The 57,671-nt window shown below is 53.2% G+C and carries 53 protein-coding genes and 1 tRNA gene (1 of these 54 running past the window's edge); 34 read left to right on the top strand and 20 right to left on the bottom strand.

What is annotated here, in order from left to right; all coding sequences use genetic code 11:
- The 5 genes from HP566_RS07395 to HP566_RS07375 all read right to left on the bottom strand — a co-directional run.
- Positions 1-1,647: the 5' portion of a bifunctional prephenate dehydrogenase/3-phosphoshikimate 1-carboxyvinyltransferase gene (locus HP566_RS07395; protein ID WP_249976623.1), read on the bottom strand. The gene continues 642 nt to the left of window position 1, outside the view; only the first 1,647 of its 2,289 coding nucleotides appear in the window; it begins with the start codon at positions 1,645-1,647; its stop codon lies off the left edge, out of view.
- Positions 1,644-2,735, bottom strand: a complete 1,092-nt coding sequence (pheA, locus tag HP566_RS07390) for a prephenate dehydratase (protein ID WP_249976622.1) — start codon at positions 2,733-2,735, stop codon at positions 1,644-1,646. Before pheA ends, HP566_RS07395 begins: the two co-directional genes overlap by 4 nt.
- Before the next feature lie 5 nt (positions 2,736-2,740).
- Positions 2,741-3,844: a 3-phosphoserine/phosphohydroxythreonine transaminase gene (serC, locus tag HP566_RS07385; protein WP_249976621.1), complete on the bottom strand. Its 1,104-nt coding sequence runs from the start codon at positions 3,842-3,844 to the stop codon at positions 2,741-2,743.
- Positions 3,828-6,527 carry a DNA gyrase subunit A gene (gene gyrA, locus HP566_RS07380; RefSeq protein WP_249976620.1) on the bottom strand — a complete coding sequence of 900 codons (2,700 nt, stop codon included), beginning with the start codon at positions 6,525-6,527 and terminating at the stop codon, positions 3,828-3,830. Before gyrA ends, serC begins: the two co-directional genes overlap by 17 nt.
- 149 nt (positions 6,528-6,676) lie before the next feature.
- Positions 6,677-7,108 carry an acyl-CoA thioesterase gene (locus tag HP566_RS07375; protein WP_284041356.1) on the bottom strand — a complete coding sequence of 144 codons (432 nt, stop codon included), beginning with the start codon at positions 7,106-7,108 and terminating at the stop codon, positions 6,677-6,679.
- Between the two features lie 144 nt (positions 7,109-7,252).
- On the opposite strand from HP566_RS07375, the gene HP566_RS07370 reads away from it, so the two are divergent.
- From HP566_RS07370 to HP566_RS07315, 12 genes are all read left to right on the top strand, one after another.
- Positions 7,253-8,191, top strand: coding sequence for a recombination-associated protein RdgC (locus tag HP566_RS07370; protein WP_249976618.1), 939 nt, complete (start codon positions 7,253-7,255; stop codon positions 8,189-8,191).
- Positions 8,192-8,250: 59 nt separating this feature from the next.
- A complete protein-coding gene (locus tag HP566_RS07365; RefSeq protein WP_249976617.1) occupies positions 8,251-9,432 on the top strand; it encodes a 1-acyl-sn-glycerol-3-phosphate acyltransferase in 1,182 nt (393 codons plus the stop codon).
- Between the two features lie 127 nt (positions 9,433-9,559).
- On the top strand, positions 9,560-9,841 hold the full coding sequence (locus HP566_RS07360; protein WP_249976616.1) for a hypothetical protein: 282 nt from the start codon (positions 9,560-9,562) through the stop codon (positions 9,839-9,841).
- 93 nt (positions 9,842-9,934) lie between these two features.
- Entirely contained in the window at positions 9,935-11,971 is a 2,037-nt protein-coding gene (metG, locus tag HP566_RS07355) for a methionine--tRNA ligase (protein WP_249976615.1), read from the top strand.
- 127 nt (positions 11,972-12,098) lie between these two features.
- Positions 12,099-12,680 carry an electron transport complex subunit RsxA gene (gene rsxA, locus HP566_RS07350; protein WP_249976614.1) on the top strand — a complete coding sequence of 194 codons (582 nt, stop codon included), beginning with the start codon at positions 12,099-12,101 and terminating at the stop codon, positions 12,678-12,680.
- 5 nt (positions 12,681-12,685) lie between these two features.
- A complete protein-coding gene (gene rsxB / locus HP566_RS07345; protein WP_249976613.1) occupies positions 12,686-13,291 on the top strand; it encodes an electron transport complex subunit RsxB in 606 nt (201 codons plus the stop codon).
- The gene (gene rsxC, locus HP566_RS07340; RefSeq protein ID WP_249976612.1) at positions 13,278-14,942 is read left to right on the top strand and encodes an electron transport complex subunit RsxC; all 1,665 of its coding nucleotides are present in this window, start codon (positions 13,278-13,280) and stop codon (positions 14,940-14,942) included. The genes rsxB and rsxC overlap by 14 nt, the downstream gene beginning before the upstream one ends.
- Positions 14,939-15,973: an RnfABCDGE type electron transport complex subunit D gene (locus tag HP566_RS07335; RefSeq protein ID WP_249976611.1), complete on the top strand. Its 1,035-nt coding sequence runs from the start codon at positions 14,939-14,941 to the stop codon at positions 15,971-15,973. The genes rsxC and HP566_RS07335 overlap by 4 nt, the downstream gene beginning before the upstream one ends.
- A complete protein-coding gene (gene rsxG / locus HP566_RS07330) occupies positions 15,970-16,605 on the top strand; it encodes an electron transport complex subunit RsxG (RefSeq protein ID WP_249976610.1) in 636 nt (211 codons plus the stop codon). The genes HP566_RS07335 and rsxG overlap by 4 nt, the downstream gene beginning before the upstream one ends.
- Positions 16,602-17,303: an electron transport complex subunit E gene (locus HP566_RS07325; protein ID WP_249976609.1), complete on the top strand. Its 702-nt coding sequence runs from the start codon at positions 16,602-16,604 to the stop codon at positions 17,301-17,303. Before rsxG ends, HP566_RS07325 begins: the two co-directional genes overlap by 4 nt.
- Positions 17,304-17,319: 16 nt before the next feature.
- A complete protein-coding gene (gene nth, locus HP566_RS07320) occupies positions 17,320-17,958 on the top strand; it encodes an endonuclease III (RefSeq protein ID WP_249976608.1) in 639 nt (212 codons plus the stop codon).
- A 29-nt stretch (positions 17,959-17,987) separates the two neighbouring features.
- Positions 17,988-19,064 carry a carboxysome shell carbonic anhydrase gene (locus HP566_RS07315; RefSeq protein ID WP_249976607.1) on the top strand — a complete coding sequence of 359 codons (1,077 nt, stop codon included), beginning with the start codon at positions 17,988-17,990 and terminating at the stop codon, positions 19,062-19,064.
- Between the two features lie 56 nt (positions 19,065-19,120).
- On the opposite strand, the gene HP566_RS07310 is transcribed toward HP566_RS07315, so the two are convergent.
- The 3 genes from HP566_RS07310 to HP566_RS07300 are packed head-to-tail and all read right to left on the bottom strand — an operon-like array spanning position 19,121 to position 22,210.
- Positions 19,121-20,128, bottom strand: a complete 1,008-nt coding sequence (locus HP566_RS07310) for an ArsA family ATPase (RefSeq protein WP_249976606.1) — start codon at positions 20,126-20,128, stop codon at positions 19,121-19,123.
- Positions 20,129-20,186: 58 nt separating this feature from the next.
- The gene (locus HP566_RS07305) at positions 20,187-20,489 is read right to left on the bottom strand and encodes a cory-CC-star protein (protein WP_249976605.1); all 303 of its coding nucleotides are present in this window, start codon (positions 20,487-20,489) and stop codon (positions 20,187-20,189) included.
- Positions 20,490-20,533: 44 nt separating this feature from the next.
- Positions 20,534-22,210, bottom strand: coding sequence for a carbon starvation CstA family protein (locus HP566_RS07300; RefSeq protein WP_249976604.1), 1,677 nt, complete (start codon positions 22,208-22,210; stop codon positions 20,534-20,536).
- 372 nt (positions 22,211-22,582) lie between these two features.
- Between HP566_RS07300 and HP566_RS07295 the strand changes: the two genes are divergently transcribed.
- The 5 genes from HP566_RS07295 to HP566_RS07275 all read left to right on the top strand — a co-directional run bounded on the left by HP566_RS07295 (position 22,583) and on the right by HP566_RS07275 (position 29,331).
- Positions 22,583-22,957, top strand: a complete 375-nt coding sequence (locus HP566_RS07295) for a response regulator transcription factor (protein WP_249976603.1) — start codon at positions 22,583-22,585, stop codon at positions 22,955-22,957.
- The gene (locus HP566_RS07290) at positions 22,954-25,017 is read left to right on the top strand and encodes a 3'-5' exonuclease (protein WP_249976602.1); all 2,064 of its coding nucleotides are present in this window, start codon (positions 22,954-22,956) and stop codon (positions 25,015-25,017) included. Before HP566_RS07295 ends, HP566_RS07290 begins: the two co-directional genes overlap by 4 nt.
- Entirely contained in the window at positions 25,014-25,223 is a 210-nt protein-coding gene (locus HP566_RS07285; RefSeq protein WP_249976601.1) for a hypothetical protein, read from the top strand. Before HP566_RS07290 ends, HP566_RS07285 begins: the two co-directional genes overlap by 4 nt.
- Before the next feature lie 2 nt (positions 25,224-25,225).
- On the top strand, positions 25,226-28,009 hold the full coding sequence (locus HP566_RS07280; protein ID WP_249976600.1) for a sensor histidine kinase: 2,784 nt from the start codon (positions 25,226-25,228) through the stop codon (positions 28,007-28,009).
- Positions 28,010-28,116: 107 nt separating this feature from the next.
- On the top strand, positions 28,117-29,331 hold the full coding sequence (locus HP566_RS07275) for an EAL and HDOD domain-containing protein (RefSeq protein ID WP_249976599.1): 1,215 nt from the start codon (positions 28,117-28,119) through the stop codon (positions 29,329-29,331).
- Between the two features lie 10 nt (positions 29,332-29,341).
- On the opposite strand, the gene HP566_RS07270 is transcribed toward HP566_RS07275, so the two are convergent.
- The 3 genes from HP566_RS07270 to HP566_RS07260 are packed head-to-tail and all read right to left on the bottom strand — an operon-like array spanning position 29,342 to position 32,108.
- Entirely contained in the window at positions 29,342-30,466 is a 1,125-nt protein-coding gene (locus tag HP566_RS07270; RefSeq protein WP_249976598.1) for a DUF294 nucleotidyltransferase-like domain-containing protein, read from the bottom strand.
- Positions 30,467-30,502: 36 nt separating this feature from the next.
- Positions 30,503-30,832, bottom strand: coding sequence for an HlyU family transcriptional regulator (locus HP566_RS07265; RefSeq protein ID WP_249976597.1), 330 nt, complete (start codon positions 30,830-30,832; stop codon positions 30,503-30,505).
- A 55-nt stretch (positions 30,833-30,887) separates the two neighbouring features.
- A complete protein-coding gene (locus HP566_RS07260) occupies positions 30,888-32,108 on the bottom strand; it encodes an argininosuccinate synthase (RefSeq protein WP_249976596.1) in 1,221 nt (406 codons plus the stop codon).
- A gap of 210 nt (positions 32,109-32,318) precedes the next feature.
- Here HP566_RS07260 and rnt point away from each other — a divergent pair, with 210 nt between their 5' ends.
- Positions 32,319-32,987, top strand: coding sequence for a ribonuclease T (rnt, locus tag HP566_RS07255; protein WP_249976595.1), 669 nt, complete (start codon positions 32,319-32,321; stop codon positions 32,985-32,987).
- Between the two features lie 170 nt (positions 32,988-33,157).
- Positions 33,158-34,417 (top strand): 6-phosphofructokinase, encoded by a 1,260-nt coding sequence (locus tag HP566_RS07250; RefSeq protein ID WP_249976594.1) that lies wholly within the window; start codon positions 33,158-33,160, stop codon positions 34,415-34,417.
- Between the two features lie 90 nt (positions 34,418-34,507).
- On the opposite strand, the gene HP566_RS07245 is transcribed toward HP566_RS07250, so the two are convergent.
- Positions 34,508-36,223 carry a bifunctional protein-serine/threonine kinase/phosphatase gene (locus HP566_RS07245; protein ID WP_249976593.1) on the bottom strand — a complete coding sequence of 572 codons (1,716 nt, stop codon included), beginning with the start codon at positions 36,221-36,223 and terminating at the stop codon, positions 34,508-34,510.
- 264 nt (positions 36,224-36,487) lie between these two features.
- Between HP566_RS07245 and ppa the strand changes: the two genes are divergently transcribed.
- The 8 genes from ppa (at position 36,488) to purH (ending at position 45,348) form a co-directional block, all read left to right on the top strand.
- Positions 36,488-37,018 (top strand): inorganic diphosphatase, encoded by a 531-nt coding sequence (ppa, locus tag HP566_RS07240; RefSeq protein WP_249976592.1) that lies wholly within the window; start codon positions 36,488-36,490, stop codon positions 37,016-37,018.
- A gap of 191 nt (positions 37,019-37,209) precedes the next feature.
- Positions 37,210-39,081, top strand: a complete 1,872-nt coding sequence (gene dsbD, locus HP566_RS07235) for a protein-disulfide reductase DsbD (protein WP_249976591.1) — start codon at positions 37,210-37,212, stop codon at positions 39,079-39,081.
- 325 nt (positions 39,082-39,406) lie between these two features.
- Positions 39,407-39,865 (top strand): acetyl-CoA carboxylase biotin carboxyl carrier protein, encoded by a 459-nt coding sequence (accB, locus tag HP566_RS07230; protein ID WP_249976590.1) that lies wholly within the window; start codon positions 39,407-39,409, stop codon positions 39,863-39,865.
- 30 nt (positions 39,866-39,895) lie between these two features.
- Positions 39,896-41,236 (top strand): acetyl-CoA carboxylase biotin carboxylase subunit, encoded by a 1,341-nt coding sequence (accC, locus tag HP566_RS07225; RefSeq protein WP_249976589.1) that lies wholly within the window; start codon positions 39,896-39,898, stop codon positions 41,234-41,236.
- 111 nt (positions 41,237-41,347) lie between these two features.
- Positions 41,348-42,259 (top strand): 50S ribosomal protein L11 methyltransferase, encoded by a 912-nt coding sequence (gene prmA / locus HP566_RS07220; RefSeq protein ID WP_249976588.1) that lies wholly within the window; start codon positions 41,348-41,350, stop codon positions 42,257-42,259.
- 98 nt (positions 42,260-42,357) lie between these two features.
- Positions 42,358-43,398 (top strand): tRNA dihydrouridine synthase DusB, encoded by a 1,041-nt coding sequence (dusB, locus tag HP566_RS07215; protein WP_249976587.1) that lies wholly within the window; start codon positions 42,358-42,360, stop codon positions 43,396-43,398.
- Positions 43,395-43,718, top strand: a complete 324-nt coding sequence (gene fis / locus HP566_RS07210; RefSeq protein WP_249976586.1) for a DNA-binding transcriptional regulator Fis — start codon at positions 43,395-43,397, stop codon at positions 43,716-43,718. Before dusB ends, fis begins: the two co-directional genes overlap by 4 nt.
- Before the next feature lie 49 nt (positions 43,719-43,767).
- Positions 43,768-45,348, top strand: coding sequence for a bifunctional phosphoribosylaminoimidazolecarboxamide formyltransferase/IMP cyclohydrolase (gene purH / locus HP566_RS07205; protein WP_249976585.1), 1,581 nt, complete (start codon positions 43,768-43,770; stop codon positions 45,346-45,348).
- Between the two features lie 70 nt (positions 45,349-45,418).
- On the opposite strand, the gene HP566_RS07200 is transcribed toward purH, so the two are convergent.
- Both HP566_RS07200 and folE read right to left on the bottom strand, forming a co-directional pair.
- A complete protein-coding gene (locus HP566_RS07200) occupies positions 45,419-46,876 on the bottom strand; it encodes an NAD-dependent succinate-semialdehyde dehydrogenase (protein ID WP_249976584.1) in 1,458 nt (485 codons plus the stop codon).
- A gap of 120 nt (positions 46,877-46,996) precedes the next feature.
- Positions 46,997-47,548 (bottom strand): GTP cyclohydrolase I FolE, encoded by a 552-nt coding sequence (gene folE / locus HP566_RS07195; protein ID WP_249976583.1) that lies wholly within the window; start codon positions 47,546-47,548, stop codon positions 46,997-46,999.
- A gap of 311 nt (positions 47,549-47,859) precedes the next feature.
- Here folE and HP566_RS07190 point away from each other — a divergent pair, with 311 nt between their 5' ends.
- Entirely contained in the window at positions 47,860-48,444 is a 585-nt protein-coding gene (locus tag HP566_RS07190) for a hypothetical protein (RefSeq protein WP_249976582.1), read from the top strand.
- 53 nt (positions 48,445-48,497) lie between these two features.
- On the opposite strand, the gene HP566_RS07185 is transcribed toward HP566_RS07190, so the two are convergent.
- Both HP566_RS07185 and HP566_RS07180 read right to left on the bottom strand, forming a co-directional pair.
- Entirely contained in the window at positions 48,498-49,472 is a 975-nt protein-coding gene (locus HP566_RS07185) for a serine/threonine protein kinase (protein ID WP_249976581.1), read from the bottom strand.
- Positions 49,473-49,501: 29 nt separating this feature from the next.
- Positions 49,502-50,101, bottom strand: a complete 600-nt coding sequence (locus HP566_RS07180; protein ID WP_249976580.1) for a ComF family protein — start codon at positions 50,099-50,101, stop codon at positions 49,502-49,504.
- A gap of 210 nt (positions 50,102-50,311) precedes the next feature.
- Here HP566_RS07180 and HP566_RS07175 point away from each other — a divergent pair.
- Together HP566_RS07175 and HP566_RS07170 are read left to right on the top strand one after the other, a co-directional pair.
- Positions 50,312-50,396 (top strand) — tRNA-Leu (locus HP566_RS07175).
- A gap of 413 nt (positions 50,397-50,809) precedes the next feature.
- Entirely contained in the window at positions 50,810-51,802 is a 993-nt protein-coding gene (locus HP566_RS07170; RefSeq protein WP_249976579.1) for a hypothetical protein, read from the top strand.
- A gap of 72 nt (positions 51,803-51,874) precedes the next feature.
- Here the strand turns inward: HP566_RS07170 and HP566_RS07165 are convergent, their stop codons facing one another.
- Positions 51,875-52,636, bottom strand: coding sequence for an SDR family oxidoreductase (locus tag HP566_RS07165; RefSeq protein ID WP_249976578.1), 762 nt, complete (start codon positions 52,634-52,636; stop codon positions 51,875-51,877).
- A gap of 248 nt (positions 52,637-52,884) precedes the next feature.
- Between HP566_RS07165 and HP566_RS07160 the strand changes: the two genes are divergently transcribed.
- From HP566_RS07160 to groL, 3 genes are all read left to right on the top strand, one after another.
- A complete protein-coding gene (locus tag HP566_RS07160; protein WP_249976637.1) occupies positions 52,885-53,370 on the top strand; it encodes an FxsA family protein in 486 nt (161 codons plus the stop codon).
- A gap of 230 nt (positions 53,371-53,600) precedes the next feature.
- Entirely contained in the window at positions 53,601-53,894 is a 294-nt protein-coding gene (locus HP566_RS07155; RefSeq protein WP_249976577.1) for a co-chaperone GroES, read from the top strand.
- A 55-nt stretch (positions 53,895-53,949) separates the two neighbouring features.
- The gene (gene groL, locus HP566_RS07150) at positions 53,950-55,593 is read left to right on the top strand and encodes a chaperonin GroEL (RefSeq protein WP_249976576.1); all 1,644 of its coding nucleotides are present in this window, start codon (positions 53,950-53,952) and stop codon (positions 55,591-55,593) included.
- A 723-nt stretch (positions 55,594-56,316) separates the two neighbouring features.
- On the opposite strand, the gene HP566_RS07145 is transcribed toward groL, so the two are convergent.
- Positions 56,317-56,634, bottom strand: a complete 318-nt coding sequence (locus HP566_RS07145; protein ID WP_249976575.1) for a hypothetical protein — start codon at positions 56,632-56,634, stop codon at positions 56,317-56,319.
- A 195-nt stretch (positions 56,635-56,829) separates the two neighbouring features.
- Positions 56,830-56,964 (bottom strand): hypothetical protein, encoded by a 135-nt coding sequence (locus tag HP566_RS21565; protein WP_284041354.1) that lies wholly within the window; start codon positions 56,962-56,964, stop codon positions 56,830-56,832.
- Positions 56,965-56,977: 13 nt separating this feature from the next.
- Between HP566_RS21565 and HP566_RS07140 the strand changes: the two genes are divergently transcribed.
- Entirely contained in the window at positions 56,978-57,232 is a 255-nt protein-coding gene (locus HP566_RS07140) for a hypothetical protein (protein WP_249976574.1), read from the top strand.
- 49 nt (positions 57,233-57,281) lie between these two features.
- On the opposite strand, the gene HP566_RS07135 is transcribed toward HP566_RS07140, so the two are convergent.
- Positions 57,282-57,671 (bottom strand): hypothetical protein (locus tag HP566_RS07135; RefSeq protein WP_249976573.1); only part of this gene is annotated, 390 nt, incomplete at its 5' end.

Raw genomic sequence — 57,671 nt, 5'->3', positions numbered from 1 at the left:
ATCAATCGTGCCAGCGGTTAGCTTTCCGCCACCCTGTAGCCAGCAGGTATCGCCTTCACGGGAAACGGGATAGCCAAAACCGTTTAACATACGCTCAGTATGGTCGCGTGTGGGCGCAGGTTCACGTACGCGGGTTTCACCCTCGGCATACATACCTGCCAGCAATAAGCAGGACTTCACCTGAGCACTGGCCATCGGCATATCGTAATCAATACCCTTAAGCGCTGCGCCACCATGAATCTTAAGCGGCGGACGCCCTCCCTCAGCAGTATCAATGGCAACGCCCATCAGGCGCAGCGGGTCGGCTACCCGCCCCATAGGCCGCTTGGTTAGCGACTCATCACCGGTTAATTCACTATCAAACGCCTGGCCTGCCAATAACCCGGCAAACAGACGCATTGCAGTCCCTGAGTTACCCACATACAGCGGTCCAGCTGGCGGCTTTAAGCCATGCATTCCCACCCCATGAATGGTCACGCGCCCTTGATGAGGACCTTCAATAGCAACCCCCATTTCCCTGAACGCCTGCAGGGTTGCCAGGCTATCTTCACCCTCTAAAAAACCCTTAACTTCGGTAACACCTTCAGCTAAGGCGCCCAACATAATAGAGCGGTGGGACATTGATTTGTCGCCTGGCACGCGCAAACGCCCCTGCGCCTGGCCACCTGGCCGTACCCGATAGGTAACTTTACCGTGTGGTTGCATATGATATTCCGCCTGATAACTGGTTTTATTCAATAAGGTATCAAAATAGTGCCGGGCATGACTGGCGCGATCAAACGTGGCAATCAGTGCATCACTATCGCCACACTCAATGGCTTGCCGTAGCCGTGCAAGCCCCGCTTCAAAATCATCCAGGGACGATAAAACCGCATCACGGTTGGCGATAAAAATATCCCGCCACATCACCGGGTCGCTTCCCGCGATACGGGTAAAGTCACGAAACCCACCCGCAGCGTAGCGGAAAATATCCAGCCGCTCATCTTGACGCGCCAATGTATCGACCAGGGAAAAGGCCAACAAATGCGGTAAATGGCTGGTACGGGCAAGCACCTGGTCATGCCGCTCAACACTCATCTGCAGCACCTCAGCACCACAGGCCTGCCAGAGAGTTTTCACCCGCACCAGTGCGTCCAACAAGACATCCGGCTCGGGAGTAAGAATGACTTTGTGATTGAGGTAGAGTGAGGGGTTCGCGGCCGATACACCGCTTTTTTCAGAACCTGCGATGGGGTGGCCAAGCACCATGTTGGAAGGCACGCAGCCAAACACTGCCTCGGCACACTCACGAACGGTTGCTTTCGTGCTGCCAACATCGGTAATGACCACATTAGGTGCGGCGGCTGAAAGCGAGCCTGCAAGCGTTTTCATCACGCTTTCCATGGCAAGCACAGGCACCGCCAGCACTGCCATGGAGACATTTTCCAACAACTCAGCCAGCTCGGTACCGCCTGAGTCTATCAGACCCATCTCTTTCCCCAGGGCCACTTCATCGGCATTAGGATCACACGCCACAATCTGCCCATTAAAGCCTGATGAGCGCAGCGCTGCCGCAAGGGAACCACCAATCAGCCCAAGCCCAACAATCAGTAGCCGCTCCTCAGTACATGCCGAACGCCCCTCAATGCCAGGTACCAACACCGTCACAGCACGCCCTGCGGGTATGAACCCAGAACGCGTAACTCGGAGGCGCGCAAACGCACCTCCTCGAGCACTGCTGACACCTGTGGCTGGTCACGGTGGCCTTTAAAATCAATAAAGAACACGTAATTCCACGCCCCTACCCGTGACGGGCGGGTTTCGATACGTGTTAGATCAATTTTGTGGCGATGGAAGGGTTCTAGCAATTCGTGCAGTGCTCCCGGCTGGTTACGCATAGCAACCACAATCGACGTTTTATCTTCACCCGACATGGGCACGTCATCATTGCCAATAATCAGGAAGCGCGTTGAGTTGTCGGGACGATCTTCAATTTTGTCTGCAATGCGCTCCAGGCCATAAAGCTTAGCCGCCATATCACCGGCAATCGCCGCACTGTGCCACTCCGTTTTCACCAGCTTGGCAGCTTCCGCATTGGAAGAAACAGGTACACGTTCCGCATGAGGATAGTGGGCATCCAGCCATTTGCGACACTGACCAAACGATTGGGGGTGGGAGTAAATCCGTGAGACTTTATCTTTACGTGTGGTTTCACTGATCAGCAGATGGTGGTGAATACGCAGAACGACTTCACCACAAATCTTGATGGAAGAGTCCATAAAGGTATCAAGCGTATGATTAACAACACCTTCAGTGGAGTTCTCCACCGGCACTACGCCGTAATTAACGGCCCCGGCCTCTACTTCCCGGAACACTTCATCAATGGCGGCCATCGGCAAGCTAACCGCGCTTTCGCCAAAGTGCTTTAAGGCCGCCTGTTGGGTAAAGGTGCCTTCCGGGCCAAGATAAGCCACTTTAATAGGCTGTTCGAGGGCCAGACACGCCGACATGATTTCGCGAAACAGTCGCGCCATTTCCTCAGAATCCAGCGGGCCCTTATTAAGCGACATAATCCGGCGCAGTACCTGCGCTTCACGCTCTGGGCGATAAAACACAGTATCTTTATCTTCAGCAAGCTTTACATGGGCCACTTGCTGGGCACAATTCGCCCGCTCGCTAATCAGGCGTAATATATCGCCATCCAACTGGTCGATACGTTGACGTAATTCGTCTAAATTGATTGGCGTATCGGACATCCTGGTTAGCCTCTTCGTTGTTCAAAATCCGCCATAAAGGCGATTAAGGCATTCACCGCTTCTTCAGGTACCGCGTTATATAAACTGGCGCGCATACCGCCCACGCTGCGGTGGCCCTTCAAGTTTAGCAACCCTGCCGCGTCCGCCTCTTGTAAAAACGTTTTGTCCAATGCAGCATCCGCCAATACGAAGGGCACGTTCATACGCGAACGATTATGCTCAGCGATAGGGTTGCTATAAAAAGCACTACTATCAATAGCCGCATAAAGCTTGTCTGCTTTGCGCTGATTCAGCACATTCATAGCATCCAGGCCGCCCACGTCATCCTTAAGCCACTGAAAGACCAGGCCTGCTAAATACCACGCATAGGTCGGTGGAGTATTAACCATCGAACCAGCTTCAGCCAGCAACTGATAGTCAAACAGGGACGGAATACCTGATTGAGCCTTACCTAGCAGATCATCGCGAACAATCACCAGTGTCAGGCCAGCGGGGCCAATATTCTTTTGCGCACCAGCATAGATAACCCCAAAGTCAGCGACATTGATGGGGCCAGACAAAATGTTCGATGACATATCACAGACCAGAGGCACATCAACGCCATCAGCACGCTTTACCAGGGGCGTATAATCAAACTCCAGCCCGCCAATCGTTTCATTGGAGGTGTAATGCAGATAGACAGCATCACCGCTAACACACAAGGTATCATGGTTGGGCACAGCAACATGGCCGTTCGCCTCACTACTGCCAGCCACGTGACACTCGAAACCAAGCCGTTTGGCCTCGCTAAGTGCTTTTTTGCCCCAAATGCCCGTTTGGACAAAATTCGCACTGCCCCCCCGGCCCAGCAGGTTCATCGGCAGCATCGCAAACTGCATGCTGGCACCACCCTGAAGGAACAACACCTTGTAGTTGCCAGGAATGCCCAATAGTTGGCGAAGGTCAGCTTCTGCACGTTCGGCAATGGCAATAAAATCATCACTGCGATGACTCATCTCCATTACCGACAATCCACGCCCCTGATAATCCAGTAGTTCATTTTGTGCGCGTTCAAGTACGGCTGTTGGCAAGGCCGCTGGCCCTGCGCAAAAGTTATAATGACGTGTCATCGGCCCCTGCTTCCTGTGCGCCATCGTCAGCACCACCTAGCTCCCCTTCTTCAAGCGCTTCAATATCGCTGTCAACGGGTTCATCCACGCGGACGGTTTTGACTAATTTTTCTTCTTTACCCAGCCTGATGAGCATCACGCCCTGGGTATTACGGGAGGTGGTAGACACCTCTTCCACACGGGTGCGTACCAGCGTGCCACGATCGGTGATCAACATCATTTCATCACAGTCATAGACCTGCATCGCGGCCACCAACTCACCATTACGCTCGCTGGTTTGCATGGCAATCACGCCCTGGCCGCCACGGCCACGAAGCGGGAACTCTTCCAGGCGCGTGCGTTTACCATAACCATTCTCGCTGGCGGTCAGAATATAAATCTGCCCCTCAGCCTGGGAGGCTTCAGCAGCTTCCACCTGAACTTCGCCCTCGGCATCAGCCTCGGCATCAATCTGCTGACTCTTGGGAATAATCAGGCTGATCACTTCAGCCTTATCGGCCAAACGCATACCACGTACACCACGGGCCGTACGCCCCATGGCGCGAACATTGCCCTCTTCAAAGCGAATCGCCTTGCCATTGGAAGAGAGCAACATGGCATGATCAGTGCCAGAAGTAATAGCGGCGCCTACCAGTCGATCCCCCTCGTCCAGGTCAATGGCAATCAAGCCCACACTACGCGGGCGGGAGAACTGCTCAAGACTGGTACGCTTAACTGTGCCGTTCGCTGTTGCAAAGAAGATGTAATGTTCCGGGTCGTAGTCACGTACCGGCAGAATGGCATTAACCGCCTCGCCCTCTTCCAGAGGCAGCATATTGACCAGCGGCTTACCCCGGGAGCCACGGCTGGCATTGGGCATTTCATACACTTTCAGCCAGTACACCTTGCCGCGGTTCGAGAACAGCAATACGGTATCATGGGTCGATGCCACCAAAAGGTGCTCGATGACATCTTCATCTTTCATGGCAGTAGCTGACTTACCACGACCACCACGGCGCTGGGCCTGATAGTCGGAAAGCGGCTGGGTTTTGGCGTAGCCGGAGCGGGATACCGTTACCACCATGTCTTCTTCGGCGATCAGGTCTTCAATCGACAAATCGAGATGGCTGGCCTGAATTTCCGTACGACGGTCATCGCCAAACTGATCGCGCACAGCGTGCAGCTCTTCACGGATCACCTCCATCAAGCGATCGGGAGAGGCCAGAATAGCGGTGAATTCCGCAATTTTCTCTAGGATCGACAGGTACTCATCAAGCAGTTTCTCGGTTTCAAGACCTGTCAAACGATGCAGGCGAAGCTCCAGAATCGCCTGCGCCTGGGCTGGTGACAGACGATACTCCGTGGCCGAAGGGTTAAGACCGAACCCCTCCTCCAGCTCTTCGGGTTTACACGACGTCGCGCCAGCCCGCTCCAGCATGGCCGTCACCTGACCAGGGCGCCACACTTTCGCCAACAGCTTCTCACGGGCTTCAGCCGCATTAGGAGAAGCTTTAATCAGCTCAATCACCTCATCAATATTGGAGATGGCGACCGCCAGACCTTCCAATAAGTGGCCGCGCTCACGCGCTTTTTTCAACTCATAGAGTGTGCGACGGGTAACCACTTCACGGCGGTGGCGGATAAATGCCTCAAGCATCTCTTTTAGATTCAGAGTGCGCGGCTGGCCATTCTCCAATGCCACCATGTTGATACCAAACACATTTTGCAATTGCGTTTGGGCAAACAGGTTATTGACCACCACATCGCCAGACTCGCCACGCTTGATCTCAATAACCACGCGCAGGCCATCTTTATCCGACTCATCGCGAAGCTCGGCGATACCTTCAATCTTCTTCTCTTTAACCAGTTCAGCGATTTTTTCGATCAAGCGTGCCTTATTCACCTGATAAGGCAACTCAGTGATGATGATGTGATCGCGACCGGTCTTATCATCATGCTCAATGGTATGGCAGGCTCGGACATAAATACGCCCACGCCCCGTGCGGTAGGCATCCAGGATGCCCGCACGGCCATTGATAATGCCGCCCGTGGGAAAATCCGGCCCGGGGATGTACTGCATCAGGTCATCAACGGAGAGCGTGTAATCGTCGATTAACGCCAAACAGCCATCAATTACTTCCCGCATATTGTGCGGCGGAATATTGGTAGCCATGCCCACGGCGATACCCGATGACCCGTTAATCAGCAGGTTAGGGACTTTGGTCGGCAGTACCTCGGGGATGCGTTCAGTGCCATCGTAGTTATCAACCCAATCGACAGTATCTTTCTCAAGATCTGCCAGCAGCTCGTGGGCAAGGCGCGACATGCGCACCTCGGTATAACGCATGGCGGCCGCGTTATCCCCGTCGATAGAGCCAAAGTTACCCTGGCCATCGACCAGTACGTGACGCATCGAGAAGTGCTGGGCCATACGAACGATGGTGTCATACACCGCACTGTCACCGTGCGGGTGGTATTTACCAATGACATCGCCGACGACACGCGCCGACTTCTTGTACGGTTTATTCCAGTCATTACCCAGTTCATGCATGGCAAACAATACACGCCGGTGAACTGGTTTAAGGCCGTCACGCACGTCGGGGAGCGCGCGGCCAATAATGACACTCATCGCATAGTCGAGGTACGACTGCTTGAGCTCGTCTTCAATATTGACGGGCAAAATTTCTCTGGCGATGTCACCCATGAAAGTCAGATCCTTTGCACTGCATTGGCACTGCGAGAGTTGAAAGCGCTTAAAATACCGCCTTTAAATGCACCACAAGGCGGCGCGCAGATACCGTGCCATCATACCACTGCATAAGCACCAAGGGCAGTCAGAGACATCGCCATTGTTTATTGGGCTGAAAACGCCTCTTTCGTCACGGCAAGACGTTTCAACACCTCCCGTACATCGCCCTCGATAGCAGCAGCTTTATTGGCCTGCATATCCAACAGCACAAAGGTTAAATCCGCCTGGGCGACAAGGGTGCCGTCCTGGCGAACAATACGGTGATGACAGATCGCGCTACGTTCACCCACCTCGACAATACCGGTCGATACACGAAGATCATCGCCCTGAACCGCCGCAGCGCGATAATCAATATTTAAATTAACCACGACGAAGGCTTGCCCGCCCTGGTGAAGTTGCTTGATCAGCCGTGGGTGTTCATCAAAAAAGGCCCAGCGTCCCTCCTCCATAAATTCAAGATAACGCGCGTTATTAACGTGACCATAGCCATCCAGGTGATAACCACGCACCCGTAGCCCCACATTGGTAATTGACATACTCACTCCCTGATCAATAAATAGTGACACCGCCTCAATCAAACACAAGTTTAAAACAACTACAATAGGAGACATTGACCTTGATGCTGGCAGGAAAGGCCCGCATTCGACATAATGTGCCACCTTTTGGATAGGATTGGTGACATGTGGTTTAAGCACCTGCATTTATATCGCCTGCACGGCGCCCCAGAGCTGGACAGCTCAGCATTAGCAAGCGCACTAGAGCCCCATGCAGCCAAGCCTCTTGGAAATGCCGATGCCAGGCGACTAGGCTGGACAGCGCCTGCTGGGCGCCTTGGTGGCGGCCAATTGCTGCATGAAATCCAGGGACATCGCCTGATGTCAGCACTCCGTCAGGAGCGTCTGCTGCCCGCCTCAGTGGTGAAGGAAGAAGTCGACGAAAAGGTGGCTGATATCGAAGCCAACGAAGGCAGGAAACTTACCCGTAAAGAAAAAACTGCTCTCAAAGAGCAAGTGACCGAAGAGCTACTGCCACGAGCGTTTGTACGCAGTCAAAAAATTGATGTGTGGTGGGATACCCGCCGCCATTTGATAGGCATCAATGCCAGCTCCAGGACCCGAGCTGAAGATATTCTCGATTTGCTGCGCGAAACCCTGGGCAGCTTAAAAGCTACGCCTATCTCTTCACAAACACTGCCTATTCGCGCCATGACCACATGGCTTGGCGATCCAGCCAGCCGCCCTGCCGACCTGCAACTGGGCGATCAGGTTGAGCTAAAAGCCAAGGGTGATGATGGCGTTTTACGCGCCCGTCAGGTGGACCTGGATAGCGACGAAATTCAGCAGCTACTTGAAAGCGGGCGTCAGGCAAGCAAGCTCGCTATTAGCCTGGAAGGTCGCTTGAGCTTTGTTCTGCATGATGATTTAGCCCTGAAGTCGCTGCGCTTCGGCGATGCATTGATTGAAGAGGCAGACCATGCCGATGATGGCGATGACGCCCTGGCCCGATTGGAAACCGACTTTATTTTAATGGCACAGGCGCTTTCCGATGACGTTACCCGCTTGCTAGAGTGGCTTGGCGGTGAAGCACAGCGGGAACCTGCTGCCCAGCCACAAACCTAATGTGCGGTTTTACAGCTGCTGTCAAACGACTTACTTCTGCTTAACACCCAACGGATCGCATGACTCAACACAACAACACACTCAACGCAGACACCATCAATGACCCCTGGGCAGATATTCGCCCTTATACAGATCAAGAGGTGCCTGCTGTCCTTGAGCATCTATCACGAGACAGTGAGCTGTTAGACGCACTCACACGCTTTCGGCTACCACGCATGGCAAAATGGGCTCCGCCCATCGCCCGAGCCTTGGCCGGGCATGTTATACGTCGAGAAGTCAAAGGCGTTACCACCGTCCGCGACTTCCAAATGCGCATTGCCAATTATATGGACCGCATGATTCGCACCACCACGGATGCTTTCGAGGTGGCGGGTCTCGAGAAGCTCGATAACGATAGCGCCTACTTGTTTATTGGCAATCACCGTGATATTTCCCTGGACCCTGCGTTTGTTAACTATGCGCTCTATCAGGCAGGTCGGGACACGGTGCGCATCGCCATTGGCGACAATTTACTTAAAAAGCCCTATGTCACTGACCTGATGCGCCTGAATAAAAGCTTTATTGTTCCGCGTAGCGCCCGGGGCAAACGGGCTATGCTGGCAGCGTATCAGCAGTTGTCAGCCTATATTCGGCATTCAATTACCAAAGATAACCACTCGATCTGGATGGCACAACGAGAAGGCCGCGCCAAAAATGGCATCGACCGCACTGACCCAGCCATTATCAAAATGTTGACCATGGCCAAGCGCAACGCGGAACGTGACATGGAGTTTGGCGAGGCGATTGCCGAACTCAAGCTGGTTCCGGTGTCGATCAGCTATGAGTATGACCCCTGCGATCTGCAAAAAGCCCAGGAACTGCATGATATTGCCACCCAGGGAAGCTACGCCAAAAGTGAGTTCGAGGATATCCGCTCGATTGTGGCAGGCATTACCGGTTCCAAAGGCCGGGTGCAGCTGAAGTTTGGCAGCCCCGTTGGGGCGGATATGGCAACCCCAGGTGAAGTTGCAGCAGAAATCGACCGGCAGGTGATTGGCGGCTACCGTTTATTCCCAAGCCACTATTTAGCCCTGGAAGCCCTGAGTGAGGCCCCGGAGCTGGTAGCGCGGAAATCAATTACCCGCCAGGACCGGGAGCGCTTCAAAGCACGTCTGGCAAGCGTACCTGAGGCCCTTCGCCCCTACTGGCTGGAGCAGTACGCCAACCCCGTCAAACATAAAGCGGGACGTTTAACCCTCTAATACCGCTCTCGAATATAACGCAGCAGCAACCAGGCAGAGCATGCCCGGAAGCTGAAAAAGTGCTATGGTCAAGGCATTGATTGGTCCGCTTGGCGTTTCGCCCAGCGCGGTCTTAAGGAGAGTCCTAATGTCCGCATCAGAAATTCAAAAAACACGTATTATTAACGAGCTGAGCGGCTTTATCCGCAAACTGCTCCAAGACCCCAAAATTCTTGAACAATCGCTGGCTATCGCCCGCCAGCATTTGGCCGAGGGTAACAGCCCTGCCGTGATGGCGCGTATCGCCAACGAGATATCTGACACAACGAGTGTACATATCCCGGAAGATCCGGCTGAACACTCTGATGCCGATAAACTGTTTCTGGAATTGCTGCGTGAAGTCGTTCAGGAAGAACAGGCGCTATACTAGGCTCACTCTCACACGATCAGTACGTTATCGGCGAAGCGCACCACACCTTCGCCGTCTTTATTTGTTATCGCCTAATTGGAAGTATCATTCACCATGTCCAACACTGCCCCGCGCAACATCCTGGTGACGAGCGCGCTCCCCTATGCCAACGGAGCGATTCATCTTGGTCACCTGCTTGAGTATATCCAAACTGATATTTGGGTACGTTTCCAAAAAAGCCGTGGCCAGCAATGCTACTATGTATGCGCTGACGACGCCCACGGCACCGCCATTATGCTGCGCGCAGAGCAGGAAGGCATCACCCCCGAGGCACTGATTGAGCGCGTTTCCCAGGATCACCAGGAAGATTTTGCCCGCTTTGGCGTGGGCTTTGATAATTACCACTCCACCCATTCTGATGAAAACCGCTATTTCAGCGAACTGATCTACAAGCGTCTGCGCGATAAAGGCCATATCGCAACGCGGGACATTGAGCAGATGTTTGACCCTCAAAAAGGCCTCTTCCTGGCAGACCGTTTCATAAAAGGAACCTGCCCTAAATGCGGCAGTGATGACCAGTATGGCGACAACTGTGAAAAGTGTGGTGCCACCTATACCCCTGCCGATTTGATCAACCCGGTTTCCGCTATCTCCGGGGCAACCCCCGAGGTACGCAGCTCTACACACTACTTCTTTAAGCTGCCTGATTTTGCTGAGTTTCTGCAGCAGTGGATTAACGATGGCCACGTTCAGCCGCAAATTCGCAACAAGCTGATGGAGTGGTTTGAGTCAGGCTTCAATGAATGGGATATTTCCCGGGATGCACCCTATTTCGGATTTGAAATTCCCGATGCCCCCGGCAAGTACTTTTACGTTTGGCTGGATGCGCCTATTGGCTATTTAGCCAGCTTTAAAAATTTGTGTGAGCGTAAAGGCATCGATTTCGACCACTTCTGGCATAAAGATTCCGATGCGGAGGTTTACCACTTCATCGGTAAGGACATTGTCTATTTCCACGCTCTGTTTTGGCCAGCAATGCTACATGGTGCGGAGTTGCGTACACCGACCGCTATCAATTGCCACGGATTTCTGACGGTAGATGGCGCGAAGATGTCGAAGTCCCGTGGCACGTTCATTAAAGCGGCTACCTACGCAGAGCATTTAAACCCTGAATACCTGCGCTACTACTTTGCCGCAAAACTGACCTCTAAAGTCGACGATCTTGACCTTAACCTGGAAGACTTCGCTGCACGGGTTAACGCCGACCTCGTGGGCAAAGTGGTGAATATCGCCAGTCGTTGTGCGGGCTTTGTGAAAAAGCTGGGCGACGGCACGTTGGCCGGACACTGTGCAGAGCCAAAGATGGTAGCCCGCTTTATTGCCGCCGGTGACGAGATCGCTGACGATTATGAAGCCCGGGAATTTAGCCGTGCCATGCGTAAGATTATGGAACTGGCTGATGAGGCCAATACCTATATCGCTGATAAAGCCCCCTGGGCGCTCGCCAAGTTGGAAGGCCGTGACACCGAGGTGCTTGAAATCTGCTCAGTGGGTATCAACCTGTTCCGCCAGCTAATGGTTTATCTCGCACCTGCAGTACCTTCCATGGCCGAACAGGCCAGGGATTTCCTCAATATTGATTCACTCGACTGGGATAGCCGCAGCAGTGTACTGATCAATCATCCGATTAATAAATTCAAGCCGCTGATGACCCGGGTTGAACGGGATAAGATCAATGCCATGATTGAGGCATCCAAGGAGGACCTGGTGGAAGAGCAAAAGCTGAAAAACACGCCGAAGGGGCCGCTGGCAGAAGAGCCAATCGCTCCGGAAATTGGCTTTGAAGACTTCATCAAAGTGGATTTGCGTATTGCCCGTATTGCCAAGGCCCAATATGTAGAAGGAGCCGATAAACTGCTCCAGCTCACCCTGGATATTGGTGGCGAAACTCGCAACGTTTTTTCCGGTATCCGCTCTGCTTATGCACCCGAGGCATTAGAGGGCCGCCTGACCGTGATGGTTGCCAATCTGGCACCACGCAAAATGCGCTTTGGCGTGTCGGAGGGTATGGTATTGGCTTCAGCCAATAAAGCAGGCATTTACCTGCTTTCACCTGACTCAGGGGCCGAACCAGGCCAACGTGTCACCTAACCGGCTTGACGAGCACCCTAAGGGCAGAGCCTGACCGGCTCTGCCCTCTCTGTTTTCTCCGGTCATTTAGCCGGTGCCAGGCTACACCTCTAGCCAGCGACACTATTTCTGCGCACAATACGCCGCCATGAATGAACTCTTTATCATTTTGGTCAGCACTGCGCTGGTCAACAATTTCGTGCTGGTACAGTTTTTAGGACTCTGCCCCTTCATGGGCGTGTCCAACAAGCTGGAGTCGGCCCTGGGTATGTCGCTGGCCACCACCTTTGTACTCACCCTGGCCTCTGCGGCCAGCTACGTGGTGTATCACGGCCTGTTGGTGCCGTTTGAGATCACCTACCTGCGTACCATCAGTTTTATTGTAGTCATTGCCGCTGTCGTTCAGTTCACCGAAATCATGGTGCGTCAGCTCAGTCCTCTGCTACATCAGGTATTAGGTATTTTTCTGCCGCTGATTACCACCAATTGCGCGGTGCTTGGCGTAGCACTGCTCTCCCTTAACCGTGAATTGAGCTTTTTCCACACCACACTCTATGGCTTGGGCGCCGCATTAGGGTTTTCAATGATACTGGTGCTATTTGCTGCACTGCGTGAGCGTCTGGCCAATGCTGATATTCCTGCGCCATTCAGAGGGGCCGCCATCGCTATGATTACGGCTAGCTTAATGTCATTGGCATTTCTTGGTTTTTCAGGCCTGGTTCAGGGGTAGCCGCCATGGGTGAAACATTTTCGTGGTGGGGCATTCTCAGTGCGATAGGCGTGCTGACAGGGCTGGGCATTACTTTTGGTGCTCTGCTGGGGATGGTCAGCGAGCGCTTCAAAGGCGAAGCGAATCCGCTAGTTGAGCAAATAGACGCCCTGCTACCCCAAACCCAGTGCGGGCAGTGTGGCTACCCTGGCTGCCGTCCCTATGCGGAAGCGATCAATCAGGGTGACGCAATCAATAAGTGTCCTCCCGGCGGTGAAATGACAATTCATGCCCTGGCGGATTTGCTGGGCCGTGAGCCAGCGCCACTGGATGGCGAGGCCGCCACCGACGACAGCGTAGCGTTTATACGCGAAGCAGAGTGCATTGGTTGTACCAAGTGTATTCAGGCATGCCCGGTGGATGCCATTATCGGTGCCGCCAAGCAGATGCATACGGTGATAGAAGACGAATGTACCGGTTGTGATCTATGCGTAGCTCCCTGCCCTGTCGACTGTATTGATATGCTGCCAAGAGCGAAGCCACTGAGCCAATGGCAACCCGTTTTCCACACAACGCCTTCCCTGATTGTCAGCGACCGTGCGTCAGCCAGGAGTGAACATGCCAGCCTATGATTTTCCAGGCGGCATTTATCCGCCCGAACGCAAAAGCCGCACCAGCCAGGCGCCCTTATGTGCGGCACCACTGCCTTCCCGTGTGCAGCTTCGGCTCAGGCAGCACGCAGGCAATCCCGCCAGCCCCTGCGTCGCGGAAGGCGATACTGTTCAGGTGGGGCAACGGATTGCCAAACGCGAAGGGATGGTGTCAGCCAACCTGCATGCCAGCATCAGCGGTATGGTTTCCCATATTGACGATGAAGCTATCACTATTGACGCCGATGGACTGGATAAGTGGCAAATGCTGTCGGCGCTTGACTGGCGAACCGCATCACCTCATTCACTACTTGAACGGCTTGAAGAGAGCGGTCTGGCAGGCCTGGGCGGCGCGGGTTTTCCCACCCATGTGAAGGCCCAGGTGGCTGGTCACCACGCCATCGATACGCTGATCGTTAATGCCGCCGAGTGCGAACCCTACATTACGGCAGATGATTTAACGCTACGCAGCTATCCGCACGAGGTACTGGACGGCGCCCAGCTCATCGCCAAACTCTGTGGTGCACGCCAGATTATGGTGGGGATTGAAGATAACAAACCGCAAGCTATCCAGGCACTACAGCATGTGCTAACTGAACAGCAGCACCCGATTGAGGTAACACTGAAGGTCATTGAAACCCGCTACCCCAGTGGTGGCGAACGGCAACTGATTAAAAAGCTGCTCAACCGCGACGTACCCAGCAACGGGTTACCGGTCGATGTTGGAGTCTTGTGCCATAACCCTGGCACGCTGCTGGCAGCGCTCCATTCCGTGCGAGACGGTAAACCATTGGTTGAGCGCATCATTACATTAACCGGCGGTGCCATTCGCCATCCTGGTAACGTCTGGGTTCGTCTGGGCATGTCGGTAGCGGAACTATTGAATCACGCGGGCTTGTCCCGCGAACGGCTTTATCAGGTAATCAGCGGCGGCCCCATGATGGGAACACCGCTTTTCACCCTGGAAATGCCGGTGCTGAAAACCACCAACTGCCTGATTGCCGCCACGCGAGATGAGCTTCCCCCGGTCCCCGCAGAATCGCCCTGTATTCGCTGTGGTGCCTGCGAAAGCGTCTGTCCCGAACAGCTGCTGCCGCAGCAATTGCACTGGTACAACCAGACGGAAGCTGATGACACGCTGGAAAAGCTGCATCTGTTTGACTGCATTGAGTGTGGAGCCTGTAGCTTTGTCTGCCCCAGCTATATTCCTCTGGTGCAGGAGTATCGTGCCGCAAAACAGCGCATTCGGCTAAAACGGATAGAAAGCGCCAAGTCTGAGCACGCCAAGCACCGTTTTGAGTTTCGTCAGGCAAGGCTTGCACGTGAAGAAGCAGAAAAGCAGGCCCGCCGCCAGGCACGGTTGGCTCAAAATCGCCAGTCTACAACCGGCCCACACGCAGGGCCAAATACGGCTCCTGTGGCCGATTTACGTAGCTTAAGAATCGCACAAACCGCTGCCAAGGCAGCGGTTAAAAAGGCTGAAAAAGTGCTGGCCCGTGCCACTGAGCAGGCCCCAAACCAGCGCCATGATGATTTGGAAATCCAGCTCGCCACCGCTCAGGAAAACCTCAAGGCGGCGGATACCAGGCTTGCAGAAGCACGCGCCGCTGTGCCCCAGAAGGAGGCCCCATGAGCATGATGCACGCCTCGCCATTGGGCGCGGCCCCTTCTACCGCCCATTTAATGCGCTGGGTAATAATCGCCACCCTGCCAGGCCTTGGGGCCATGACCTACTATTTTGGCCTGGGAGTCGTGAGCAATGTGCTTCTGGCAGCACTAATAGCACTGGGTGCAGAAGCCCTGGTGTTAACACTGCGTTCCCGCCCGCTGCGGCCCGCACTGACAGACTCTAGTGCACTGCTCAGTGGCGTTCTGCTTGGGGCATCTCTGCCCCCCGCCAGCCCTTGGTGGTTAATTGGCATCGGTGTCCTGGCGGCAATTATTGTTGCCAAACAGTTATATGGCGGCTTGGGTCATAACCCTTTTAATCCCGCCATGGTCGGCTATGCCCTGCTGTTGGTGTCGTTCCCTGCGTATATGACGCTGTGGTCTCCCCCTCAACCGCTGGTTACTGAAACCTTGTGGTCACAAATTATCGGCTCATTGCCCACCGCCGCTCTGGATGGCCTTAGCGGCGCCACACCGCTGGATGCCTTTAAACATAAAGGAGAGGCCGTGCTTGCCAGCGAGTTCTGGGCCAGTCAGCCGCTCCCCGAAGGCACCCTGAGTGCATGGCGAAACATTGCGTTGGCGTGGTTAGCTGGCGGCTTGCTGCTGATCGCCAAGCGTATTATCAGCTGGCATATTCCGGTCGCAATGCTTGGCAGTATCACCCTGCTTGCAGCGCTTTTTTATGCCAGCGACCCAAGTCACTTTGCATCGCCGCTCTTTCATCTGCTGACTGGCGCGACCCTGTTCGGTGCTTTCTTTATCGCGACTGACCCGGTAACAGCAGCCACCAGCCGCCGTGGCAAGCTTATATTTGGCGCAGGCATTGGCGTACTGGTGATGATCATTCGCTCCCTGGGCGGTTATCCGGATGCCATTGCCTTTGCCGTGCTGCTGATGAATCTTTGTGTGCCGTTATTGGATATCTATACGGTGCCACGTCCCAGTGGCCAACCCAAACCAGCTCGCCTACCTACGCAGGGAGGGCCACAATGACGCCCCGTCAGGCGATGCTTCGCGGAGCCCTTACACTTGGAGTGTTTTCACTGGTCACCGCAGGCAGCGTTGCCATCACCCGCGCCATTACCGCTGAGCGCATCGCTACACATCAGTTAGCGTATCAGCACCGTCAGTTACAGGAAGTGCTGCCAACCACCCTGGCCGATATGCCAGTGGAGGACGTGCTGGAAGGCGCATTTGAACTCCCCTCGCCAGAGCGCTTGGGGCACCGGGAGACACAAACCGGCTGGTGGGTACAACGTGGGGGAGAGCGCACGGTGGTAATACCTGTTGTGACACGGCAAGGTTACAACGGTGAAATAAGATTACTGGTGGGGATTGACCAGCAGCATACCATTACCGGCGTTCGGGTTACCCAGCACCAGGAAACACCAGGGCTTGGCGATGGTATTGAGCGCCAGCGCAGCGACTGGATCACCGATTTTAACGGGCTGAGTTTAGCCAGCCTGCCATCCAGTGGATGGGCTGTCAGTAAGGATGGGGGGCAGTTCGATGCATTCACTGGCGCAACCATTACGCCCCGCGCGGTTATTCAGGCAGTGTATAAAGCGCTTGAATATGCCGCCGACAGCCCACTTCCTCTCAACGTTGAAGAGGCTGCCCAATGAGCCAATGGCACACACTGACCCGCGAAGGGCTCTGGTCGAACAACCCCGCGCTGGTGCAATTACTCGGGCTTTGCCCTCTGCTGGCGGTCAGTAGCAGCGTGGTGAACGCCCTGGGGCTCGCTCTGGCCACACTGCTCGTGATGGCCTGTGCCAGCACCACCATATCGCTAATACGCCATCAGGTACCCAGTGCTGTGCGGCTACCTGCGTTTGTTATGGTCATTGCGGCGTTTGTTACCTGTGCTGAGCTGTTAATGGCCGCCTTCGCTTACCCGCTGCATCAGGTATTGGGAATTTTTATTCCATTAATTGTGACTAACTGCGCCATTTTAGGCCGCGCCGATGCATTTGCCTCACGTCAGCCGGTACTGCCAGCTGCGATAGATGGCGTTATGATGGGGCTGGGCTTTGGCGCCGTATTAATATTACTTGGCGCTATCCGGGAATTGCTCGGCCAAGGCACGCTATTCAGTGGCATGTCACTTCTGTTTGGACCCACTGCGGCTAACTGGCAACTCACGCTTGTTGATGACTACCAGTTTCTGTTTTTCATACTACCCCCAGGGGCCTTTTTTGTCGCCGGGCTGTTAATCGCCCTCAAAAACAGTATCGACCAACGCCACGCCAGCAAAGCACACCCTGTTGCGGCGACTCCCCGTGCAGAGCGTCGGGTACGAGTCACCGGTACGATCAAATAACGTAAAGAGACCACCCATGAATGCCCAAAAGCGTCATGACATATTTGCTCGCCTACAGGCGGAAAATCCACACCCCACCACCGAACTCAACTGGAGTACGCCTTTCGAGCTACTCGCCGCCGTACTGCTGTCAGCCCAGGCGACTGACGTAGGGGTGAATAAAGCCACCGCCAAGCTCTTTCCTGTTGCCAATACCCCCCAGGCAATCATTGATCTGGGTATCGACGGTCTGAAAAGCTATATCAAAACCATCGGGCTGTATAACACCAAGGCCGAAAACCTGATGAAGACCTGCCACCTGCTGATCAATCAGCATGGGGGCGAAGTGCCTCAAAGCCGCAAAGAGCTGGAAGCCCTACCCGGTGTTGGAAGAAAAACCGCCAACGTAATACTTAATACCGCCTTCGGCCAGCCGACAATCGCAGTGGATACGCATATTTTCCGGGTATCAAACCGCACCGGCATCGCCAAGGGTAAAGACGTGATCGAAGTCGAGCAGAAGCTGCTGCGCCATGTGCCCAAAGCGTTTAAACAGGATGCCCACCACTGGCTGATCCTACATGGGCGCTATACCTGCATTGCCCGTAAGCCACGATGTGGCAGCTGTATTATCGAGGATTTATGCGACTATAAAGATAAAACTGAGCTTGGATAAACACTCAGGCTGACAAAGGTAGAATGCCCATGCCCACTCCCGCAAAATTACTCCATGACCAGCCTATTGCGCAGCGCATTGATGCACTACTGGATCTCTCCAAACAACACGCTGCCCATTTCTGTAGCCCCAGTGCATGGCTGTCCAGACAGCGCTACCTGGCCCAACATCCCACCTCCATCGTGGTGATGAAGTGTATGGATGGCAGAATTCATATTCCCCATGCCACCCGCACACCACTGGGTATTATTACCCCGTTCAGAAATTTAGGTGGCATCTTCGACTTGGGTTGGCCATATCTGGGCGAGCTGCTGACCGACTCGGTACTGGATGCTGCCAACAGTGGCCGCGCTACGCTGATGCTGATTACCTATCACTTTTCCAGCGGGCATCAGGCACGGGGCTGTGCGGGCTTTAATTGCGACACTGAGGCTGCCAAGGCTCATGCATACGCCATTGCGGAGCAGGCCGGTCAACTGTTTGGCACTGATCATCAACAGGTTTACCCGTTGGTATGTGGCTTTGAAACCGATAGCGATGCACTGATCCTTCACGGCCAACAAGGCGATGTACTGGATATACGGGAATGGCCGGGACAGCCCCCGGAAGCGCTAGGAGCAAGGCTTGCCAGTCTCTGCCCTGACATGCCCGAGGAGATCCAGCAAGACCTACTGCCCCTGCTGGAAGGCAACCTTGCCCATGTAAGCGAGCTTCAGGGCGTTGAACGCGAGCTGGATATTGAGCACCGGGAGTGGGTGATTTGCATAGGACGCGGCTTCGATTTTCTTCACCTGCCTAATACAGCACTGATGATCGGCCCCTATGGACCCGATCTCGCAGAACCCATAGGTACTGCCGCAACGATTATTGACGCCAATATGCGCGCCGGACGCATCCCCAGCGACGGTTTTATGCTGCTCGCCTCAACCCCCTACCAGCACAGCGGTGTGGATCGCGCCCGTGCGGAGCTAAAATCTCGCTTTCTCTCAGAGTTCGCAGAACAGGTTATTTCCAGGCAACATCCGCAGTTGGCGCAAAAAATGCGCCGTCACACGGCGGTAGTGCACTGGCCAACCAGGCGAATGGATTCCCTCGATGGAGTATGAAATGGTGAGTCCGTCTCTCAGTAGCACACGATAGGCAGAAAGTAACGATACCCGCATCAGAAACCCTGCTGCTCAAGTTTTGTCGCTAACATCTCTAATACCGTCATGCCCTGAACATCCGTGGGTAGCAAAGGCAAGGTAGGGCGCGGCAACCGAGCAAACAGCTGGTCGATACGCGCAAGATAGCTGGCTTCCTGCTCACGGCGCGCCTGTAAGAATGCGCCATCCGCCTCTTGCGGAATCACCCGATTGATAAGCGTTCCCGCTACAGGTATTTTCACCTCTTCCAGCGCGCGTACGGCACGCTCGGTTTCCAAAATAGGCAAACGCTCTGGCGTCATCACAAACAGAAAACTACAGGTGTTGGAGTCCTCAATTCGCCTTCGCGCCTGATGAAACAGCCGACGCCGCTCAATCAGTGTTCTCGCGACATCCCGGGTCCGCTCATCCAGGTCACTGAGGGGGTCTTCCGTGGGGTCATCAAACGGCGTTGCCACATCACGCCCTCGCTTGGGCGTCAAGTGATCCAATACTTTGCCAAGCTCCGCTGACTTTCGGTTATGTGCCAACAAACCATCGGTCCATGCGGCCATCGCTTCTGGCAGCGTTAACAGCCGCAAGGTGTGCCCAGTCGGAGCGGTGTCGAAAATGATCACATCATAAGGCGCGGAGTCATCAATCATTAAACGGGCTAAACGCTCAAGCAATGCGGCTTCCTGGGTACCGGGAGACTGACGTGTAAGACGCATTTGGCGCTCGAGTTCCTGCATCATGTCTGGCGCTGCATAACGGCGCATTTGCCCCACCACCCGGGCCAGATGGGCCTCTACCTCAATATCAGGGTCAATCTCCATGGCGTCCAGATTCGGCTGTAAGCGCCGGGGTGCATCTCCCAATGAGCGGTCAAAGACATCCCCCAGACTGTGGGCAGGGTCGGTTGAGACGACTAACACCCGTTTCCCGCGGCGCGCCGCGAGCACAGCCAAGGAAGCGGCCACGGTGGTTTTACCCACGCCTCCCTTACCACCCACCCACAGCAGGCGACGATTAAGTACTGCTTGCATGGCATTCCCCAAAGTGACCGGCTAGCTTACCGGTATTGATCAGCGCTGACATGAGCCGTTAACAGCAACGGAAATGATCCAAAGGCGAGTGTTCCATGCCCATACGTTGATGCCATTCATGAAAACGCTCCAGCAGCAGGGGCTGTAGCTCCAACGTGTAGTAGGAGGCTGGATTTTGCAGCCCCATCATTTCGGCAAAAACCAGCAACATAAACAGGTCATCTTCATCACGTCGAGCCCGAGCAATAGCCCCCCGGTAGCGAGCGCTATACATCTCCTCGGTAAAGAAACGGGCCTGCTCCAGCCAAGCCCGTAATTTATTGCGGCGTGACGATGACCCAGGGGTCGGGTCATCGTGCATCACATTGCTCCTTTATGGCGCCTGACGGGTACATCCGAATGTAATTAGTCATTTTGCAAGGCAGCCTCAGCACGGGAGCGCTTCAGCGCAGCAGCACACTCCATGGCGACCATAATCGCCGCCACCAGCACCACGATATCCAGTACCAGCAGGAACATATTGCCCTGGTTCCAGAAAGTACGCAGTTGTATCAGCAGCGCCATGATGGTCATAACCAGCAGGAAGCATAACGGTGCCAGGGTGTACCACACAGGGCGTTTCATGCGCACCAGCATGACGGTAATCACCAGTAGCGTCAGGCCTGCCAACAGCTGGTTGGTGGTACCAAACAGGGGCCAGATAATTAACCCCCCTGACCCATCCGCCCCGCCAGCCCCAAACGCCAATAGCAAACAGGTACCCACCGCTAACCCGGTGGCAATCGATGGCTTTTTCATCCATGGCTGGTTATAGATCTCACCCCACTCCTGGAAGATGTAGCGCTGCAGACGAAGCCCGGTATCCATGGTGGTACCCGCAAACAGGGCAGCCATAACCGTTAGCAGTGTTGCCGCCGTGACTTCAGGCAGGCCCAGCCCGTTATGGATAATAAAGGCTCCACCTTCAACGAAGGCATTCACGCCTCCCTGGCCAAAGGCGGTATACATGGCCTGCCAGTCGCCCAGGGTGGCAAACCCAGCGGTTGCCGCCAAAATGGCAGCCAGCGCCAACATACCTTCGCCAACGGCACCAAAGTAGCCAACAAAACGGGCATCGGTTTCTTTGTTGAGCTGCTTGGAGGTCGTACCGGATGAGACCAATCCGTGAAAGCCAGAGATAGCGCCACATGCAATAGTAACGAACAGCAGCGGTATTAATGAGGGGGTTCCCGCCGGAACATCGCTGTTAAAGGCAGGGGCCACCAGGGTTGGGTTGAGCAGCACCAGTGCGCCATACAGAATCAGCAATCCAATAAATAACTGAAGGCCATTAATATAATCCCGAGGCTGAAGCAGCATCCATACCGGCAGCAGCGATGCAATCGCAGCATAGCCAAACAGCAGAATAATCCATACTGCATTACCCGACATGCCAGCAACCTCAGCTGGCATTTGCAGTGGTACTGAAGGCCCGATGCCAATTAATACATACAGTGCTATGACACCGATCACTGAAACAAGCGCGAGACCAAGGATACGCCGGTAGATCATCTGCCCGATAATAAGCGCCACAATAATGGCACCCCATACAGGAACCACGGCACTTGGGAAGTTCATCATCAAGCCCGCTATTACCACGGCAAAGACTGCATTCACCATCAGTAATACCAGGAAAATCACAATCATAAAGATGCTGCGCGCGCGCGTGCCAACCACATCGCCGGTTAATGCCCCTACCGACTTTGCTTTATTACGCACACTGGCCCATATGGCACCAAAGTCATGTATCCCGGCAAAGAAGATGGTGCCAAACACGACCCAGAGAAAGGCCGGGGCCCATCCCCAGATAACAGCAATGGCAGGCCCTACAATGGGGGCAGCCCCTGCCACTGAAGTGAAGTGGTGTCCCCACAGTACAAAGCGGTTAGTAGGTACATAATCAACCCCGTCTTCAAACTCATGGGCGGGGGTTTTAAAGTCAGGATCCAGTTGGTAAATCTTTTGCGCAATAAATTTAGAGTATACAAAATACCCCAACGCCATTGCCCCAAGACCTACCACCAGCAGGAAAATAGCACTCATGGGCGCAGCTCCTTCGGTGATTATTCGTTATTGTTGACGTATGAAACCAGCTCCATTCCACTTATCCATAGTGGTACGCCAAAGCATTCAAGTCCATGAAGAAGCTTGCTTATTAGCTTGAATTAAACCCAAAGTTGTAGAGTAACAACAACACTCTAAAGGCTAACCTGGGCAATCAACCGCTTCGTTGCGAGAAATATATGTCCACCTTGCTCTTGCTGTTTTTATGCTCTGTATTACCTGGGGCTGTTACCGGTCATCTCTTTCGCTTTAGCCATCCTGGTTATACACGTCGAAGGTCGTCTTGGCCGCGGAGCCTAGCCTGCCTAAACTCCTTGAATAGCCAACAACAACATGAACAGGGAGAACTGCATGGCCAAAGTGCTTGTAGTCGACGATGAACCCAATATTGTTCTATCGCTTGAGTTTTTAATGGAGCAGGCTGGTTTCGAGGTAGTAACTGCGGAAGATGGTGAGCAGGCACTGGCCCATGTCCGTGAGTCACTCCCCGACCTACTACTACTGGATATCAGCCTACCGGGCATCAGTGGCTTTGATGTACTTGAGCGCCTACGCAGTGAAGAGGTAACAGTACACTTACCCATTATTATGCTTACCGCCCATGGCCGTGATGTAGAGCGCGAAAAGGGTATGGCGCTGGGCGCCGACGACTATATCACCAAACCCTTCTCGACCCAGTCCCTGGTTGAGAAAGTGAAAACACTGCTGATTAAGGAACAGCCATGACCCGAGGCGGGCTGCCAAAACGCCAGCGTCTGGTTGGCTTATGGCTTCTTCTGAGCGGTATCAGCCTACTTGGTGGCGCCATTTTCGCCACATGGCTGGATACACAGCTTGCTCCCACGGGCACTACTCGCTTGGCGTTATGGTTAGGCAGCTTTTCTGGCGGAGCCACGATTTTTCTCGTCGGACTGATACTTGAGCGTATGCTGTTTACCCCGTTGCGCCACCTCCAGGTTCAGCTTGCGCGTTTAGTGGCCAACCCTGATGCCCGTGAAGAGTACCCACCCGAAGGCTGGCTGAAAGGGCTCGAACCAGACCTGCGCCGTGTGCGCGAAAGTTGGCGGGCTGATCGTAGCCGCCTCTCCACTGCCCATGCAGAAGGTGCACGCAGTGCAGCACGCATCCGGCAGGAACTGGAAACACTGTTACAGGTGCTCGAAACACCGCTACTGCTTTGCGATCATCACCGGCGGCTAATGCTGTTTAACCAGGCGGCTGAAGACTTTTTTGAAGGCAACACAGGGCTGGGGCTAGGCAAACGGCTGGAGGCTCTACTACCGGTTGCCAGTCTGCAACACTCGCTAAGTCAACTGCCCCATGATGGCTCCCCCAGAGAGCTGCTCGCGCCCTGCGATAACCGCTGGCTAAAAGTCATACTGCGCCGTGTACCGGGTAGTGATGGTGAAACACTGCTGACCTTTAGTGACGCGACAGCATCATGGTCGAGTGAAATGGGGGTCCGGGCGGAATTAGCCAGCATGCTGACACCCCTTCGTCAACACACGGCAAGCCTGACCAGCGCTGCTGATGCACTGATTCAATTACGCCACCAAAACGATGCTGACACGTCCCTACTGCGCCAACGGTTTGAACGCGTCATTCATGAAGAAGGTACAACACTGGGCGATAACGTTGCCAAAATTGGTCAACTACTGGATGACCTGCAACATCAGGGCGAACGGTTAACGCCAATGTGGTCCAATGACTTTTGGCAAGCATTGGATGAGCGTCTTGATCCCCAGCACCGACTAATCACCCCCATCGGCATGCCGGCATGGTTTAAAGGCGATGCTCCAGCACTGATTGCGCTGTTTGACTCTTTGGTTAAGCATTTAAGTGCCTACCTGCCCGATAGCGGTTTTGAAGGTGAGATATGCCTGGGCAACAAGCGCGTCTACCTGGATCTCATTTGGCAAGGGAATGCAATTCCTGAACATGAGTTGGCCGGGTGGCGGCAGCAGTCGATAAGTTCGTTACCACTACACCCAACCGTCGCCGATGTGTTACGTCAGCATGCCAGCGACATTTGGAGTCTCGCTGACAGTGATGGCACTCGTTCACGCCTGCGGTTACCACTGCCGGCAATGGAGCGGGTGGGGGCCCCAAGGGAGCACGCCGCCCCCCGGCCGGAGTTTCATGACTTTGGTATTGCCGGTCTTCCTCCGCCGGATGAGGCGTTGGCCAACCGCTCTCTGCGCACTCTTGAAGTCGTTGCCTTTGATACAGAAACCACAGGGCTCGAGCTACGCCGAGGGGATACAGTAATCAGTCTTGGAGCCTGCCGGATAGTTAACGCACGCCTGCTGGCAAGCGATGTATTTGATCAAAAGGTTGACCCCAAACGGCCCATTCCACTGGCCAGTACGGTTATTCATGGCCTAACCGATGCCGATGTAGCCGGTGCGCCACCGTTGGATATCGTGCTTGGCCGTTTTCGTGACTATATTGGTGATGCGGTGCTGCTGGCCCATAACGCCGCTTTTGATATGTTCGCCATCAGCCACAAGGGGGTTACCTTTGATATCCCTGTCATCGATACCCTGCTGCTTTCACGTGCGCTGGATGAAGCACTGGATGGGCACGACCTGGACAGTCTGGCTCAGCGCTATGAACTGGCATTCCCTCCAGGTACCCGCCACACTGCATTAGGAGACGCCCGGGTTACCGCCGAACTATGGCTCGCCCTTCTGCCTCGGTTGGAAGCACGTGGCATCGATACACTAGAGCAGTTACTCGCACTACAAGCGAATGCGTTTGATCGACAGGATGCCAGCGCCTCATGAAATTTTCAGGCCAAAAATCACGTAAGCCGGAACGCCTAATTGCCTTGGTGGGTATTACACTGCTGCTATTTTGCCCCCCCCTGATTATCGTGGTGGACCGCCTTCCCTCCGCTAATGTGGGCTGGCTACCCTTATACTTGTTTGGTGCCTGGGCGGTAGTGATCGGTTTAACAGCCTGGTTAATGGAACATCGCGCGGGGCGTTAACCATGCGCACAGACCCTATTATCCTGGGCATCGCCTTTGGCTATCTGGCACTACTGTTTGTTGTTGCCGCCTGGGGGGACCGACGCGCCGAACAAGGCCGCTCTTTGATTGGTTCGCCGATCGTCTATGCCCTTTCCATTGCGGTGTACTGTACCGCCTGGACCTTTTACGGCAGTGTGGGGCGTGCCGCTGAATATGGCCCCAGCTTTCTGCTTATCTACCTGGGGCCGACGCTGGCCATGCTATTGGCTCCCTTTGTTATCCGCAAAATGGTGCGCATTGCCGCACGCCAACGAATTACCTCTATTGCCGATTTTATTAGTGCGCGTTATGGCAAGAGCACCAGCCTTGGCGCCCTGGTAGCACTAATGGCGCTGATTAGCATCACGCCCTATATCGCGCTCCAGCTAAAAGCCATTACCGTTAGCCATGCAACATTAATCAACTACCCCTACACCGCTGACGCCACCCTGGTTGATGAACGCTTTTGGATGGATAAATCACTTTGGGTCGCACTGGTACTGGCCGTCTTTATTATTTTGTTTGGTACCCGTCACCTGGATGCCAGCGAACGCCATGAAGGCATGGTGGCAGCCATTGCCCTGGAGTCCCTGGTGAAGTTGGTGGCATTTATTGCTGTCGGGGTTTTCGTCGTGTTTGTAATGTTCGCAGGGCCCGCCGCCCTGTTCGCCGAGGTTGCTGCAACGCCTGCCCTGGTAAACAGTATGCGCCTGGACAGCGCACCAGGCGGCGCAACGGGCTGGTTCGGTATGCTGGCCCTCGCCTTCCTGGCCTTTTTAACCCTGCCTCGCCAATTCCAGGTCTTGGTGGTCGAAAATGTCGATGAGCAGCATTTAACGCGGGCAAGCTGGTTATTTCCTCTCTATATGCTGCTGATTAACCTTTTCGTGATCCCCATTGCGCTGGCAGGCTTACTGATGGGCGCCAGTGCGGGCGATCCAGACAGTTTTGTACTCACACTGCCGCTCTCGGCGGGACTTGAAGGATTGCCACTACTGGTTTTTATTGGTGGCCTTTCAGCAGCAACAGGAATGGTCATCGTTGAGACGATTGCCCTGTCCACCATGGTCAGTAATCAGTTGGTCATGCCGCTGTTGTTGCGCTCGCAACACCTGCACCTTAGTACCAAGGGAGAACTTGCGGGCTGGTTACTCGGCATCCGGCGGGTGGCGATTGTGCTTATTCTTCTGTTGGGCTACCTCTACCATGCGTTAATTGGCGACTCCTATAGCCTTGTGACTATCGGCCTGGTCTCCTTTGCCGGTGCAGCACAATTTGCCCCTGCACTATTAATTGGTCTTTACTGGCGTGGTGCCACCCGCCAAGGTGCCGCACTTGGCTTAATCGCCGGATTCATGGTTTGGAGCTATACACTGCTACTGCCCGGCTTTGCCCAGTCCGGATGGTTGAGCACCACCCTGCTTACCGAAGGCCCCTGGGGGATTACCTGGCTGACACCCTATGCACTCTTTGGGCTGGAGAATTGGGATATTTACACCCACTCCCTACTATGGAGCATGCTGGCAAACGTTGGCCTGCTCGTCGGCGTGTCCCTGTTTACCCGGCCAACGCCCCTCGAACAAACTCAGGCGGCACTCTTCACTGAAGCGATGCACCCTAATTTACAAACTACAACACTAACCACATCACTATGGCGTGGACAAACCACCCAGGGGGCACTGCAGGAACTACTTATCCGCTACCTGGGTGTTCACACCACACAGCGGGTGTTTCAGTATAACGGCAATCCCCCCCCCTTTATGGCGGATGAACCCGCCTCTCCAGAACTGATTACCCGTGCAGAACAGGCGCTCGCCGGGTCGCTTGGCAGTGCCTCGGCCCGTGTACTCATCAACTCCGTCGTCAGGGGGGAAGCGCTGGACATAGAATCGATTCTAAGTATTTTGGATACGACCTCACAGACCATTGAGTACAACCGCCGCCTGAAGCAAAAGTCCCAAGAGCTAGCACTTATCGGCGAAGAGTTGCGTAGCGCCAACGAACGGCTACGTGAGTTGGATCGGTTAAAGGATGAGTTTGTCGCCATGGTGAGCCATGAACTACGTACCCCCTTAACCTCTATCCGCGCCTTTGCAGAAATTCTGCGCGATAGTGACCAACTGCCTGATGAGAAACGCACGCACTTCCTTGGCGTGATTGTGTATGAAAGCCAGCGATTATCACGCTTGATCGAAGAGATACTTGACCTTGCCCGCCTGGAAAGTGGCCGTTTGACGCTCAATCCGGTATCTCTTGATCTTGCAGCCCTTGCCAGACACAGTATCGATGCCGTTGCCCGGCTACATGATGAGCACGGGGTCGCTTTAGAGGTCAGTATTGAGGTGGATCCCGCCATGGTGGTTGGCGATCATGACCGTTTGGAGCAGGTCATCATCAACCTGCTCGATAACGCGGGAAAATTTGCTGACCGCCTGCACCCACGCGTACGTTTGACACTCTACCGGCATCGCCGCCACTTCCGGCTAAGTGTTGAGGATAATGGCCCAGGCATTAGCCATGATGAACGTGAACGGGTATTTGAAAAGTTTCATCAAATACAGCGAGAAAGTGAGATACCACGCGGAAGGCCAAAAGGCAGCGGTTTGGGTTTGCCGATTAGTCGCGGCATTATTGCCCACCTTGGCGGACGGCTTTGGGTGGATGATGCCCATCATTTAGGCGGGGCTTGTTTAATCCTGGAACTACCAGCCGCCGCAGACAGTCAATACTCCATTCCCTCTTTATTCCCACTCCCATATCGATAACCACTCTATTTCCAGAACGTCAAGTTGTAGCGTTAATTGTATCAATTAAGTTATTCTTTGTCTGGGATTCCCGCAATAGCCTAAAGATATCTGTTCTGGATTAGCAAATGAGTAGTAATAATCATTGTTCTCAAGTAGATACAAACACCAGTTATACGATCGCAATCCAGCCAATTGTTGATGCTCAGCTATGCCATGTTGCCGATGAACTTCTTTATCGTGCCAACCAATCCACCCATGTTGCTAATGTTGTTGATGATGTACAAGCCACGGCAAGAGCCTGTGCTGTCGCAGTATATGAAATAGGCCTTGAAAAGCTCTGTGGATCACGTCAGTTATTTATCAATGCTTCTGAAGCGTGGCTAACAAACCCTGACTTAACCAACCTGCCTAGTAAACAGGTAGTTATTGAAATTCTTGAAAATACTCCCCCTACGGACGACGTTCTGAAGGCACTTCAGGCTATTAAAAATCTGGGTTATAAACTCGCACTGGATGATTTCGTTCTCAATAGTGAGAATCAGGCCTTTCTGCCGTTTTGCGATATTGTTAAATTCGATATTTCACTGCAAGTACCTGAAGAACTGATCAAAACGCTGTTAAATGATGGATTCATACTCCTTGCTGAGCGTGTGGAAACACAAGACGAGTTTGAGTACTGCAAAGCATTAGGTTTCACTCTTTTTCAAGGATATTTTTATGAGCGCCCACAACCTCAGACATCTCATTCAGCTCGCCGCTCTGCCTCTCGGGCAAATCAAATGCAACTTCTCTCTACGCTGTACAGTGATAATGTAAAGCTTGCCGATATTGGCTCTTTAGTGGCACGCGACCCCTACCTGCTGCACGCTATTTTTAAACGAGCCAACTCAGCGGAAAAAGGCTCACGCCACCCCATATCAAAACTCATTGATTGCCTGCAAATTCTTGGGTTAAGAGAGCTTCGCACGCTGGTCGCCATCGTGATGCTGGCAGGCAATAGCCCAGTGAGTAAACTAAACCTGACCAAAGGGTTAACGCGTGCATTTGCGTGCGAAGCAGTGGCGAAACTGCGCCAGTTGGATGAACAAGAAGGATTCATCGTTGGTCTGTTTTCACTAATGCCTGCAATCTTAGGCGTCAGTGAGGAGCTGGTCGCTGACGAGATAGAATTAGGCCAGCCTATTGAAGCTGCGATTAAACAACGCTCTGGCTCATTAGGCCAACTGCTGAACGATGTGGAGTCTGCTGAAGCACAGTTTTCACCCCAGGATATCCCGGCTGATCTTATCCTCCATTCCGCTGCCAAAGCACGCTCATTAGTGGATAACCATCTCAGTTAAACGCTGATCGTTACGCCTTGGCGATGGCAACGAACCGCTTTATCTGCTGGAGATCAAATTTTAATAACAGGCGTTCATCCTCGCGCAGTCGGCGAATATCCACCCACCCATCGGCTGCCTCGCCCTGGGCTTTATTAAAACGCTGCTGGTCCAACAGGCGTTGTTGAAGACGCTCAAAGGCCGCCACCAGCATATCTGACTGCTCTTTTGTTAGCGCATTGGCGGCATGGTAGAGCGCCATTAGGCGCTCTCGTGTACCTATTTCCTTAAGGCGATACCGCACACAAAGCAAGCGCGCTGCACTAATCAAAGGCAGTAACCCTTGCTGCTTAAGATTAATGGCATCGCTATGCGGAGCATGTAGGTGTGGGCTGGAAGCAAGTCGGCCAAAACAGTCTAGGGCAACCGGCAACTCATTGAGTAACACTGCCATTTCACTCATGAATAAGGAGGCCGGGGGCAGTGTTAAGGAAATTCCCTCACTAAGTTGTGCTGCCAGGGCGGTATTACCAGCGACGGGAGAAAAGTCGAGCAGAATATTAGTTTGTTGTACGCGCTTTACCTGGCGTTCAGCACTCCAGATCTCCAGCTGCCTACGCCATTCACTGATGCGCTTTCGCCACATGGGCCAGCGCGCCATCACATGCCCACCACAAAGAGGAATACCCGCCTCATTCAACCGCTGTGTAAACCGTTCACCCAGCGCCTGGAAGTAACCGTCGATTTCAACATGGCGAGCATCGGGATAATCACCAATAATCAGTGCGTTATCCTGGTCGGGGCCAAGCAGGCTCTCATAACGTGCGGCAGACCCAAGCATAAGCACGCAGTAGTCGGCTGGCGGTTCACCCCATGCTTGCGCGCGCATCTCATTTAGCGATAGCGCTATCGACTGGCGGTAAAGCCAGGCATTATGGTCACTGATAATCTGGCTAATCCGCCAGGCAGGCAGTTCATAATGCACCAGCGCCTCAACCAGCGGCAATTGCCACCTATAGGCATCAGTTAAAGACAATTGCGGCGCAGAGACTTTAGCGAAAAGATCTTGCAACGGCCCCACTAGGGCGGAAGTATCCAGTTGGCCGTTTGGATTGATCAGGGAGCGCCAGGGCGAGGCTTGATGTACCACACGCATTCGCCGCTCCTTACTTAACGTTGACTTTGTTGGACGCTACTGAACCTGGCTTTCACGTCGTGGGTCCGGTTCAAACATGGTATCCCCCAACTCATCAATATAGCGCTGGGCTTTGGTTACCATCATGGCATCACAGGCTTCACGCCCAGGCAACATATCAGAGCGTTCAAAACGATGCTCGAGAGTAACTCCCTGGTTGTCCTGCTTGCGAATCCAGCCGCTAACCCGGTACTGACCACTTTGGTTATCAGGCTGTGAAATAATCACATACTCTTTGTAGGCAACCGGGTCAGCTGCCTTGGCACCGCCCTCGTCAGGGCGCTTGTTACCGCCCCCTAACAGCCCTGAAAGTAGCTTTTTAAACATAGTGACTCCGTTAATAAAAGCGGCCAGCTTATATCGCTGGCCGCTTTACACACACTTAACTTTGTTGACGGCCTTTACCTGCAGCAATGCGTAAACGCAATGCATTCAACTTAATAAAGCCTTCTGCATCTTTTTGGTTGTAGGCGCCTGCATCGTCTTCAAAAGTAGCGATGGACTCATCGAACAGCGACTGCTCAGACTTGCGGCCCACGACCGTTGCGTTACCTTTATAAAGCTTCATGCGCACGACCCCCGCAACGTTTTTCTGGGTCTCGTCAATTGCCGCTTGCAGCATACGGCGCTCAGGACTCCACCAGTAACCGTTGTAGATCACTTCTGCGTATTTGGGCATCAGTTGATCTTTCAGGTGTGCTTCTTCGCGATCCAGCGTCAACGACTCAATAGCACGGTGGGCACGCAACATAATTGTGCCCCCTGGTGTTTCGTAGCAGCCACGTGACTTCATACCCACATAGCGGTTTTCTACAATGTCCAACCGGCCAATACCGTTATCGCCACCCAGCTTATTGAGTGTTTCCAGCACTTCGTGGGGCTTGAGTGCTTCACCGTCGATGGCCACGATGTCACCTTTCTCAAAGGTGAGTTCTACATAGGTGGGCTGCTCTGGCGCGGCTTCCGGGGATACGCTCCAGCGCCACATATCTTCTTCTGCTTCCGCCCATGGGTCTTCCAAAATGCCACCCTCATAGGAGATATGCAGCAGGTTGGCATCCATTGAATAGGGCGATTTTTTCTTTTTGTTGGAAAAATCGACGGGGATTTTGTGCTCTTCACAGTAGGCCATTAGCTTCTCACGAGAAGTCAGGTCCCACTCGCGCCAGGGGGCAATCACTTTCACGCCGGGTTTCAATGCGTAACCACCCAGCTCAAAACGCACCTGATCGTTTCCTTTACCTGTCGCACCATGTGAAATAGCATCTGCACCGGTTTCATTGGCAATTTCAATAAGGCGTTTGGCAATCAGTGGGCGCGCAATGGAAGTACCCAGCAGATATTCGCCTTCATAGATGGTGTTGGCACGGAACATGGGGAAAACGTAGTCACGTACAAACTCTTCTCGCAGATCCTCGATGTAGATCTCTTTTACGCCTAAAGCCTGTGCTTTAGCGCGCGCGGGCTCGACTTCTTCACCCTGACCGATGTCGGCTGTAAAGGTCACTACCTCGCAGTTGTAGGTTTCTTGCAACCACTTAACGATTACGGATGTGTCCAGGCCGCCTGAATACGCCAGCACAACCTTTTTGACATCGGACATTCTTTGCTCCTTGTGTATGAAAAGCAATTCACCGGAATACGCAGCATGTTGGAACGCTACGTCTTAACACAAACCATGAGTATAGCGCTCTCAATGCTCAGCGAATACCGTCAACGACGCCTGGGTACTAAAGCTGCTAGAATCACTCCATTGATTGCGGTGGCTTACCGCTTACCCTGACCGATTACTCGCTTTACTAAGGAGAGCTGCATGAGCGAGGCAATTGCCCGCGAATTGATGGCCCAGCGTTTTCGCAGTTATCTGCCGGTTGTCATTGATTTGGAAACGGGTGGGTTTAATGCCCAAAACGATGCCGTACTTGAGATTGCAGCCGTCACGCTTACGATGGACCCAGACGGTAATTTACTACCCGATGCCACCTACGCTTACCATATCCAGCCCTTTGACGGCGCCAATATTGAACAGTCTGCCCTGGATTTTACCGGTATCAATCTGGATGATCCGCTACGTCGTCAGGTTGCACTGACAGAGTCTGAGGCGTTGGGGGAGATTTTTCGTCCTATCCGCAAGTCGATTAAAGCCCATGGATGCTCACGGGCTATTCTGGTGGGGCATAATGCCGCCTTCGATCATGGCTTTTTAAATGCCGCCGCCAATCGTTGTGGTATTAAGCGTAACCCTTTTCATCCGTTCTCCAGTTTTGATACAGCTACCCTTGCCGGCTTTGTCTATGGTCAAACGGTGCTCGCCCGCGCCTGTCGTGCAGCAGGTATTGAATTTGACAACAAAGCCGCTCATTCAGCCCGCTACGATACCGAGCGCACAGCCGATCTGTTCTGCACCATGGTCAACCGCTACAAGGATCTCGGCGGGTGGCGGCTTGCCCAGCAGGAGCAGGAACTGGATGGCGGTGAATAAGCCTGCGTAATGCAGTCTTAGCCGCTTTACGCTAAACTTCGCGGCGTTCGTCACGGTTTTCCCAGGGCAAGCAGCAGTTGTTGTCCCTGGCTTAGCCTTAAAATGATTATGTCATGAAGCACTGCATGCAGTTGTTTCGCCCACCCGTTTTTAGGAGATGAGACGTTTCCATGGCTCAGCATAATGCCTTCTACGCCCAATCCGGTGGCGTTACCGCCGTCATCAATGCCAGTGCCTGTGGTGTTATCGAAGCTTGTCGGCAGGCTCCCGATCAGATTGGCAAGGTGTACGCCGGCCATAACGGCATTATTGGTGCCCTGACAGAAGATCTCATCGATGTGACCCAGGAGAGCGATGACGCGATTGCTGCGTTACGCCACACCCCAGGTGGCGCCTTCGGTTCATGCCGTTATAAACTGAAAGAGATCGATACCCACCGCGCTCAGTACGAGCGTTTGATCGAGGTTTTCAAAGCCCATGATATCCGTTACTTCTTCTACAACGGAGGTGGCGACAGTGCAGACACCTGCCTGAAAGTCTCGCAGTTATCCGAGAAGCTTGGCTACCCGTTGACCGCCATCCATGTACCCAAGACGGTAGACAACGATCTTCCTATTACCGATAACAGCCCAGGCTTTGGCAGCGTAGCCAAATATATCGCCACCTCAACCCGTGAGGCCTCACTGGATATCGCGTCCATGTGTGCCACCTCCACAAAGGTGTTTGTGCTGGAAGTTATGGGCCGCCACGCAGGCTGGATTGCCGCAGCCGGTGGCCTGGCAGGAGATGGTGAAGGCGAGCCCCCCCACCTGATTATCTTCCCTGAAGTGGCCTTTAACCGCAAAGCGGTCATGGCCCGGGTGGAAGAGAGCGTCAAGAAGTATGGCTATTGCGTTATCGTGGTATCAGAAGGTGCTCGCTATGAAGATGGCACCTTCCTGGCTGACGCGGGCAATACCGATGCGTTTGGTCATCGCCAGTTAGGCGGGGTTGCCCCAACGCTTGCCGGTATGATCAAGCAGGATCTGGGGTATAAATATCACTGGGCGGTTGCAGACTACCTTCAACGTGCCGCACGCCACCTGGCATCCAAAACCGATGTCGAGCAAGCCTACGCGGTGGGGCGCGAGGCGGTTACATTGGCGTTGGCAGGCAAAAACTCCATGATGCCTGCGATTCGTCGAATCTCCCAGACGCCATATCAGTGGGACGTCATTTCTGCACCGCTGGCCCAAATTGCCAATCAAGAGAAATTCATGCCACGCGATTTTATCAGCGAAAGCGGCTTTGATATCACCCAGGCCTGCCGCGATTACCTGTCGCCGCTGATTCAAGGTGAGGACTTCCCTCCCTTTGAAAACGGCTTACCCAAAGTAGCCAAACTTAAATTAGCCAAAGTAGAGCAAAAGCTGCCTAAGTTCACTCTCTAAGCAACGATATGCTCTATCTGAAACAAGGGCGATGAATCACCATTCATCGCCCTTGCTGATATACCCTGAGGTATTTATGCCTGGGATTAGTTAGCGAATTAGCCAGGAAAGCACCAGAAGCAACAGCAGGATGCCCGCGACACCTTGCCAAAAGCGGCGGGGTTCCTGGCGCGCCTCCTCCCGCACGGGCAACCTGCCCAGCGGCACTCTTAACGCATGCAGAAATTCCGACAATCGCCTGAACCGTAGCGCCCGTTGCGGATCCAACGCCCGGCGCAGTGCATCATCCAGTTCATGGGTTATCTCTGGATTGGTTGTCCGGGCACTTCGGTAAGACAACTCCTCAAGATCCGTATGACTGCGCAAGCGGTTAGGTGTCAAGGTGTAAGGCGAAGCACCGGTGAGCAACCAATACACCGTTGAGGCCAGGGAGTATTGATCACTGCGCCTCCCCACACTATCACCCAGCGCATATTCCGGCGCAGTATGCTCGTTAAAACCAATCTGACGAAGCAATTCACCTGAGCTGCGATGACCATCGACCTCACGCATATGGCAGGCACTAAAATCGGCCAACACCACTTTTCCGTGGGGGTCGATTAAAACATTATCGGGGGTGATTTGCTGATGAATAATGTCTCGGTGATGGAGTGCCTGCACCGCCTTGCCAAGCTGGTTAGCAATATCCAACCGTTGCACCAGACTTGCCTGAGGGTGTCGCTCAGCCCACTGGCGTAATGTTTCGCCCTCCACATGCTGCATCAGGTAATACAGGTAGCGGCGTGGGCGAGACGGTTCCATCACCTTCACCACGAAGGGTGAGTTCACCCGCTCCACCACCCACTGTTGCAGTAAAAAGTGCTCCAGATAAGCATTCCGCAACGAAAGTTCCGGGCTGGGTGCTTTCAATACCATCTCACGGTCGGAATAAACGTCCCGTACGCGATATACTCTGGACTGAGCATTGCGTGACAGCACAGCTTGTATCTCAAGACCATCCAGCCGATCCCCGGAGGACAACTCAGGCGGTATCGGCAGGTCACCGTATATTAACCCGGGATGGTCTTCGGCCTCTTCAGGCAATTCATCGATACGCAGCAACTGGAAGCAGAATTGATCCCCACCATACCCCCTTTCCTGGGCACGTTGCTTCGCCTCACTGGCAAGCCGCTCGCAGGCTGCATCCAAATCACTGGCATCCTGCCGGATCAGACGTACGTAGTCCGAGGGCATTAGCGTACCGCGGACGCCTTGTGTGGTGAATACAAACAGATCTCCCTGCTTAAGGGTTAAGTGGGTGTAGTCAATATCCACACTGCCATCCATCCCCAGTGCCCGCGAAGGATAGCGATAGCCACCCACATCCGTCACATGATCGCGGGTTAACTGCTCAAACTCCGCTCCGCGCAAGCGAAATACCAGCGTATCTCCCATATGAAACAGGTGTGCTTCCCGACCCCGGAGTACCATCACTGACATAGAGGAGACGAAACTGCCCTCCTTTACGTGCTGGCTTTGGCTATAACACCAACTGTTTAATGCGCGCAGCACCCGCGTGGCAGACGTTTTTATATCCCAATGGTCCGGCGTGGAGTAATAGTCCGCCAAAAAACCCCGCACACTCAAATCCCCGGCCTGTTTTGCCATGGTATTACGCGAGATCGAATCACTGATGACCGCGCAGCCCCCCTTTACTTTCAAGAGCGGTGCTTCAGGCAGCCGCACCGACATGGAACTGCGGTGCTGACGCCTGTCCGGGGCGACAAAGGCTTGTCCATAACTGATTAGCAACTGGGCGTGCGCCAACTCATCCTCCTGGGCCTACAACTCGGCATGGAAACCATACTGGGCCTATGATACACGCTGGTGGGATGAAACGATGCCCACCTAACGTCGCTATTGGCAACCAGATGGTCTTATTTGTGGCCGGGTTCAGCCCATAATGGTATGTGTCTGTTGCACACACCTATGTCGCATTGGTAATCCATTAGCCATCTTCGTATAATTCTTCGCCATTAATGCAATGCATCAACGCTTAGCCACTGCACTACATAAGCCAAGGAACCAACGATGAACTTCGATAATATCCCCGCTGGAAAGGATCTGCCCAACGACATTTATGTGGCGATCGAGATTCCTGCTAACCATGCGCCGATTAAATATGAAATTGATAAAGATATGGGCGCCCTACTCGTTGACCGTTTCATGGCCACCCCCATGTTCTATCCGGCCAACTATGGTTTCATCCCCCACACCCTGGCAGACGATGGCGACCCCCTGGATGCCCTGGTGGTCACTCCCCACCCTGTAGCACCAGGCAGCATTATTCGTGCGCGTCCCGTAGGCATTCTGAACATGACCGATGAAGCGGGGGAAGATGCCAAGCTGGTATGCGTGCCACACCCCAAGCTGAGCACGCTATATGACGACATTCATGAAGTCACCGACCTTCCTGAACTGCTCCGTCAGCAAATTGCACACTTTTTCGAGAACTATAAAGATCTCGAAAAAGGCAAATGGGTTAAGGTAGAGTCATGGGAAGGGGTTGAAGCGGCACGTAAAGCAATTGAGAAGTCTGCTGCAGCCTATAAAAAGGCCTAAGCTGATTCACCAAGTGGCACCATTATTACGCCCTGAATGCCTGAGGCTGCCCTGGTGGGCGGCCTTTTTGCTTTTTCGGTAATTAACTCAGTGTGAATGCCGCGTCATGTCACCACAGCGGCTACGCTGGCGTTGGGAGGTACGATATGCTTTCTCGTAAATACCCCGACACGACTGCGTAAGGATACATTGTGTTGTCCATTAAACGTCTTAGCCTGTTAGGTTTACTTTGCTGGTTGCCACTATTGGCGCAGGCCCAGTGGTTTTCATCCTCCAGCAACCAGAGCGATTTTTTACCTGTTCTCGAGGCTTTCCAGCCCAGCGCCTGGCACGATGGAGAAACCTTATATATCGGCATTGACATCGCTGATGAATATTATCTGTATCGTCATCAACTTGGTGTACGCAGTGAAGACAGCAATGTTGCGCTTGAGGAGCCGGTGATCCCTCAAGGCACCTTCACCAATGATGAGTTCATGGGTGATGTTTACATTTTTCGGGACACCCTCGTATTCGAAGTGCCCATGGCAGCCCCCTACAGCGGCCCCATTGCCATCGAATTCACTTTCCAGGGATGTGCGGATGCAGGCCTTTGCTATCCACCTGAGCGTCTATCTCTAGAAGCAGCAGAAACCTCTCCTCCCAGCGCATTCGCCAACTGGGAGAGTGAATCATCAAGCACCGCTAACGAGACAGCACCTTCTCTAAACGAGGCTAGTACCAATTCCACTGTCAACACCGGTTTTAGTGCTCCTCAAAGTGAGGACAGCCGCTTTAGCGCTCTGATCAACGATGTCAGTTTGCCTCTCGCGTTAGGACTATTTTTTCTTGCCGGCATAGGGCTTACTTTTACCCCCTGTGTGCTGCCAATGATTCCTATCTTGTCGTCCATTGTGATTGGGCAAAACCCTACCAAGCCACGCGCCTTTGTGCTTTCTGCCAGCTATGTACTCGGTATGGCGTCCACTTATGCGCTGGTAGGTGTATTGATGGGACTGTTTGGTGCAGGACTTAACCTCCAGGCTCATCTTCAGTCGGCCCCTGTGCTCATTACCTTTGCTACCCTGTTTACGCTATTTGCCCTGGCAATGTTTGGCGCCTTTGATTTACGCGTTTCCCCACGCATCGCCAACCGTGTTAACGCCTGGCAGGCACGGGCTCAGCGCAGCGGCCCTGCCGGGCTTGCACTGGCAGGTGCACTCTCCGTTCTCGTTGTATCACCTTGTGTAACCGCCCCTCTTGCCGGTGCGCTGGTCTTTATCTCCTCCACCGGCGATGCCGTAATGGGGGGTGCGGTGCTGTTCGCGCTGGGGTTAGGCATGGGGCTGCCGCTATTGCTTGTAGGTACTTTCGGCACCACATTACTGCCGCGTACCGGCGCCTGGATGAATGGTGTCAAGATTGTATTTGGCTTATTACTGCTGGGTGTAGCGATTTGGATGGTGGAACGCCTGATTACCCCGCCCGCCGCGCTGCTGCTCTGGGCTGCGCTCGCCATCGCCAGTGCTCTGGTACTTGGGGCTCTTAATACCAATCAACCCCAGGGCTGGCCAAAGGCACGGCAAACACTGGGCATTGTGCTGCTTGTTTGGGGTATTACACTCGTCATTGGTGCCGCTCAGGGAGGCAGTAATCCCCTGCGCCCCCTTTCGGTATCGGGCAACACAGCTAACTCCACCTCGGCCCAGGCGCTCGCTTTCCAGGAAGTTTCCACCCTTGAGGATTTGGAAGTGGCAATTTCGCAAGCCGAGAATAATCAGCGGCCAGCCTTTGTTCACTTTACTGCCGACTGGTGTATCTCCTGCAAAATCATGGAACGTGAGGTCTACCCTGACCCCAGAGTGATCGGTGCATTGAACGATTTCCAATTAATAGCAGTCGATGTAACCAATACGGATGCACAGAGTCGTGAGCTACTGAATCATTTCAATCTCTTTGGTCCACCTAGCTTATTATTCTTTGCTGAAGGAGTCGAAGTACGCGATGCACGCATTCAGGGCGAAATAACAGCAGAAGCATTGGCTGAGCACCTTGATTCGTTCACACGCTGGCAACAAGGGTAATCGTAAAGATACCTGTTCAACCATATCATGGGCGTTTTTAACGGTTGTGTCGCGATCATCGTCAAACAGTTGTTTAATTGCCATTGAATGAGCATATCTTGTCCTGCGCTGGACATGCTCGTACTTTTTCGGCAAACTCCGCTCCCATATTAGCTAAAACACTCATCTTTTAGAGCTGAGCATAGGGTAACGTTCATTAACGTGCAGCGTTCTCTTCATTTTTACATAGGGTTTACTGCGCATTTTAAGCGCCGCAGCATGGGCATGGCTTCCTTTATACTTGCCCGTACCGCGTTAACCTTTCACACACTTTGGGGCGATACATATGGATATTCGTAAAGTTAAAAAACTGATTGAACTACTCGAAGAGTCCAACATCAGCGAGATTGAAATCCAGGAAGGTGAAGAGTCAGTTCGCATCAGTCGCCATCCAAACGGTGTCACCTGGCAGCCCCAGCCAATGCCCCAGTACAGCCAGCAGCCCATCCAGCAAGCCCCTGTACCCACGACCACTCCTGGGGATACTGAATCTCAAAGCACCAGCTATCGTGGTGAAGCGGTTAACTCCCCGATGGTTGGAACGTTTTACCGTAGCCCTGCGCCTGGTGCCAAAGCCTTTGTGGAGGTGGGTGATAGCGTTAAGCAAGGCGATACCGTATGTATCGTCGAGGCAATGAAAATGATGAACCAAATCGAAGCCGACCGCGATGGTGTGGTTGAGGCCATCCTGGTGGAAGATGGCGAGCCGGTGGAATTCGATCAGCCAATGATCGTCATCGCTTAATCTTTCATATCAACACGGGTGGACTCTCCCATGCTGGACAAGGTACTTATCGCGAACCGCGGCGAGATTGCCCTACGTATTCTACGGGCCTGTAAAGAGCTAGGGATTAAAACGGTAGCGGTACACTCCAAAGCTGACCGTGAATTGATGCACGTTCGACTGGCAGATGAAGCGGTATGTATTGGCCCCGCAGCATCAGCACAGTCTTATTTGAACATTCCTGCCCTGATCAGTGCCGCCGAAGTCACTGACTCAAGCGCCATTCATCCCGGCTATGGCTTTCTGTCTGAAAACGCTAATTTTGCAGAACAGGTTGAGCGCTCGGGCTTTACGTTTATCGGCCCTCGTGCTGAAACGATTCGCCTGATGGGCGACAAAGTCAGCGCTATCGAAGCCATGAAAGAAGCTGGAGTGCCTACTGTTCCCGGCTCCGACGGTCCGCTTGGCGACGATGAAGCAGCAAACCTCGCAACAGCACGCCGCATAGGCTATCCCGTCATTATTAAAGCTGCCGCTGGCGGCGGTGGTCGCGGCATGCGTGTCGTGCATACCGAAGGCCATTTACTGTCTGCAATTAACGTTACCCGCACCGAAGCGCACTCGGCCTTTGGTGATGGCACGGTTTACATGGAAAAATTCCTTGAAAAACCACGCCACGTTGAAATCCAGGTGCTCGCCGATGGCCGGGGCAACGCTATCCACCTATACGATCGTGACTGCTCCCTACAGCGCCGACACCAAAAAGTACTTGAAGAAGCGCCAGCGCCGGATATCGACCCCGAAGCACGTGCCAAAGTACTGGAAGCATGTCGCCAAGCGTGTATTGAGATCAACTATCGCGGTGCAGGCACCTTTGAATTTCTGTACGAAGATGGTCAATTCTTCTTTATTGAGATGAACACCCGCGTTCAGGTAGAGCACCCGGTTACCGAAATGGTTACCGGTATCGATATTGTGAAGGAGCAACTGCGCATAGCCTCAGGCCTGCCGCTTTCCATTCGGCAGGAAGACGTCAAACTCACCGGCCACGCCTTTGAGTGTCGTATTAACGCTGAAGACGCGCGCACGTTTATGCCATCGCCCGGCAAAGTTACCCTATTCCATGCCCCAGGAGGGCTTGGAGTGCGTATGGATTCGCACCTATATACGGGCTATACCGTTCCTCCCCACTATGATTCGTTGATTGGCAAACTGATCACCTGGGGCGCTAATCGCGATATCGCACTTACCCGGATGCGCAATGCGTTGGACGAGATTTTGGTGGAAGGCATTAAAACCAATATCGACCTGCAAAAAGACTTGGTTCGCGACAGCTACTTCCGTCAGGGTGGAGTCAATATTCACTACCTTGAGAAGAAGCTCGGCAGCTAACAACCGAGTAATGCAGGCAATATCAAACGGGGTGGCTATGCCACCCCGTTACTGTTTATATATTTGCATCTAAATATATGGACCGTCATACGCACGCTGTGGAGAGCACGAATGCCCTGGCTTCAACTTAAAGCTCACGTTACCCCCGAACAAGCCAATCTCCTCGAAGAGTTGCTACTTGAGGAAGGCGCTACCGCAATCGGCTTGCAAGATGCCCACGACAACCCTGTTTTCGAGCCTGAACGGGGCACCACACCACTCTGGCAGAATACGGTACTAACCGGTTTATACGACGATCTGGAAAACATAGACGAGATGCTTGGCCGTATTGAAGCGGCCTGGGCGGAACAGATGCCTGGTGAATCCTGCCCAGCCATTGAATATGAACTGCTTGCAGACCGGGATTGGGAAAGAGAGTGGATGGACGACTTCACTCCGCTACGCATGGGGGAGAGATTATGGATCGTGCCCAGTTGGCATAAACCGCCCGAAGCCGATGCTGTTAACCTGATTCTTGATCCTGGACTGGCATTTGGTACCGGCACTCACCCCACCACTGCCCTGTGCCTGGAGTGGTTGGACAGTCTGGCCACCACCAACCAGCTGCAAGACAAAACGGTGCTTGATGTGGGTTGCGGCTCCGGCATACTGGCGATTGCAGCACTGAAACTGGGCGCTCGCCACGCAGATGCAACCGACATTGATCCGCAGGCCCTTCTCGCAAGCCGCGATAACGCCAAACGTAACCATATTGCGGATCAACAACTGTCTCTCTACTACCCGGAACAACTCGTAGGTGGCCCCTACCCCATTGTTACCGCTAATATACTCGCAGGCCCGCTTGTTGAACTAGCGCCAGTGATCGCAAGCCATGTAGCGCCGGGCGGGAGTATTGCCCTATCAGGCATTTTGGCAAACCAGGCCAATGATGTGCAGGAGGCCTACCAGGCTCAAGGCATCACCATGGATGAGCCAGCCATCCGCGAAGGATGGGTACGATTATCGGGCAAGCGCCCGTCTTAATCTGACATACAGCCTTCACCCAACCGCCGAGTAGGCGTATCATACGCCCCCTTGAAATACCTACTCGTTGATTGCATGTATATCCACAGCGCAGCGCCATGACCAGACTGATGAACCAGCCCCTTAAAATTGGGCCTTATCAATTACCTAACCAGGTGATCCTGGCTCCCATGGCAGGCGTCACAGACCGCCCCTTCCGCCAGCTATGCCGTAGGCTTGGTGCTGGCTGGGTAGTGGGTGAAATGGTCACCTCTGATCCATCACTGTGGCATACCCGCAAGTCCCAGTTGCGCATGAACCATCAGGGCGAGCCTTCTCCACGCGTGGTACAGATTGCTGGCGGAGATGCCGACATGCTGGCGAACGCTGCACGGTTAAATGCCGAGTTGGGGGCACAGGTGATCGATATCAATATGGGCTGCCCCGCCAAAAAAGTATGCAATAAGGCGGCTGGCTCCGCTTTAATGCGTGATGAAGGACTGGTCGCCGACATACTGGAAGCCGTGGTCAAGGCTGTCGATATACCCGTAACACTAAAAATCCGCACGGGCTGGTGCGCTGAGTCCAATAACGGCTTACGCATTGCCAAATTGGCTGAGTCGGCAGGCATTCAGGCATTAGCCGTGCATGGACGTCACCGGGAGCAGCGCTATACTGGTTGGGCGGAGTACGACACAATTGCTGAAATTAAATCAAACCTGTCTATCCCGGTGATCGCCAATGGTGATATTACCAGCGCTGAAAAAGCGGATTTTGTGCTGCACTACACCGGGGCCGATGCCGTCATGGTGGGCCGTGGAGCCCAGGGAAATCCGTGGATATTCCAGGAAATTACCCACTATTTAAGGCACGGCGTTCCCCTTGCCGCTCCAAACCTGGATGAACGGCGGCTGGTGCTGACGGAGCATGTACAGGAGCTGCATGATTTTTATGGCGTCACCATGGGCGTTCGTATTGCGCGTAAGCACGTCGGTTGGTATCTAAGCGATGATCAGCGTTTTACCACCAGCCAGTGCCGCACACTGAAACAGCAATTTAATACGCTTAGTACCCCCGAATTGCAGTTTGATTGGATTAACAATGCCATGACGCTCGATGCTGCAGAGCGTCTGCTAGCCAAAGGGAGCCATGCTGCATGACCGAACGCGATCTGCTTTCCAGTGAACTTTCTCCCCACCTCAATGAAACGCTGGCTGGCCCTGTTACCAGCGCACCACCTCAACCCCTTAGAGAAGCGGTTGAAACCGCTATGCGCCGTTACTTCGAGCATCTCGATGGCAGCCAGGCATCTGACCTGTATGCCATGGTGATGGCCGAAGTGGAGGCGCCCCTGCTTGCCTGCGTGCTGGAACACACCGCTGGCAATCAAACCCGCGCCGCCGATGTACTGGGCCTGAACCGGGGCACGCTGCGCAAGAAGCTGAAACAGTACGGACTCATTGAAGGTGACGCCCCCTAACATGGGGCGTTACTGTTTTTAATTCTCGACCCTGCACACGAGCACTCTCATGGCTGATAGCACTGCAACTCCCGTCCGCCGCGCACTTCTTAGCGTATCTGATAAAACCGGTATTGTTGAATTTGCCCATGGCCTAAGTCAGCATGGCGTGGAGCTGCTTTCCACAGGCGGCACCTTCCGGTTGCTGCAAGAAAACCATATTCCGGTCAAAGAGGTTTCTGAACACACCGGCTTTCCCGAAATCATGGATGGACGGGTAAAAACCCTTCATCCAAAGATTCACGGCGGCATTCTAGCCCGCCGTGGCCAAGACGATGCTGTGATGGCCGAGAATGATATTTCACCGATTGATATGGTCGTGGTCAATCTTTATCCCTTTGCGGCAACGGTAGCCAAGCCGGACTGCACACTGGAAGATGCAATTGAGAACATCGATATCGGCGGGCCAACCATGGTGCGTGCCTGCGCCAAGAACCATGCCTATACCACCATCGTGGTCAATGCAGACGACTATGACCGGGTGTTGGATGAGCTGTCTGCCAATGAAGGCCAGGTAAGCCGCGCGACACGCTTCGACCTTGCCGTGAAGGCTTTTGAGCACACCGCAGGATACGATGGCGCTATCGCCGAATATCTGGGCCGCAAGGTAAATAGCAACGACACCACCTTTGCACGCACCTTCAACCTGCAACTACATAAAAAGCAGGATATGCGCTACGGGGAGAACCCACACCAACAAGCAGCATTCTATGTGGACCCACTTGCGAGTGAGCCAAGCGTCGCCACGGCGACAACGTTACAAGGTAAACCGCTCTCATTTAACAATGTGGCTGATACCGATGCTGCTTTTGAATGCGTAAAAGCGTTCGATGAAACGGCCTGCGTCATTGTTAAACATGCCAACCCATGCGGTGTAGCCGTTGGCACCACCGCTCTGGAAGCCTACGATAAGGCATTTGCCACCGACCCCACCAGCGCTTTTGGCGGCATTATTGCCTTTAACGTAGCGCTGGACGCCGATACCGCGCGGGCAATTATTGATCGTCAGTTTGTTGAGGTCATTATTGCGCCCGGGGTGAGTAATGAAGCAGCCATCATTGTGGCGGAAAAACAGAATGTGCGGCTATTGGATGTCAGCGCCTGCTGGCCCGGCGAAGAACAGCCTGCTTTCGACTTTAAACGCGTCAATGGCGGGCTGTTGGTGCAAGAGCGTGACCAGGGCATGGTCAAGCGTGAAGAGCTGACCGTGGTTAGCAAACGCACTCCGTCCGAGCAAGAACTCAGCGACCTTGAGTTTGCCTGGCGGGTTGCGAAATTCGTGAAATCCAATGCTATTGTTTACGCCAAGGATGGGCAAACCATCGGCGTAGGCGCAGGCCAGATGAGCCGCGTCTATTCTGCCAAAATTGCCGGTATCAAAGCCGCAGACGAAGGCTTGTCTGTACCCGGCTCTGTAATGGCTTCCGATGCCTTCTTCCCCTTCCGTGATGGCATTGATGCCGCTGCAACCGCAGGAATTACTGCCGTCATTCAGCCCGGCGGCTCCATGCGCGACCAGGAAGTTATTGATGCTGCCAACGAGGCAGGCATTGCCATGGTCTTTACCGGCATGCGCCACTTCCGCCACTAACCTCTTGAGCCAAACAAGCCCCCGCCTAGCTTTTACCGGCGGGGCTTGTTTACACATCAGCAGAGTCTAGCTAGCCCAGATCGATACACAGATACTTGGTTTCCAGATACTCTTCCAAGCCCTGATGACCGCCCTCCCGGCCAAGACCAGACGCCTTGACCCCTCCAAAAGGCGCCGAGGCATTGGAAATCAACCCTGTATTAATCCCCACCATCCCATATTCCAGCGCTTCAGCAACCCGCCATACACGTGCCAGATCACGTGAGTAAAAATAGGAGGCCAGGCCGTATTCGGTGTCATTGGCCATTTCGATGGCTGTTTCCTCATCATCGAATGGGAACACCGCAGCCAAAGGGCCGAAAGTCTCCTCATGGGCAACTTTCATTTTATCAGTTGCGAAGCTGATCAATGTCGGCGTGAAGAAGTTACCGCCAAGAGGATGCGGGTGACCACCCAATAACAGTTCAGCCCCATTATCGACCGCATCCTGGACATGCTCACTGACTTTTTTGACGGCATTTTCGTCAATCAGCGGTCCAATATTGATATCAGGCTTAGTTCCATCACCAACATGCAGTTCGCTGTTCATGGCAACCGCCAGTTTTTCACAAAAAGCATTAATCACACTGGAGTGCACCAGGAACCGGTTGGTGCATACGCAGGTCTGCCCCGCATTACGGAACTTAGCCGCCATTGCACCTTCTACCGCAGCATCCAAATCTGCATCTTCAAAAACGATAAATGGCGCATTTCCGCCCAGTTCCAGCGATATTTTTTGAACATGCTCGGCCGCTTGGGACATGAGCTTACGACCAACTTCGGTTGACCCCGTAAAGGTAATTTTGCGCACTTTGGGAGATTGCGTAAGCGCCTTGGCTATTTCAGACGCGCTACCGGGAACAACATTGAAAACACCGCGGGGAATACCCGCCCGCTCCGCCAGCAGGGCCAGCGCGGTAGCAGAAAACGGCGTTTGGCTGGCAGGCTTCACTACAATAGTACAGCCTGCTGCCAAAGCAGCGCCGACCTTACGGGTTATCATGGCGGCCGGAAAATTCCAGGGAGTGATCGCCCCCACCACACCTACCGGTTGCTTTGTGACCACAATACGCTGGTTGGCTTTGGCAGCGGGAATCGTCTCACCATAAATACGCCGGGCCTCCTCTGCAAACCAACGCAGAAAACTTGCCGCATAAGCGATTTCACCCTCAGCCTCTTTAACCGGTTTTCCCTGTTCATAGGTCATCAGCAATGCTAAATCATGCTGGTGCTCAAGCATCAGGTCATGCCACTTGAGCAGCAGATCCGAACGCTCCTGGGCAGTTAGCGCCCTCCAGGCCGGTAACGCGGCATCCGCAGCATCAATCGCTCGCTCTGTTTCAGCCTTGCCCAATCGCGGGATATCACCAATCGGCTCACCCGTTGCAGGGTTCAGGACGTTGATTTGTTCACCGCTGTCGGCGGCAACCCAGCTGCCATCAATATAGGCAAATGGGCAATACAGCTGTGTTTCTTTCAGCGCTTCCATGACAGACTCCTGACCAAATATGGCCTCGCGGGCTCATTAGCCCATTCATGCTAAGACGAAAGAGAACATTTGACCAATGTGTTTGCCATGAAAGCCGCTACTAACAACTCAAAAACCGCTTCAATGAATCAATGTTAAAAACTCTTGCCGGGTGGCTTGGTTGGAACGGAAGCTACCCAGCATCACGGATGACGTCATGCTGGAGTTTTGTTTTTCCACCCCCCGCATCATCATGCACAAATGACGCGCCTCAATTACCACCGCCACTCCTCTTGCCTCGGTCACCTGCTGTACTGCCTCAGCAATTTCACGGGTCAGGTTTTCCTGAATTTGCATACGCCTGGCGTACATATCCACTATTCGTGCGAACTTGGAAAGCCCTAATACTCTACCACTGGGCAGATAAGCGATATGGCATTTGCCAATAAACGGTAATAAGTGATGCTCACACATTGAGTAGAGTTCAATATCCTTGACCAACACCATTTCATCAGTCTGAGATTCAAACACCGCACCGTTAATAATCTCTTCCAGTGACTGTTGATACCCTGCATTCAAAAACTGCATGGCTGTTGCGGCACGCTGAGGCGTATCACGCAGTCCTTCGCGATCAGGGTTTTCTCCTAACGCGGTAATAATTTGGCGATAGTGCTGGGCGATATCATCGGTCATATTAAGCCTCATCCAAATGGTGCGTACCCGCTTTAAAGCATTCGTTTCGCGCCAGCGAACCAAGATGCGTACAAACTCATATTTACAGACAGATGATTACAAATCGCATCATGCATCTGCATACCAACCATGTACAAAAAAAGATAATCCAAATAATTTCTGCACAACTGGAACAGTATAGCGACACATTTTAACGCACCTGACCGCACTGTGGCAGAGTGCCGCGCTCCCCCATTCGCCCCTATTTGAGCTGTGCTATTATAGGCTGATAATTTCTGCTTTAACCGCAGCGTCAATTTCGAGAGTACCCTATGTCATTCAAATCAACGCCTTTTTGGTTAACCGCCCTGATCGGCTCTGCGCTGGCAACCCCTCTTTATGCCGCTGACTCAACCCTAACCCTGCCCAGTGGTGCCAGCGTGGGCGTCGAGGTCGTGGAAGAACATCATTTTATCGAAGCCCAACCTCGTCTGAACAATATGTTGTTACACCCCATTCAGACGGAGAGCGCCACTCATGAGTTACCAGAATATTGTGTTCTTGTGGCAAATGCCCAGGTTAGCAACGAACGCATCCGCATTACGACTCAGGACGCCACATGCATCGAAACCCATGATGCTGAAAGCACTATTTTTTCTGGCTCATTCAAAGCCAGCGCCTATGCGGAAGATAGCCAGTATGGGTTACCGTGTTCTGGTGGCACCTGCACCCTCGCCCCAGGTGATGCCTTTGTATTAACACTGGATGAGAGCATCAGCATTACTGCTCAAGATAATCCCTCTGCAGAAATTAACGCTATGCGCCGTCAGGCTAATGGCGAAGGGGTAGCCAACCCCATTCCTGCCGAACGACCGGAACCCAGTGAAGGCACCACCCCATCAACCTCTACCGACTAAAGTGACGCATCCCCCGGTGAGCATAGCCCTTGTTTACAAGCACGAATAAGGGCTTATGCCAGCCAGATCGGCTTTTCCAGCTGCAAGCATTGCTGCTCCAGTTGGCGAATATGCTGATCCCAATAACCGCTTTCTGCCAGCCAAGGAAATGCTCTGGGGAAAGCGGGATCGTTCCACCGCGACACCAGCCATGCAGTATGCCTAACCAGGCGATAGGCCCTGAGCGGCTCAATGAGCGCTACCTGTTCGTGAGGAAAGGGATGCGCTTCCTCATACCCCTCAATAATCTCGCTTAGCTGTACCCGCCAGCTGGTAGGATCGTTCACGGGTAACAGCATCCAAATGTCCTGGATCGCGGGTGCCATAATACAATCGTCAAAATCCACCAGCGTAAAAGACTCATCTCGGCCCAACACATTACCCAAGTGGCAATCCCCGTGCGTCCGGATCATTGTTGTCTGGTCAATGGCATGACCACTTGGCTGGCGAACAATTTTTTGCACCACCTGCCGGTACGCACGCTGCTGATGCTTGTTGAGCCAACGGCTGGATAAAACCCGCTCTTCTGCATCAGCAATACCACCCTCAAAACTTAACCGAGCGCGATATTGAAATGCTTTTTTGCATGAAACACTATGCAGACACCCTAATACCTCACCCAAAGCAAAAAGATGCGAGGGGTTATCAAGCTCCGGTGCCTGCCCAGCGTACTGCGGAAAAAGTGCAAAACGGAATTGCTGAAAAGTATGCAACGAACTGTTTACATCGTTTCGCCAAGGGGCAACAACGGGCACCTGAGCGTCTTTTAGTTCCTGTAAAAAATCATGCTCCTCCTGGATAGCTTCGTTTGTCCAGCGGGCTGGACGATAAAACTTCACTACCCAGCGCCCACCCTCATCATCACGAAACATCAAGACACGATTTTCGTAGCTATTAAGCGCAAACGGCTCGCCCGCGGGCCAGACTCCAACAGACTCAACTGCAGACATCACCATATCCGGTGACAGTGCGCTAAAGGGATGTGGCATATGCCGCTCCTTGGTATGAAAGCAACATTCTAACAACTCTTATCCAATGGTGTGCGTGCCACTGCCCAAATACCAATCTGTTTGGCACCCGCGCTTAATGCAGCCACTGCCAACGCCTGCCCTGTCGCCCCGGTAGTCACTACGTCATCAACAATCGTCACATGGTCAGGCAATGGGCCTTGTACCTGAAAAGCTCCCAATAGATTCTCCTCACGTTGGCGGCGATTCAAGGAGCGCTGGGACGGCAGTCGTCTTGTGCACACGGCATTAATAACAGGCAAGTTCAACCGCTGACCCAATTGATTCGCCAACCAATGCGCCTGATTGAAACCTCGCGCACGGGCCCGGGACCTGAACATGGGGACTGGCAACAACACATCCCCCAGGGCTATAGGAGCATTCGCCAGCATGAGCTCAACCAACAGCGTGCCAGCCCGCGGAGAGAAATTAAACTTAAAGTCGTGGATCAGCTCGATGATAGGGTCCTGATACAGCAGTTCCGCCGTTGTCGCTTTAAAGGCAGGAGGATTGGTTAAACAGTGGCCACATATACGTTGAATGTAAGGCAAACGACGGTCTTTTAGTGGTTCCTTACACTGCAAGCACCCCTCAGTGTTCCAAGGCAGCATTTGATAACACTCATTGCACCATCCCCTGTCCGATTGGTCTGCTGCGAGACAAAAGGCGCAATAGCCGGGCAGCCCCCTGCGGAACCAGTGGCTCGCTTTACCCATCCAATGCATTAAATGCATGCACGCCCCCTATACCTGCTAATCTATAAATACATAACCCATGCATTGACATTAACAAGGAAGTTGTTAGAATTCGCCTCGTCTTCTGCGGATGTGGTGGAATTGGTAGACACGCTAGATTTAGGTTCTAGTGCCGTAAGGTGTGGGAGTTCGAGTCTCCCCATCCGCACCAATTTATTTAAGCTTTAACTTAGCGCCTTATAGTAATTCGGTAGCCAACGGCTAGCCGGATTTTTTTGTTATTGCTCCCCCTTAATTTTTCTAAGTTACTGACTATGATCCTCTTTTGAGCTAATTTGGCGCTGGATTTTACCGCTTTCCACTGAGAGAGGCTTCAATCACGCAGGCCATTTAGTCATTGCAGCCACATACACCTGTTTGCTTGGATATTTTACAACCATGACTTTATAACGACTCTATGCGCCAGCGCCTAATCGATAATAAACCCTATACGAATATACCCAAAGAGCGCCTGGCCGTTATGAACGAAAACACGCTTTAGAAATGGGCACAAGCGATCGAAAGTCATAAAGCGCATTAGCCTTACTCCATAACATTAAAAAAATTTTGCCCAGAGATGCTGACATGAAAAGAATTTTCACCCTCTTCTGCCTAGGCACACTCACCACCCTGGCGTTACAGGCCCATGCAGAGGACGAGGACAGCGATCTGCCCGAGTGGGCAGAAGAGCAGGTAGAACCTTTTCGTGCTCGCGTTGGCAACTGGGTAGACAACACATCGCGTAATATCGACTCCTTTTTTGGTGGCGACCAGTCGGCTATCGTCAATAATGAGTCTTACCTTCGCCTTGGTCAGGAAATTGACTGGATGGAAGGAGACGGAACCGGAGACGACATTAGCCTACGCTACCGGATCGACCTGCCAACCACCGAGGAGCGCCTTCGATTGGTCATTGAAAGTGACCCGGAAGAGTCTCAAGGTACCCTGGCCGACCAGGGTTCAGGACGACTCTACAATGATCAACGTGACCGTCGCTCGTCGACCTTTGGCCTGGACTGGCTGGAACGCCGTGACAAACGTGAAAACTGGAGCAACCGCATTGGAGCAGGGGTACGCTTACGGCTCCCCCTTGATCCTTATGTGCGTTTTACCAGCGAACGCTTATGGGATATTGGTGACGGCCCCTGGCAGTTAGAATCCTTCAATCGGCTTTCCTGGTTTAATAATGAGGGCTACTCCGCCAGAACCGAGTGGGATATTGGCCGCCCACTGTCAGAAAGTCGTCACTTACGGTTTATTACAACGGTTCAATGGCGAGAGGAGGAAGACACCCTTGAATACAGTGAAATTGCCGAGTTCAATCAGCGCCTCAATAGACGGAGCGCTTTGCGCTATTCAGCCATCGCCATTGGTGAGAGCGCATCCAATCCGCGCATGACCAATTACTATCTGCAAACGCGTTACCGCCGCGATATACACAAAGGTATTTTATTCGCCGACGTTATCCCTGAACTACATTTCCAGCGCGAGGTGAGCTATGACCCTCGCTGGGCAATGACACTTCGGGTGGAAATGTACTTCCAACGGGAAATCAACCGCGACTATTTCCACTTTTAAGAGCCGCGATAACATAGTTAGGGTGCAAAACGCATTGGCAGCCATCACTGCCAATGCATGCATGAGTCTACCTTATAACCGCAGCCCACCATCGCATTCAATGATGCGTGCAGTGAAATAGTCATTCTCAAAAATAAATGCAACACTTTGAGCAATGTCATCAGGCTCACCCAACTGCTTAAGTGGCACACTGGCTGCAATTCTTTCCAGCATATCGGGGCGCATAGAGGCCGTCATATCCGTGGCGATAAACCCTGGTGCAACAGTGCCCGTACGAATACCGTAGCGTGCAAGCTCTTTACCCCAGGTTACCGTTAGTGCATGTATCCCTGCTTTAGCTGCCGCATAGTTGCTTTGCCCCATATTTCCCGCTCGGGAAATACTGGAAATATTAACGATAACGCCTTTCTGCCCTGACTCAACCATTTGCGTAGCAGCTTCACGTCCACACAAGAAGACACCCGTTAAATTCACATCCAATACTTTCTGCCATGATGCCAGCGACATCCGTTTTTCCACACGGCCATCTTTGGCTTTAATCAACAGTGCATCATCGGTAATGCCGGCATTATTGACACAGCCACACACCGGCCCCATACGCGATGCAATATCAGCAAACGCCATTTGGACAGAGGACTCATCAGCAACATTGACAACAAACGCCTGTGCCTGAACCTCCTGGGAGGACAGTATCGATACCGCTTCATCCAGTGCCTCAGCACTCACATCAAGTAGCGCAATACGCGCTCCCTGCTTACCTAATCGTTGCGCCATGGCAAACCCCAAACCACGCGCCCCTCCAGTAATCGCGATAACCTTTTCATTCAATCGCATCTTCATCTCCTTTGGCAGGCATCATTACAATGGCTTTTTTCAGGCACCGCATTAGCAGGTTAACGCGCAAAACTCATCATCGTTTGCAGCACCTGACAACCAACAACATTGTGCATTGCAGCATAGAAAAGTATGCGCTAAAAAGCGAGTATTGGAAACTGGCCCACTACAGCGCTGGGGGCATCAGCTGCTTGTTTTCCGCATTTCTGTCACCATATTCAGCGATTAAGGCTATTACGGAGCCCACCATGCCCATTCTTCTTTTTATATCACTGTTCACCTTACTTGATTTTGTGCTGCTTTTTTCAATCGGCAGCCAAATCGGCCTATTGATGACACTACTCATTGTTTTAGGCACCGGTTTCGCTGGCCTTTACCTCATTCAAAAGGAAGGCATGTCCACATTTGCCAGCGCGCGCAAGCGCATACAAATGGGCGAGATACCTTCCAGTGAACTTTTCACTGGCGCAGCTCTTATTTTTGCTGGCGCCCTTCTTCTCGCACCGGGGTTCCTGTCGGATGCGCTGGGTATCGCGTGCCTGCTGCCTACTGCCCGTCAATTGGGATTGAAAGCAATGACTTGGCTTGGGCTCAAAACAGCAGGTAACCGCCAATATCAAGAGGCAGAGTCCCATCACCAAAACAGCCAACGCAATGAGCATTCGACGCATCATCAGGAAGGCCCTATTGAAGGTGATTTCATAAGTCGGGAAGAGTCCACAAGGCAACGCTAAGGATGCAGAGGCAAAGAAAGTTGTTAAACGAAAATTTTTTCTTGTCGCACCCTTGAAAGACGTTTGGTAGCCCCCATTTTCGTGGCAGAACACAGATTCGGCGAAAGCACAGGCTCTCGCCATTAACATGAAGGCAGCCTGCCTTCACTTCTCGCGGGCGAGCAGTCCACGAGAGTTACCTTTAAGCTAATGCCCCATTGGGCTTTGACGATACTCAGGAGAACGTGAGCATGAATATCCGTCCTTTGCACGATCGCGTCATCATCCGTCGCGTGGAAGAAGAGCAGAAAACCGCTGGCGGCATCGTGCTACCGGGTAACGCCCAGGAAAAACCCACGCGCGGAGAAATCCTGGCGGTTGGCAACGGCCGTATTCTCGACAACGGCGATGTTCGCCCGCTGGACGTTAAAGTAGGCGATACCGTGATTTTCAAAGACGGCTACGGCGTTGAGAAGCAAAAAATCGACGGCGAAGAAGTTTTGATCATGAGTGAAGCCGATATCCTGGCGGTCGTTGAAGGCTAACCACCGCCTCGACTACTTACTTTCACCTTTAATTTCAATTTAGGAAGTAACGAACATGGCAGCTAAGCAAGTTAAGTTTTCCGATGATGCCCGTAAGCGTATGGCGCGCGGCGTAGACGTTCTGGCCAATGCGGTAAAAGTCACCCTGGGACCGAAAGGCCGCAACGTGGTTCTCGACAAGTCTTTTGGCGCACCAACCGTGACCAAAGATGGTGTTTCTGTTGCCAAAGAGATTGAACTGAAAGATAAGTTCGAGAACATGGGCGCCCAGATGGTTAAGGAAGTGGCTTCCAAAACCTCTGACGCAGCTGGTGACGGTACTACGACGGCTACCGTTTTGGCCCAGGCGATTGTTGCCGAAGGCCTGAAGGGCGTTACTGCCGGCATGAACCCGATGGATCTTAAGCGCGGTATTGATCAGGCAGTAACAGAGGCAGTCAAAGAAATCCGGGCAATGTCCGTACCCTGCACCGACACCAAGTCTATCGCCCAGGTAGGTACCATTTCTGCCAATGGCGACAAGCGCATCGGTGAGATTATCGCTGAAGCGATGGAAAAAGTAGGCAAGGAAGGCGTTATTACCGTTGATGAAGGTCGCGGTTTTGAAGACGAACTGGAAGTAGTGGAAGGCATGCAGTTTGATCGCGGCTACCTCTCGCCCTACTTTGTCACCAACCAGGACACCATGGCCGTTGAGCTGGAAGATCCCTACATCCTGCTCGTCGACAAAAAAATCTCCAACATTCGGGAACTGCTCCCAGTGCTGGAAGCGGTTGCCAAACAAGGCAAGCCGCTGGCCATTATCGCTGAAGATATCGAAGGCGAAGCTCTGGCAACGCTGGTCGTCAACAACATGCGCGGTATCGTGAAAGTAGCGGCGGCTAAAGCACCCGGCTTCGGCGACCGTCGTAAAGCCATGCTGCAGGATATCGCTATCCTGACCAACGGCACCGTTATCTCTGAAGAAGTAGGCCTGACGCTTGAGCAAGCAAACCTGGATCACCTGGGTACTGCCAAGCGCATGACCATGTCTAAAGAGAACACCACCATCATTGATGGCGCAGGTGCAGAAGGCGATATCGAAGCTCGCGTTAACCAGATCCGTGCGCAAATCGAAGACACCTCTTCTGATTACGACAAAGAGAAGCTGCAAGAGCGCGTTGCCAAGCTGGCAGGCGGTGTTGCGGTTATCCGCGTTGGCGCCGCCACCGAAGTGGAAATGAAAGAGAAGAAAGCCCGCGTTGAAGATGCTCTGCACTCAACCCGCGCTGCGGTAGAAGAAGGTGTTGTACCTGGTGGCGGCACCGCACTGGTACGTGTTATGGCCAAAGTTCAGGGCCTGACCGGCGATAACGAAGACCAGAACCACGGTATCAACATGGCGCTGCGTGCTATGCAGTCACCACTGCGTCAGATCGTTACCAACGCTGGCGAAGAAGCTGCCGTAGTTATCAACCGCGTGAAAGATGGCGAAGGTAACTTCGGTTACAATGCGCAAACCAGTGAATATGGCGACCTGTTCGAAATGGGCGTTCTGGACCCGGCAAAAGTAACCCGCACTGCCCTGCAGTCTGCTGGTTCCGTTGCCGGCCTGATGATCACCACTGAGTGCATGATCGCTGACGACCCGGAAGAGAAAGAAGCTGCCCCCGACATGGGTGGTATGGGCGGAATGGGTGGTATGGGCGGCATGATGTAGTGCGACGAGAGTCGTACAGGTAGCTTGCGCGGCCTTCATACCAAGTGGCCACTAACCTAAGGTTAATGGCCACAACCGCGCAAGAAACACTTTTAATGAACCCGGTGTTTGGGCTGATTCAGCTCGAATGCCGGGTATTACCTTAGGGTAAATACCTCTTTCTGAAATTGCCGCCAAAACTGTTTAATTCTGCCGCCCTGGATAGCCATTAAAAAGGAACATAGCCAAATATCCCGCAACAGCAAAGACGAAAGCTATACTCCTTGCTGTATTTCCATCTTGCATGTCGGCTCCTTCTCCACCAAAATTCATATACTTATCATAGAGATAAGCAGCTATATCATATCCAAAAAATAGTGCTCAAGCAGCGATTCATAAAATACTCCCACTCTCCCCCCAAACCTGTTATAGCATTTAAAAAGAGATAAAAAAGCAATCACTACAACAACTAACCCGCGATACTTGTTTCGCCAATTCAGCTAGGCAGGCCTGCGCTCACCGTCACTCATCATTGCCCTTCCCTAAAATATCTGCCAATGTCCACAAATGCTTTCCCATCTACCGACAGAGTCAAGAATTGCCGTATACAGCCAGCATGAAGATTCGATATCTCCTGTGTTCACGACCCCATCTTCCTGGGACACCGCTCCGGTATCGAGCCCCCATTGGAGATGCTCATGCATGGTGTTTCGATTTCATCCACTACGATGGATGCGGCGGGATTCATCTAAAGTCCGGGAGGCGAAAATTAGTATTTTCATCCAGGTATTTCTCGACTTCATCGACGGAGGCGAAGCTTTCCCTCGTCGCTTCTTGTTCCAGGCCATCAAGCGTTCGCATGAGGGTAAGCCAAATTTGACCACCCTCCCGCTCCAGTTTCGCCATATATTTGGCAGTCCCACTACCGCCCTGGATCACCATGGAGGCAGACAGCGACTCGTGGACAAGCGAGGCATCGGCCCTCTCCTTTACCTTCCTTCTCTTGGCAGCATAATCTCTCGCCTTGATAGCTCCAGATGAAGGCCACAACGGCAGCGACAACGTACATCCATCCCATAGCTACGATGCCTTCCAGAACCATGCTCGGAGCTTATCCAGTCAAGAATGGGAGATATTATTTCATGCACATCCATATCAAGCCTATCAGCGGAAGTGATCTCAATAACGCCACTGGCAATCGCGCTGGGACGATGTAACTAACAAGTAACAACGCCTACTCACCACCTCCCAGCATAGCTATAAGGCGTTGCAGGTAGTGACGTTCATGAACGGGGCCTCGCTGGCCCCGGCAACAATGCCGGCGATCAGGGTACCGCCGACGGTGAGGTCGCCTTCGCGTACCTGCAAGTAGACCTGAGGCAACGTCTGCACGATAGCGGCACCCATGGCATTATTGACCAGACCGGCGGCGGCGGGGCCGGCCCAGGCGGCCGAGACGATGCTGACCGCGAGCGCGGCGCCCGGCCCGAGGGGATTGCGAATAGCTCCAACTGTCGTGGATGGCTCCCACCTGCCGCCAGTTGATATCGCCACGCGCCTCCATCGCTTGCAGCCAAGCGAGATCGGGATTGGCTTCGGCCATGGCGCCGATGACCTGGCGCACGCTTTGCGCATTAACCTCCGGCTGCGCGAGCGGTGATGTCCTGCCTGCGGAGAGTCGAGAAATAGGATGACTGCCAAAAGCCATATCATTGCTTATCTTGTTTTCGTTGCTCTTTCTGTTTGATACGCTCTTCTAGCATTTTGATTGCTTTAGGATTTTTTCTATAGTGCCACATAATGATAAGTCCTTGAACTGTGCCAAAAGCGTAGGCTCCGATAAACCCTATAGCCCAAACTCTATGCCAGCGCTGTTGATCAGAACCATACCCACGCAGCTCCCCTCCAAAGAGATTATATACCCACTCTCCGATAGAGACACTATTCCAAAAAAACCAGAATCCCGCCAGTCCCCCCTCTGTCAGCCTAGTTGTCCGGTTGGCGATATCGCCTAAATCTAATCCAGAGGGAGCGACATGGAGTCCTTGTGCCACGTTATTCTGCAGAGCGTAAATCAGCCGTCCTGAAGAAGTTGTTAC

Source organism: Vreelandella olivaria (assembly GCF_023507745.1).
GTDB classification, from domain to species: Bacteria; Pseudomonadota; Gammaproteobacteria; order Pseudomonadales; family Halomonadaceae; genus Vreelandella; species Vreelandella olivaria_A.
Note: the sequence above shows the minus strand (reverse complement) of the source record. Positions and strands in the feature narration are given on the sequence as shown.

Coding starts and splice junctions, on each gene's coding strand:
- pheA (WP_249976622.1), bottom strand. CDS start 2,735: ATGTCCGATACGCCAATCAATTTAGACGAATTACGTCAACGTATCGAC.
- serC (WP_249976621.1), bottom strand. CDS start 3,844: ATGACACGTCATTATAACTTTTGCGCAGGGCCAGCGGCCTTGCCAACA.
- gyrA (WP_249976620.1), bottom strand. CDS start 6,527: ATGGGTGACATCGCCAGAGAAATTTTGCCCGTCAATATTGAAGACGAG.
- HP566_RS07375 (WP_284041356.1), bottom strand. CDS start 7,108: ATGTCAATTACCAATGTGGGGCTACGGGTGCGTGGTTATCACCTGGAT.
- HP566_RS07370 (WP_249976618.1), top strand. CDS start 7,253: ATGTGGTTTAAGCACCTGCATTTATATCGCCTGCACGGCGCCCCAGAG.
- HP566_RS07365 (WP_249976617.1), top strand. CDS start 8,251: ATGACTCAACACAACAACACACTCAACGCAGACACCATCAATGACCCC.
- HP566_RS07360 (WP_249976616.1), top strand. CDS start 9,560: ATGTCCGCATCAGAAATTCAAAAAACACGTATTATTAACGAGCTGAGC.
- metG (WP_249976615.1), top strand. CDS start 9,935: ATGTCCAACACTGCCCCGCGCAACATCCTGGTGACGAGCGCGCTCCCC.
- rsxA (WP_249976614.1), top strand. CDS start 12,099: ATGAATGAACTCTTTATCATTTTGGTCAGCACTGCGCTGGTCAACAAT.
- rsxB (WP_249976613.1), top strand. CDS start 12,686: ATGGGTGAAACATTTTCGTGGTGGGGCATTCTCAGTGCGATAGGCGTG.
- rsxC (WP_249976612.1), top strand. CDS start 13,278: ATGCCAGCCTATGATTTTCCAGGCGGCATTTATCCGCCCGAACGCAAA.
- HP566_RS07335 (WP_249976611.1), top strand. CDS start 14,939: ATGAGCATGATGCACGCCTCGCCATTGGGCGCGGCCCCTTCTACCGCC.
- rsxG (WP_249976610.1), top strand. CDS start 15,970: ATGACGCCCCGTCAGGCGATGCTTCGCGGAGCCCTTACACTTGGAGTG.
- HP566_RS07325 (WP_249976609.1), top strand. CDS start 16,602: ATGAGCCAATGGCACACACTGACCCGCGAAGGGCTCTGGTCGAACAAC.
- nth (WP_249976608.1), top strand. CDS start 17,320: ATGAATGCCCAAAAGCGTCATGACATATTTGCTCGCCTACAGGCGGAA.
- HP566_RS07315 (WP_249976607.1), top strand. CDS start 17,988: ATGCCCACTCCCGCAAAATTACTCCATGACCAGCCTATTGCGCAGCGC.
- HP566_RS07310 (WP_249976606.1), bottom strand. CDS start 20,128: ATGCAAGCAGTACTTAATCGTCGCCTGCTGTGGGTGGGTGGTAAGGGA.
- HP566_RS07305 (WP_249976605.1), bottom strand. CDS start 20,489: ATGCACGATGACCCGACCCCTGGGTCATCGTCACGCCGCAATAAATTA.
- HP566_RS07300 (WP_249976604.1), bottom strand. CDS start 22,210: ATGAGTGCTATTTTCCTGCTGGTGGTAGGTCTTGGGGCAATGGCGTTG.
- HP566_RS07295 (WP_249976603.1), top strand. CDS start 22,583: ATGGCCAAAGTGCTTGTAGTCGACGATGAACCCAATATTGTTCTATCG.
- HP566_RS07290 (WP_249976602.1), top strand. CDS start 22,954: ATGACCCGAGGCGGGCTGCCAAAACGCCAGCGTCTGGTTGGCTTATGG.
- HP566_RS07285 (WP_249976601.1), top strand. CDS start 25,014: ATGAAATTTTCAGGCCAAAAATCACGTAAGCCGGAACGCCTAATTGCC.
- HP566_RS07280 (WP_249976600.1), top strand. CDS start 25,226: ATGCGCACAGACCCTATTATCCTGGGCATCGCCTTTGGCTATCTGGCA.
- HP566_RS07275 (WP_249976599.1), top strand. CDS start 28,117: ATGAGTAGTAATAATCATTGTTCTCAAGTAGATACAAACACCAGTTAT.
- HP566_RS07270 (WP_249976598.1), bottom strand. CDS start 30,466: ATGCGTGTGGTACATCAAGCCTCGCCCTGGCGCTCCCTGATCAATCCA.
- HP566_RS07265 (WP_249976597.1), bottom strand. CDS start 30,832: ATGTTTAAAAAGCTACTTTCAGGGCTGTTAGGGGGCGGTAACAAGCGC.
- HP566_RS07260 (WP_249976596.1), bottom strand. CDS start 32,108: ATGTCCGATGTCAAAAAGGTTGTGCTGGCGTATTCAGGCGGCCTGGAC.
- rnt (WP_249976595.1), top strand. CDS start 32,319: ATGAGCGAGGCAATTGCCCGCGAATTGATGGCCCAGCGTTTTCGCAGT.
- HP566_RS07250 (WP_249976594.1), top strand. CDS start 33,158: ATGGCTCAGCATAATGCCTTCTACGCCCAATCCGGTGGCGTTACCGCC.
- ppa (WP_249976592.1), top strand. CDS start 36,488: ATGAACTTCGATAATATCCCCGCTGGAAAGGATCTGCCCAACGACATT.
- accB (WP_249976590.1), top strand. CDS start 39,407: ATGGATATTCGTAAAGTTAAAAAACTGATTGAACTACTCGAAGAGTCC.
- accC (WP_249976589.1), top strand. CDS start 39,896: ATGCTGGACAAGGTACTTATCGCGAACCGCGGCGAGATTGCCCTACGT.
- prmA (WP_249976588.1), top strand. CDS start 41,348: ATGCCCTGGCTTCAACTTAAAGCTCACGTTACCCCCGAACAAGCCAAT.
- dusB (WP_249976587.1), top strand. CDS start 42,358: ATGACCAGACTGATGAACCAGCCCCTTAAAATTGGGCCTTATCAATTA.
- fis (WP_249976586.1), top strand. CDS start 43,395: ATGACCGAACGCGATCTGCTTTCCAGTGAACTTTCTCCCCACCTCAAT.
- purH (WP_249976585.1), top strand. CDS start 43,768: ATGGCTGATAGCACTGCAACTCCCGTCCGCCGCGCACTTCTTAGCGTA.
- HP566_RS07200 (WP_249976584.1), bottom strand. CDS start 46,876: ATGGAAGCGCTGAAAGAAACACAGCTGTATTGCCCATTTGCCTATATT.
- folE (WP_249976583.1), bottom strand. CDS start 47,548: ATGACCGATGATATCGCCCAGCACTATCGCCAAATTATTACCGCGTTA.
- HP566_RS07190 (WP_249976582.1), top strand. CDS start 47,860: ATGTCATTCAAATCAACGCCTTTTTGGTTAACCGCCCTGATCGGCTCT.
- HP566_RS07185 (WP_249976581.1), bottom strand. CDS start 49,472: ATGCCACATCCCTTTAGCGCACTGTCACCGGATATGGTGATGTCTGCA.
- HP566_RS07180 (WP_249976580.1), bottom strand. CDS start 50,101: ATGCTGCCTTGGAACACTGAGGGGTGCTTGCAGTGTAAGGAACCACTA.
- HP566_RS07170 (WP_249976579.1), top strand. CDS start 50,810: ATGAAAAGAATTTTCACCCTCTTCTGCCTAGGCACACTCACCACCCTG.
- HP566_RS07165 (WP_249976578.1), bottom strand. CDS start 52,636: ATGCGATTGAATGAAAAGGTTATCGCGATTACTGGAGGGGCGCGTGGT.
- HP566_RS07160 (WP_249976637.1), top strand. CDS start 52,885: ATGCCCATTCTTCTTTTTATATCACTGTTCACCTTACTTGATTTTGTG.
- HP566_RS07155 (WP_249976577.1), top strand. CDS start 53,601: ATGAATATCCGTCCTTTGCACGATCGCGTCATCATCCGTCGCGTGGAA.
- groL (WP_249976576.1), top strand. CDS start 53,950: ATGGCAGCTAAGCAAGTTAAGTTTTCCGATGATGCCCGTAAGCGTATG.
- HP566_RS07140 (WP_249976574.1), top strand. CDS start 56,978: ATGGCATTATTGACCAGACCGGCGGCGGCGGGGCCGGCCCAGGCGGCC.